52 protein-coding genes and 1 pseudogene (2 of these 53 cut by a window edge) are annotated in these 57671 nt (G+C 59.9%); 35 read left to right on the plus strand and 18 right to left on the minus strand.

The window, feature by feature from the left end; genetic code table 11:
• The 7 genes from tusD to B3N48_RS12910 form a co-directional block, all read left to right on the plus strand.
• On the plus strand, nucleotides 1-133 hold the final stretch of the coding sequence (gene tusD, locus B3N48_RS12880; RefSeq protein ID WP_296184127.1) for a sulfurtransferase complex subunit TusD. 260 nt of this gene lie to the left of the window's left edge; the window shows 133 of its 393 coding nt (coding positions 261-393); its start codon lies beyond the left edge, outside the window; the stop codon is at nucleotides 131-133.
• A 1-nt stretch (nucleotide 134) separates the two neighbouring features.
• A complete protein-coding gene (tusC, locus tag B3N48_RS12885; protein WP_296184128.1) occupies nucleotides 135-497 on the plus strand; it encodes a sulfurtransferase complex subunit TusC in 363 nt (120 codons plus the stop codon).
• Nucleotides 497-796 carry a sulfurtransferase complex subunit TusB gene (gene tusB, locus B3N48_RS12890; RefSeq protein ID WP_296184129.1) on the plus strand — a complete coding sequence of 100 codons (300 nt, stop codon included), beginning with the start codon at nucleotides 497-499 and terminating at the stop codon, nucleotides 794-796. The genes tusC and tusB overlap by 1 nt, the downstream gene beginning before the upstream one ends.
• Nucleotides 793-1128: a TusE/DsrC/DsvC family sulfur relay protein gene (locus tag B3N48_RS12895; RefSeq protein WP_296184481.1), complete on the plus strand. Its 336-nt coding sequence runs from the start codon at nucleotides 793-795 to the stop codon at nucleotides 1126-1128. The genes tusB and B3N48_RS12895 overlap by 4 nt, the downstream gene beginning before the upstream one ends.
• Entirely contained in the window at nucleotides 1125-2126 is a 1002-nt protein-coding gene (locus B3N48_RS12900) for a glycosyl transferase family protein (protein ID WP_296184130.1), read from the plus strand. Before B3N48_RS12895 ends, B3N48_RS12900 begins: the two co-directional genes overlap by 4 nt.
• 96 nt (nucleotides 2127-2222) lie before the next feature.
• Entirely contained in the window at nucleotides 2223-3224 is a 1002-nt protein-coding gene (locus B3N48_RS12905) for a glutathione S-transferase family protein (RefSeq protein WP_296184132.1), read from the plus strand.
• A 315-nt stretch (nucleotides 3225-3539) separates the two neighbouring features.
• The gene (locus B3N48_RS12910; RefSeq protein ID WP_296184133.1) at nucleotides 3540-4550 is read left to right on the plus strand and encodes a fatty acid desaturase; all 1011 of its coding nucleotides are present in this window, start codon (nucleotides 3540-3542) and stop codon (nucleotides 4548-4550) included.
• 37 nt (nucleotides 4551-4587) lie between these two features.
• Here the strand turns inward: B3N48_RS12910 and cysG are convergent, their stop codons facing one another.
• The 6 genes from cysG to ftsK all read right to left on the minus strand — a co-directional run bounded on the left by cysG (nucleotide 4588) and on the right by ftsK (nucleotide 12133).
• On the minus strand, nucleotides 4588-5982 hold the full coding sequence (gene cysG, locus B3N48_RS12915; protein WP_296184134.1) for a siroheme synthase CysG: 1395 nt from the start codon (nucleotides 5980-5982) through the stop codon (nucleotides 4588-4590).
• Nucleotides 5983-7263, minus strand: a complete 1281-nt coding sequence (serS, locus tag B3N48_RS12920) for a serine--tRNA ligase (protein WP_296184135.1) — start codon at nucleotides 7261-7263, stop codon at nucleotides 5983-5985.
• Nucleotides 7264-7307: 44 nt separating this feature from the next.
• Complete coding sequence (gene crcB, locus B3N48_RS12925) at nucleotides 7308-7682, minus strand: fluoride efflux transporter CrcB (protein ID WP_296184136.1); 375 nt, start codon at nucleotides 7680-7682, stop codon at nucleotides 7308-7310.
• Nucleotides 7682-9004 (minus strand): replication-associated recombination protein A, encoded by a 1323-nt coding sequence (locus tag B3N48_RS12930; protein WP_296184137.1) that lies wholly within the window; start codon nucleotides 9002-9004, stop codon nucleotides 7682-7684. The genes crcB and B3N48_RS12930 overlap by 1 nt, the downstream gene beginning before the upstream one ends.
• Nucleotides 9005-9022: 18 nt before the next feature.
• Nucleotides 9023-9646: an outer membrane lipoprotein chaperone LolA gene (lolA, locus tag B3N48_RS12935; protein WP_166594823.1), complete on the minus strand. Its 624-nt coding sequence runs from the start codon at nucleotides 9644-9646 to the stop codon at nucleotides 9023-9025.
• A 78-nt stretch (nucleotides 9647-9724) separates the two neighbouring features.
• A complete protein-coding gene (gene ftsK, locus B3N48_RS12940) occupies nucleotides 9725-12133 on the minus strand; it encodes a DNA translocase FtsK (protein WP_296184141.1) in 2409 nt (802 codons plus the stop codon).
• 437 nt (nucleotides 12134-12570) lie between these two features.
• Between ftsK and aat the strand changes: the two genes are divergently transcribed.
• The 3 genes from aat (at nucleotide 12571) to infA (ending at nucleotide 14335) form a co-directional block, all read left to right on the plus strand.
• The gene (gene aat, locus B3N48_RS12945) at nucleotides 12571-13260 is read left to right on the plus strand and encodes a leucyl/phenylalanyl-tRNA--protein transferase (protein WP_296184143.1); all 690 of its coding nucleotides are present in this window, start codon (nucleotides 12571-12573) and stop codon (nucleotides 13258-13260) included.
• A gap of 47 nt (nucleotides 13261-13307) precedes the next feature.
• Nucleotides 13308-14015: an arginyltransferase gene (locus B3N48_RS12950; protein WP_296184144.1), complete on the plus strand. Its 708-nt coding sequence runs from the start codon at nucleotides 13308-13310 to the stop codon at nucleotides 14013-14015.
• A 101-nt stretch (nucleotides 14016-14116) separates the two neighbouring features.
• Complete coding sequence (infA, locus tag B3N48_RS12955) at nucleotides 14117-14335, plus strand: translation initiation factor IF-1 (protein ID WP_002553999.1); 219 nt, start codon at nucleotides 14117-14119, stop codon at nucleotides 14333-14335.
• Nucleotides 14336-14567: 232 nt separating this feature from the next.
• Here infA and clpA read toward each other — a convergent pair whose 3' ends face one another.
• Together clpA and clpS are read right to left on the minus strand one after the other, a co-directional pair.
• Nucleotides 14568-16838 carry an ATP-dependent Clp protease ATP-binding subunit ClpA gene (gene clpA / locus B3N48_RS12960; protein WP_296184146.1) on the minus strand — a complete coding sequence of 757 codons (2271 nt, stop codon included), beginning with the start codon at nucleotides 16836-16838 and terminating at the stop codon, nucleotides 14568-14570.
• A 29-nt stretch (nucleotides 16839-16867) separates the two neighbouring features.
• Complete coding sequence (gene clpS / locus B3N48_RS12965; RefSeq protein ID WP_296184148.1) at nucleotides 16868-17230, minus strand: ATP-dependent Clp protease adapter ClpS; 363 nt, start codon at nucleotides 17228-17230, stop codon at nucleotides 16868-16870.
• Between the two features lie 222 nt (nucleotides 17231-17452).
• Here clpS and cspD point away from each other — a divergent pair, with 222 nt between their 5' ends.
• The 23 genes from cspD (at nucleotide 17453) to nuoN (ending at nucleotide 44560) form a co-directional block, all read left to right on the plus strand.
• A complete protein-coding gene (cspD, locus tag B3N48_RS12970) occupies nucleotides 17453-17722 on the plus strand; it encodes a cold shock domain-containing protein CspD (RefSeq protein WP_296184149.1) in 270 nt (89 codons plus the stop codon).
• 631 nt (nucleotides 17723-18353) lie between these two features.
• A complete protein-coding gene (locus B3N48_RS12975) occupies nucleotides 18354-20579 on the plus strand; it encodes an NADP-dependent isocitrate dehydrogenase (RefSeq protein ID WP_296184150.1) in 2226 nt (741 codons plus the stop codon).
• A gap of 203 nt (nucleotides 20580-20782) precedes the next feature.
• Complete coding sequence (locus B3N48_RS12980) at nucleotides 20783-21223, plus strand: NUDIX hydrolase (RefSeq protein ID WP_296184152.1); 441 nt, start codon at nucleotides 20783-20785, stop codon at nucleotides 21221-21223.
• 70 nt (nucleotides 21224-21293) lie between these two features.
• Entirely contained in the window at nucleotides 21294-22424 is a 1131-nt protein-coding gene (mnmA, locus tag B3N48_RS12985; protein ID WP_296184153.1) for a tRNA 2-thiouridine(34) synthase MnmA, read from the plus strand.
• Nucleotides 22424-23044 carry a high frequency lysogenization protein HflD gene (gene hflD / locus B3N48_RS12990; RefSeq protein WP_296184154.1) on the plus strand — a complete coding sequence of 207 codons (621 nt, stop codon included), beginning with the start codon at nucleotides 22424-22426 and terminating at the stop codon, nucleotides 23042-23044. Before mnmA ends, hflD begins: the two co-directional genes overlap by 1 nt.
• Before the next feature lie 132 nt (nucleotides 23045-23176).
• Nucleotides 23177-24547 carry an adenylosuccinate lyase gene (purB, locus tag B3N48_RS12995; protein WP_296184156.1) on the plus strand — a complete coding sequence of 457 codons (1371 nt, stop codon included), beginning with the start codon at nucleotides 23177-23179 and terminating at the stop codon, nucleotides 24545-24547.
• A gap of 84 nt (nucleotides 24548-24631) precedes the next feature.
• Complete coding sequence (locus B3N48_RS13000; RefSeq protein WP_296184159.1) at nucleotides 24632-25798, plus strand: cupin domain-containing protein; 1167 nt, start codon at nucleotides 24632-24634, stop codon at nucleotides 25796-25798.
• Nucleotides 25791-26216 (plus strand): GNAT family N-acetyltransferase, encoded by a 426-nt coding sequence (locus tag B3N48_RS13005; RefSeq protein ID WP_296184160.1) that lies wholly within the window; start codon nucleotides 25791-25793, stop codon nucleotides 26214-26216. The genes B3N48_RS13000 and B3N48_RS13005 overlap by 8 nt, the downstream gene beginning before the upstream one ends.
• A 170-nt stretch (nucleotides 26217-26386) precedes the next feature.
• Entirely contained in the window at nucleotides 26387-27175 is a 789-nt protein-coding gene (locus B3N48_RS13010; protein ID WP_296184162.1) for a secretin N-terminal domain-containing protein, read from the plus strand.
• Nucleotides 27176-27824: 649 nt separating this feature from the next.
• A complete protein-coding gene (gene aceA / locus B3N48_RS13015) occupies nucleotides 27825-29150 on the plus strand; it encodes an isocitrate lyase (RefSeq protein WP_296184164.1) in 1326 nt (441 codons plus the stop codon).
• 481 nt (nucleotides 29151-29631) lie between these two features.
• Complete coding sequence (locus B3N48_RS13020) at nucleotides 29632-30045, plus strand: NADH-quinone oxidoreductase subunit A (RefSeq protein ID WP_108239282.1); 414 nt, start codon at nucleotides 29632-29634, stop codon at nucleotides 30043-30045.
• A 10-nt stretch (nucleotides 30046-30055) separates the two neighbouring features.
• Nucleotides 30056-30730: a NuoB/complex I 20 kDa subunit family protein gene (locus tag B3N48_RS13025; protein WP_074755324.1), complete on the plus strand. Its 675-nt coding sequence runs from the start codon at nucleotides 30056-30058 to the stop codon at nucleotides 30728-30730.
• 72 nt (nucleotides 30731-30802) lie between these two features.
• On the plus strand, nucleotides 30803-32584 hold the full coding sequence (gene nuoC / locus B3N48_RS13030) for an NADH-quinone oxidoreductase subunit C/D (RefSeq protein WP_296184169.1): 1782 nt from the start codon (nucleotides 30803-30805) through the stop codon (nucleotides 32582-32584).
• A 2-nt stretch (nucleotides 32585-32586) separates the two neighbouring features.
• Nucleotides 32587-33084, plus strand: a complete 498-nt coding sequence (nuoE, locus tag B3N48_RS13035) for an NADH-quinone oxidoreductase subunit NuoE (RefSeq protein ID WP_093466804.1) — start codon at nucleotides 32587-32589, stop codon at nucleotides 33082-33084.
• Nucleotides 33081-34439 carry an NADH-quinone oxidoreductase subunit NuoF gene (nuoF, locus tag B3N48_RS13040; RefSeq protein WP_296184171.1) on the plus strand — a complete coding sequence of 453 codons (1359 nt, stop codon included), beginning with the start codon at nucleotides 33081-33083 and terminating at the stop codon, nucleotides 34437-34439. The genes nuoE and nuoF overlap by 4 nt, the downstream gene beginning before the upstream one ends.
• Before the next feature lie 137 nt (nucleotides 34440-34576).
• Entirely contained in the window at nucleotides 34577-37294 is a 2718-nt protein-coding gene (gene nuoG, locus B3N48_RS13045) for an NADH-quinone oxidoreductase subunit NuoG (protein WP_296184173.1), read from the plus strand.
• Nucleotides 37291-38280: an NADH-quinone oxidoreductase subunit NuoH gene (gene nuoH, locus B3N48_RS13050; RefSeq protein WP_166594803.1), complete on the plus strand. Its 990-nt coding sequence runs from the start codon at nucleotides 37291-37293 to the stop codon at nucleotides 38278-38280. Before nuoG ends, nuoH begins: the two co-directional genes overlap by 4 nt.
• A gap of 11 nt (nucleotides 38281-38291) precedes the next feature.
• Nucleotides 38292-38840, plus strand: a complete 549-nt coding sequence (nuoI, locus tag B3N48_RS13055) for an NADH-quinone oxidoreductase subunit NuoI (protein ID WP_062380730.1) — start codon at nucleotides 38292-38294, stop codon at nucleotides 38838-38840.
• Between the two features lie 9 nt (nucleotides 38841-38849).
• Nucleotides 38850-39350, plus strand: coding sequence for an NADH-quinone oxidoreductase subunit J (gene nuoJ, locus B3N48_RS13060; RefSeq protein ID WP_062380728.1), 501 nt, complete (start codon nucleotides 38850-38852; stop codon nucleotides 39348-39350).
• A gap of 4 nt (nucleotides 39351-39354) precedes the next feature.
• The gene (gene nuoK, locus B3N48_RS13065) at nucleotides 39355-39666 is read left to right on the plus strand and encodes an NADH-quinone oxidoreductase subunit NuoK (RefSeq protein ID WP_120123429.1); all 312 of its coding nucleotides are present in this window, start codon (nucleotides 39355-39357) and stop codon (nucleotides 39664-39666) included.
• On the plus strand, nucleotides 39663-41510 hold the full coding sequence (gene nuoL, locus B3N48_RS13070; RefSeq protein ID WP_296184175.1) for an NADH-quinone oxidoreductase subunit L: 1848 nt from the start codon (nucleotides 39663-39665) through the stop codon (nucleotides 41508-41510). Before nuoK ends, nuoL begins: the two co-directional genes overlap by 4 nt.
• A 52-nt stretch (nucleotides 41511-41562) precedes the next feature.
• Nucleotides 41563-43095, plus strand: coding sequence for an NADH-quinone oxidoreductase subunit M (gene nuoM / locus B3N48_RS13075; protein ID WP_296184176.1), 1533 nt, complete (start codon nucleotides 41563-41565; stop codon nucleotides 43093-43095).
• Nucleotides 43096-43102: 7 nt separating this feature from the next.
• Nucleotides 43103-44560: an NADH-quinone oxidoreductase subunit NuoN gene (gene nuoN / locus B3N48_RS13080; RefSeq protein ID WP_296184177.1), complete on the plus strand. Its 1458-nt coding sequence runs from the start codon at nucleotides 43103-43105 to the stop codon at nucleotides 44558-44560.
• A gap of 922 nt (nucleotides 44561-45482) precedes the next feature.
• On the opposite strand, the gene B3N48_RS13085 is transcribed toward nuoN, so the two are convergent.
• The 7 genes and pseudogenes from B3N48_RS13085 to B3N48_RS13110 form a co-directional block, all read right to left on the minus strand.
• Nucleotides 45483-46547 carry an AI-2E family transporter gene (locus B3N48_RS13085; protein WP_296184178.1) on the minus strand — a complete coding sequence of 355 codons (1065 nt, stop codon included), beginning with the start codon at nucleotides 46545-46547 and terminating at the stop codon, nucleotides 45483-45485.
• A 144-nt stretch (nucleotides 46548-46691) separates the two neighbouring features.
• Complete coding sequence (locus B3N48_RS26905; protein ID WP_414704234.1) at nucleotides 46692-47513, minus strand: methyl-accepting chemotaxis protein; 822 nt, start codon at nucleotides 47511-47513, stop codon at nucleotides 46692-46694.
• 36 nt (nucleotides 47514-47549) lie between these two features.
• Nucleotides 47550-48371, minus strand: a pseudogene (locus tag B3N48_RS26910) (cache domain-containing protein); the annotation flags it as partial.
• Nucleotides 48372-48472: 101 nt separating this feature from the next.
• Entirely contained in the window at nucleotides 48473-49810 is a 1338-nt protein-coding gene (locus B3N48_RS13095; RefSeq protein WP_296184180.1) for a sensor histidine kinase, read from the minus strand.
• Nucleotides 49807-50475, minus strand: a complete 669-nt coding sequence (locus B3N48_RS13100; protein ID WP_296184181.1) for a response regulator transcription factor — start codon at nucleotides 50473-50475, stop codon at nucleotides 49807-49809. Before B3N48_RS13100 ends, B3N48_RS13095 begins: the two co-directional genes overlap by 4 nt.
• Nucleotides 50475-50741, minus strand: coding sequence for a PepSY domain-containing protein (locus B3N48_RS13105; protein ID WP_296184483.1), 267 nt, complete (start codon nucleotides 50739-50741; stop codon nucleotides 50475-50477). The genes B3N48_RS13100 and B3N48_RS13105 overlap by 1 nt, the downstream gene beginning before the upstream one ends.
• Nucleotides 50742-50803: 62 nt before the next feature.
• Complete coding sequence (locus tag B3N48_RS13110) at nucleotides 50804-51112, minus strand: PepSY domain-containing protein (protein WP_296184182.1); 309 nt, start codon at nucleotides 51110-51112, stop codon at nucleotides 50804-50806.
• 165 nt (nucleotides 51113-51277) lie between these two features.
• Here B3N48_RS13110 and B3N48_RS13115 point away from each other — a divergent pair, with 165 nt between their 5' ends.
• Together B3N48_RS13115 and queD are read left to right on the plus strand one after the other, a co-directional pair.
• Entirely contained in the window at nucleotides 51278-52360 is a 1083-nt protein-coding gene (locus tag B3N48_RS13115) for a patatin-like phospholipase family protein (protein WP_296184183.1), read from the plus strand.
• 120 nt (nucleotides 52361-52480) lie between these two features.
• Nucleotides 52481-52837, plus strand: coding sequence for a 6-carboxytetrahydropterin synthase QueD (gene queD / locus B3N48_RS13120; protein ID WP_074755358.1), 357 nt, complete (start codon nucleotides 52481-52483; stop codon nucleotides 52835-52837).
• 74 nt (nucleotides 52838-52911) lie between these two features.
• On the opposite strand, the gene B3N48_RS13125 is transcribed toward queD, so the two are convergent.
• The 3 genes from B3N48_RS13125 to B3N48_RS13135 all read right to left on the minus strand — a co-directional run.
• Nucleotides 52912-53865, minus strand: coding sequence for an omptin family outer membrane protease (locus B3N48_RS13125; protein ID WP_296184184.1), 954 nt, complete (start codon nucleotides 53863-53865; stop codon nucleotides 52912-52914).
• A gap of 703 nt (nucleotides 53866-54568) precedes the next feature.
• On the minus strand, nucleotides 54569-57232 hold the full coding sequence (gene pepN / locus B3N48_RS13130) for an aminopeptidase N (RefSeq protein ID WP_296184185.1): 2664 nt from the start codon (nucleotides 57230-57232) through the stop codon (nucleotides 54569-54571).
• Between the two features lie 10 nt (nucleotides 57233-57242).
• Nucleotides 57243-57671, minus strand: partial view of a DUF2797 domain-containing protein gene (locus tag B3N48_RS13135; RefSeq protein WP_296184186.1) — the 3' portion only. The gene runs 402 nt beyond the window's last position; 429 of the gene's 831 nt are visible here — the last part of the coding sequence; the start codon falls outside the window, past its right edge; it ends in the stop codon at nucleotides 57243-57245.

Here is a 57671-nt window from a genome sequence, read left to right on the forward strand (position 1 = left end):
GAATGAAGAAGAAGCCGAGCGTTATTCACGTCCCGGCGCCAACCTCTCGGCGCCCTGGACGCTGTCCGGTCTCGGGCAACTGCACGATGCCGTGCAGGCCGCCGACCGTTTGATCTGCTTCGGAGGGCGTTGAGATGCCGAAGTCGTTGCTGATCATCAGTCGCCAATCGCCATGGTCCGGCCCCAACGCCCGAGAAGCGTTGGACATCGCGCTTGCCGGTGGGGCGTTCGATCTGCCCTTGGGCATGCTGTTTCTGGACGACGGCGTGCTGCAACTGCGCCCTGCCCAGAGCCCCGATCAGCTGCAACAGAAAGACCTGACAGCCAACCTTCAGGCCCTGGAAATGTTCGGCGTGGAAGACCTGTACGCCTGCGCCACCAGTCTGGCAGAACGTGGCATGTCGCCGAGCGAGCTGGGTATCGAGGCGTTGCAGGTGTTGCGCGACCACGAACTGGCTGCGCTCATTGACCGTTACGACCAAGTGATCACGATCTGATGTCAACTTTGCACGTGTTATCTCATTCGCCGTTCACCGACTCACGCCTGAGCAGTTGCCTGCGCCTGCTCGGTCACGAAGACGCCCTCCTGCTGTGCGGCGACGCCACCTATGCGCTGATGGCCTCTACTGCACCGCGTCAGTTGTTGGACGACAAAGCGGACAGCCTGCGCGTGTTTGTCCTCGACGAAGACGCCCGGGCGCGAAACCTGGCGCCGCCCGACTGGATCACGCCCGTTGACTACCCTGGTTTCGTCGAGCTGTCGCTGCAGTACGACAAGGTCAACACGTGGCTATGAAACAGCTCATCGTCGATGGACGCACCCTTGCGTTGGACAAGGACGGCTACCTCGCCAACTTGCACGACTGGTCTCGCAATGTGGCAGAAGCGCTGGCGCTGGAAGAAGACATCGCCCTGACGCCCGACCACTGGAAAATCCTCGAATTGCTGCGCGCGTTCTATGCCGAATACCAGCTGTCGCCCGCCACTCGCCCGCTGGTGAAATACACTGCCCAAAAGCTTGGGGCGGAAAAGGGCAACAGCTTGCACCTGAATCGCCTGTTCAACGGCACTCCCGCCAAACTTGCCGCCAAGCTGGCGGGCCTGCCCAAGCCGACCAATTGTCTATGAACGATTTCGCTCCACTCGCGACTCAAACACCTGCCGAGCACCCGTTTGCGCCGTTCGTGCGCATCCTCGGAAAAGGCAAACGCGGCGCGCGCAACATGACTCGCGAAGAGGCTCGCGAGGCCATGGGCATGATCCTCGACGAACAGGTCGAGGATACCCAGTTGGGCGCTTTCCTGATGCTGCTGCGTCACAAGGAAGAAAGTCCCGAGGAGCTGGCGGGCTTCACCGAAGCCGTGCGGGAACGTCTGACCGCCCCGCCCATTGCCGTCGATATCGACTGGCCCACTTACGCAGGCAAGAAACGGCATCTGCCCTGGTACTTGCTGGCGGCCAAATGCCTCGCCCAGAACGGCGTGCGTGTGTTGATGCACGGCGGCGGCGCGCACACAGCCGGGCGCCTATATAGCGAGCAATTGTTGGATGTGTTGGGGATTGCGCAGTGCCGCGACTGGCCGTCCGTGGAGCAGGCAATGGAACGGCACAACATTGCGTTCATCCCCTTGGGCAACTGGGCGCCTCAGCTGCAACGCATGATCGACCTGCGCAATACGCTAGGCCTGCGCTCGCCGATCCATTCGCTGGCTCGCATACTCAATCCGTTGGGCGCGCGCTGCGGCCTTCAGAGCATTTTCCATCCCGGTTATCAGTCGGTGCACCGTGACGCCAGCAGCTTGCTGGGCGATCACGCCATCGTCATCAAGGGCGATGGTGGCGAGGTAGAAATCAACCCGGACACGATCAGCCACTTGTATGGCACAACCGACGGGCAGCCTTGGGATGAAGAATGGCCTGCATTGTCGGAGCGTCGTCATGTCAAACCGGCCACGCTGAACCCGCAGCAATTGATCGACATCTGGAAAGGCGATCTTCACGACAGCTACCCGCAACTGGCGCTGATCTCAACCATCGCCCTTGCCCTGCGCGGGCTCGGCGTACCTCGTCTAGAGGCCTTCAGCCAAGCCGAGCAGTATTGGGAACAGCGCGACAAATCGATTTAACCGATCATTACTCCCGATTCTTTGCGCTATTCGTTCGAACGATTGTCTTTAGACTCGTCTCCAACGTACCTACGTACATACAGATGGGAGTCAGACATGGGCCTGCTCGTTGAAGGACGCTGGCAAGACCAGTGGTATGAAAGCAAGGATGGCGCTTTTCAGCGCGAACAGGCACAGCGTCGCAACTGGGTCACCACTGATGGCAGCCCGGGGCCATCCGGCGAAGGGGGGTTCAAAGCGGAGCCAGGTCGTTATCATCTTTACGTGTCGCTGGCTTGCCCCTGGGCCCATCGAACGCTGATCGTGCGCAAGCTCAAAGGCCTCGAGAGTCTCATCGACGTCTCCGTGGTCAGCTGGCTAATGCGCGAAAACGGCTGGACATTCGACCAAGAAAAAGGCTCCACCGGCGATCCCCTCGACGATCACACGTTCTTCTATCAACGCTACCTGACCGACGATCCGACCTACACCGGGCGCGTCACCGTGCCGGTGCTGTGGGATAAGCAGCAACAGCGCATCGTCAGCAATGAATCATCGGAAATCATCCGTATGTTCAACTCGGCGTTCGATGACCTGACCGGTAATCGTCTGAGCTTGTACCCCGAGTCGCTGCGCGCCGAGATCGATCGGCTGAACGATGCCATTTATCCCGCCATTAACAATGGTGTGTATCGCGCTGGCTTCGCGACCACTCAGCACGCCTACGAGCAAGCCTTCGACGACGTATTCGCTGAACTGGACGCGCTGGAAAAGCTGCTGAACCAGAAACGTTACCTGGCAGGAGAGTACCTGACGGAAGCCGACGTTCGACTGTTCACGACCCTGATACGGTTCGACGCGGTCTACCATGGGCATTTCAAATGCAACCTGCGTCGCATCGCTGATTACCCCAACTTGAGCCACTGGCTGCGCGAGCTGTACCAATGGCCTGGCGTTGCGGACACTGTCAACTTCACGCACATCAAGCATCACTACTACGCCAGCCACGCCACCATCAATCCGACCGGCATCGTGCCGAAAGGCCCAGCACAGGATTTCACAGGCGCCCATGATCGCGAGCGATTGGTAGGAAAAGGCATCGCTGTAAGAGCCTCCTGAAGCTGATTTATTATTTCGTTTTCGCATAAGCATGGGAAAACTTAGTATTTTTAGGAATCAGGCAGCGTGATAATTTGGGCTCATTCCAAACTGCCGCGCCGCCTGAAACTTCTGACAACGCTGCGAAACGTTAGGTATCGGTTATCCGCTCCAGCCGTGTCCGAACAGCCTCATCACTTCTCGGGACTGCATGGATAAAACAGCCCGCGAGTGATGCGTCCATCGGGGCTCATGAACGGTCGATTGCCCTTCCCGCTCTCCGTATCGCAACGCTCGGTCCTCGTTGAATCAGGCGCGCTCTATCAAGGGCCCAGAATGTCGAACTATCTGGATGATCAACATCGCGCTGAAATTTCCAACGCTCTGGACACCTTTACAAGCCGGACCGAATGGCCCACTTGGCTGCTGATTATCGGCTTTTACAGCACCTGGAGCTGGTTGATCTTTTTTGCTCAAGGTTGGGGAAAACTCGCCTCGATAGGGCTGTTGTTGCCGTTGGTCATCTTATGGATGTCCCTGCAGCACGAGTGTATTCACGGCCATCCAACCCGCTGGCCTGCGCTCAATAAAGCGCTGGTGTATCTACCGTTTGCCATCTGGTATCCGTATGACCTGTACCGGGAAAGTCATCTCGCCCACCATGTCGATGAAACGCTCACACTGCCGGGCATAGACCCTGAAAGCCGGTACGTTTCGGCGGTCGAATGGGCACAGTCCTCAGGCTTCAAACGACGCGTGCTGTGGTTGAACAAAACCTTCGTCGGGCGGGTGATCATTGGCGTGCCACTCGCCTTGAGTGCGTTAATTTTTTCAGAGGTGCCGAAAGCCTTCGTCTCTGGAAGTGGCAGACGGATGTGGATGGCGCATGTCGTCGGGGTGTCATTCATTCTCTGGACCGTCCAGCACTACAGCGCACTGACGGCTTGGGAATATGTCGCCTACGTCTCGATCCCGGCGCTGGCGATCGGCATGATTCGTTCGTTTTACGAACATCGCCCTGCCGACCGGCCGGAACATCGGTCCGCGATCAATGAATCCAGAGGCATTCTGAGCTGGCTCTTTCTGAACCTGAATTTTCATCTGGTTCATCATGATCTGCCGAAACTGCCTTGGTATTACTTGCCGGCGGTGTACCAGGCCCGGCGCCAAGCCTGGGTTGATCGCAGCAATGGCTTTGTCATCAGCGACTACGGTCAGTTGGTCGTCAGCCACATCGCTGTGCCTGTCGACCATCCCGCACACCCATTCTCTTCCATCGCGGCACGCCAACATCCTGAAGCTGAATCAGGTTTAGCGGCCATGGGCGACTTGACCCGAAGCGCGTGAGGACAAAAGCAGCCCGATAGGCGCTCAGGCCCTGCGCTTAGACGCCGCTTTGTGCGCCTTCGAACCACGCCAGTTTGTCCCGCAGTGTCACCACTTCGCCAACGATCACCAGGGTTGGTGCATGGACTTCATGCTCCGCAACCAGTTGCGGCAGGTTGGCCAGCGTACCGGTGAAAACACGCTGATTGGTCGTGGTGCCTTGCTGGATCAGCGCCGCCGGGGTGTCGGCCGAGCGACCATGCTTGATCAGTTCGCTGCAAATGATCGGCAAGCCAATCAAACCCATATAAAACACCAGCGTCTGCGCGGGCGAGACCAGGTCTTTCCACGGCAGGTCCGTTGTGTTGTTCTTCAGATGCCCGGTTACGAAACGCACGGACTGCGCGTAATCGCGGTGGGTCAGCGGAATTCCTGCATAGGCCGCGCAACCGCTGGCCGCCGTGATACCCGGCACCACCTGGAACGGAATGCCGTGGGCCGCCAGCTCTTCGATTTCCTCGCCACCACGGCCAAAGATGAACGGATCGCCTCCTTTGAGCCGCACGACGCGCTTGCCCTGCTTGGCCAAGGCCACCAATTGCCGATTGATCTGGTCCTGAGGCAGCGCATGATCGGCGCGCTGTTTGCCGACGTAGATGCGGTCTGCATCGCGACGGCACAGGTCCAGAATCGCCGGGGCGACCAACCGGTCGTAGAGCACTACGTCGGCTTGCTGCATCAGGCGCAAGGCCTTGAAGGTTAGCAAGTCGGGATCGCCCGGCCCCGCACCGACCAGATACACCTCACCGGCCGCACTCGGCGCCTCGCCGTCGATTTTCGCCTGCAACAGACGTTCGGCTTCCGCGCCTTGTCCAGCCAGCTGCCGATCGGCAATCGGCCCCTGGAACACTTCTTCCCAGAACGCCCGGCGTTGCTGGACGTTGGGAAACAGATTCTTCACCTGGTGGCGAAAGCGCGCTGCCAATCCTGCCAAATGGCCGTAGGTCGGGGGAATCCAGCTTTCCAGCTTGGCCCGGATCAACCGCGCCAGCACCGGCGCATCGCCGCCGCTGGACACGGCGATCACCAAGGGCGAGCGGTCGACGATGGCCGGGAAAATCACGCTGCACAGTGCAGGTGCATCCACCACGTTGACCGGCACACCGCGCTGACGGGCATCGGCAGACACCTGGGCATTGAGCGGCTCATCGTCAGTGGCGGCGATGATCAGCACGCAACCGTTCGCATCCGCTGCGTCATAGCCACGCAAAATCTGCTCGCCGCCGCTGCTGTCGATCAGCTCGCGCAGCTCTGTTCCGATCTCGGGTGCAACCACCCGCAGGACCGCACCGGCATCGGCCAGCAGGCGAGACTTGCGCAAGGCAATCTCGCCGCCGCCCACCACCAGCACGCAGGCACCCCGAAGGTTGTGGAACAGCGGCAGGAATTCCATTTAGCCGATGACCTCGATGCCACCCATCCAGGGCTTGAGGACTTCCGGCACGCGGATCGAACCGTCCGCCTGCTGATAGTTCTCGAGCACCGCCACCAGCGTACGCCCCACCGCCAGGCCGGAGCCGTTCAGGGTGTGCACCAATTCCGGCTTGCCGGTTTCCGGGTTGCGCCAGCGCGCCTGCATGCGCCGGGCCTGGAAGTCGCCGCAATTGGAACACGACGAGATTTCGCGGTATTTGTCCTGGCTCGGCACCCAGACTTCGAGGTCGTAGGTTTTCACCGCGCTGAACCCCATATCACCCGTGCAAAGGGCCAGCACGCGGTACGGCAGCTTCAACAGTTGCAAGACGCGTTCAGCGTTGGCAGTCAGGCCTTCCAGCGCTTCCATCGATTTGTCAGGCTCGACGATCTGCACCATCTCGACCTTGTCGAACTGGTGCTGACGGATCATGCCACGGGTGTCGCGGCCCGACGCTCCGGCTTCGGAACGGAAACACGGGGTGTGCGCGACGAATTTCAACGGCAGTTGCTTGGCATCAAGGATTTCGCCGGCGACGATGTTCGTCAGCGACACTTCAGCAGTCGGAATCAGGTACAGATCGGCTTCGCCTTCGCGGGCGATCTTGAACAGGTCTTCCTCGAACTTCGGCAGTTGACCGGTGCCTTGCAAGGCCGGGGCCTGAACGAGATAAGGCGTGTAGGCCTCTTCATAGCCGTGTTCGTTGATGTGCAGGGTGATCATGAACTGCGCCAGCGCGCGATGCAGCCGCGCGATCGGCCCACGCAGTACAGCGAAACGGGCACCGGACAGCTTGGCGGCGGTTTCGAAATCCAGCCAACCGAATTTCTCCCCCAGCGCCACGTGGTCTTTGACCTCGAAATCGAACGTGGTCGGCTCGCCCCACCTGCGCACTTCGACGTTGCCTTCTTCGTCCTCACCCACCGGCACGGATTCGTGGGGAATGTTCGGCATGTTCAGCAGGATGGCGTCGAGTTCGGACTGAATGCCGTCCAGCTCTTTCTTGCCAGAAGTCAGTTCTTCGGCCATGCGGTCGATATCCGCCATCAACGGTGCGATGTCTTCGCCGCGCTGCTTGGCCTGGCCAATGGATTTGGAACGGGCATTACGCTCGGCCTGAAGCTGCTCAGTGCGGGTCTGCACTGTCTTGCGCTGATTTTCCAGCGCTTCGATGCGGGCCACGTCCAGTGTGAAGCCTCGGGAAGCCAGGCGATCCGCTACGTCCTGAAGTTGGGTACGTAACAGTTTGGAGTCGAGCATATCGTTGCCTCGTGATTGAATCGGGTTTGGTGAATTCGGGTCTATTACATTCGGGTCAGTGACAGGCCTGCCCATGTCGCCAGCAGCCCGCCCAGCACACTGACCACGGCGTAGCCGATGGCCAGTGGCGCCTGCCCGCTTTCGAGCAAACGCAGCGTATCCAGGGAAAAGGACGAAAACGTCGTCAGCCCGCCGACAAAACCTACGAGCAAGCCAGCGCGGACTTCAATCGGCACTTCCGGGCGCAGCAGAAACCAGCCATACAGCAGCCCGATGATCAGGCAGCCGACCAGATTGACCGCCAGCGTCGCCGCGTAAAAATGCCGGGGCCAATTGGCTGACACCCAAGTGCCTGCCGCGAAACGCAATAATGTACCAGCGATGCCCGCAATCGACACCGCAAGAATCGTCTGAATCACTACTTTCTCCGCTGACGAGGACTGGCGCGGTCGAGTGCGGCCAGATGTTTGAGCTTTTCGCCGATTTTAAGCTCCAGTCCGCGAGGGACCGGCTGGTAATACTGACGCGGTTCCAGTTCGTCCGGGAAATAATCTTCACCCGCGGCGTAAGCATCCGGCTCGTCGTGGGCGTAGCGGTATTCTTCGCCGTAACCGAGCTGCTTCATCAATTTGGTCGGCGCGTTGCGCAGGTGCAACGGCACTTCCAGCGAGCCGTGTTCGGTCGCCTCGCGCATGGCCATCTTGAAGCCCATGTACACGGCATTGCTTTTAGGCGCGCAGGCCAGGTAAACGATGGCCTGCGCCACTGCCAGTTCGCCTTCGGGGCTGCCGAGCCGCTCTTGCACATCCCACGCGGACATGCACAGCGGCAGAGCACGGGGATCGGCGTTGCCGATGTCTTCACTGGCCATCCGTACCACGCGACGCGCCAGGTACAGCGGGTCGCAGCCGCCGTCGATCATCCGCGCAAACCAATACAGCGCCGCGTCGGGATTGGAGCCGCGAATCGATTTGTGCAGCGCGGAAATCTGGTCGTAGAACGCCTCACCGCCCTTGTCGAAACGCCGACGGCTGTCGCCCAGCAAACTTTGCAGCAGCTCGGAATCGATCTCACTGCCATCCTCGGCTAGGTCCGAGGCGTTCTCCAGCAGGTTGAGCATGCGGCGACCGTCGCCGTCAGCGGCGGCCAGCAGGGTTTTGAACGCCTCGTCGCCCAAGGTCAGATGGCGGTCACCCAGCCCCCGCTTTTCAGTGAGTGCACGATCCACCAACTGACGCAGGGCCGCTTCGTCCAGGCTTTTCAGCACATAGACGCGCGCCCGGGACAGCAAAGCGTTGTTCAGTTCAAACGATGGGTTTTCAGTGGTGGCGCCGATGAAGATCAGCGTGCCGTCTTCGACGTAAGGCAGAAATGCATCCTGCTGCGACTTGTTGAAGCGGTGCACTTCGTCTACGAACAGAATGGTGCGGCGGCCGTACTGACCGGCCTGTTGCTTGGCGATCTCCACCGCCTGACGGATTTCCTTGACCCCCGCCAGCACCGCCGAAACCGTTTCGAAGTGGGCGTCGGACACCTTCGCCAGCAGCCGCGCCAGCGTGGTCTTGCCCACGCCGGGCGGCCCCCAGAAAATCATCGAGTGCAGCGCTCCCTGCTCCAGCGCTTCACGCAAGGGCTTGCCGTGGGCGAGCAAGTGCTGTTGGCCGACATACTCGTCCAGATGGGTCGCCCGCAAACGGGCGGCCAGAGGCTGGGCGATCGGCTCACTGCTGAACAGGTCCATGCTGGACTTTCGAACCTCTTATTCCTGAATGACGTCAGCGCCTTTCGGGATCTGGAACTGGAACTTGCTCGCCGCGACAGGCTCATTCGCCTTGACGCCAGTGAACAGGATGTTGGTGCGCTGGCCGACGCTGTCGATCAGTTGCATGTCGTTGATCATGCCGTTACGGAACGACAGGCGCAGGTTGTCGAACAGGGTGTCCTTGGATTTCGGCTTGAGCACGAAATCGATCACCCCGCCCGCTTCCTTGGCCGAGATGTCGAAGCTTTCGCTGATCTTCGACACGTCGCCGGACAGCAACAGCGCCGGCGTCTGGGTCAGGCGCTGATCGAGGGTCTTGATGGTGACCTGCTCCAGATCCGGGTCCCAGAGCGAGACTTTCTTGCCGTCAGAGACCATCAGTTGTTCCTGCGGCGCGTCGGTGTGCCAATAGAACAGGCCCGGACGCTGCAGGACCATGTCGCCTGCGGTTTCCTGCAGCTGCGTACCACCGCCGTCCAGGGTCAGCTGGGAAAAGCGACCGCTCAGGGTTTTCGAGCTTTCCAGCAGTTGGGTCAGGCGTGCCACGTCCTTGCTGTCGGCGTGGGCCGGGAGAGCGGAAAAAGCCAGTGCAGATACCAACAACATGCGGATAAGACGCATGGGAGTCCTCTTTGATTTCAAATAAAGCCGGACGGCGCCTGTCGGGCGCCGTCCAGTCATTCGTGATGCTTTGAAGTGTCAGTCACGCGCCGGGCTGGGCGCAATCACTTCCCGCGAGCCGTTGGTGTTCATGGCGGTCACGACACCGGCCATTTCCATGGCTTCGATCATGCGCGCTGCGCGGTTGTAGCCAATCTTGAGCTTGCGTTGCACCGCCGAAATGGACGCTCGACGGCTTTCCAGCACGAAGTTGACCGCCTCATCGTAGAGCGCATCGGTTTCAGCGTCGTCGCCGTCGCCCCCGCCGCCGCCACCGCCTTCGAAGCCACTGCCGGCTTCTTCGACGCCGTTGAGAATGTCGTCGTTGTATTGCGGGGTACCGCGCAGTTTCCAGGCTTCGACGACGCGGTGAACCTCGTCATCGGAGACGAAGGCGCCGTGCACCCGGATCGGCAAGCTGGTGCCCGGCGGCATGTACAGCATGTCACCGTGGCCGAGCAGTTGTTCGGCGCCACCCTGATCGATGATGGTCCGGGAGTCGATCTTGCTCGACACCTGAAACGCCATGCGCGTCGGAATGTTCGCCTTGATCAGGCCCGTGATCACGTCAACCGAAGGACGCTGAGTCGCGAGAATCAGGTGAATACCGGCTGCCCGGGCCTTCTGCGCGATTCGCGCGATCAGCTCTTCAACCTTCTTGCCGACGATCATCATCATGTCGGCAAATTCGTCGACCACCACGACGATGGTCGGCAGCTTGGTCAGCAGCGGCGCTTCATCGTGGATGCTTTCACGGTGGTACAGCGGATCTGAAATGGGTGTACCCGCCTCTTCCGCTTCCTTGATCTTGTGGTTGAAGCCCGACAGGTTACGCACGCCCATCTTGGCCATCAGCTTGTAGCGACGCTCCATCTCGGCCACCGACCAGCGCAGGGCGTTGGCAGCGTCTTTCATGTCGGTCACCACCGGGCACAGCAAGTGCGGGATGCCTTCATAGATCGACAACTCGAGCATTTTCGGGTCAATCATGATCAGCTTGGCGTCTTCAGGGCCAGACTTGAACAGGATCGACAGGATCATCGCGTTCACACCCACCGACTTCCCGGAGCCCGTCGTACCGGCGACCAACAAGTGCGGCATCTTGGCGAGGTCAGTGATGATCGGCTTGCCACCGATGTCATGGCCCAACGCCAGGGTGACCGGTGATTTGAAGTTGTCGTACTCGGGCGTCGACAGCACTTCCGAGAAGCGCACGATTTGGCGATCTTCGTTGGGAATCTCGATACCGACGGTGGTCTTGCCAGGAATCACCTCGACCACCCGTACGCTGGTCACGGCCAGTGACCGCGCGAGGTCCTTCGCCAGGTTGGCAATGCGGCTGACTTTGACGCCGGCAGCGGGCTGGATTTCATAACGGGTGATGACCGGGCCCGGATGAATCGAGTCCACGCTCACTTCAACGCCGAATTCCTTGAGCTTGATTTCCAGCAAGTGCCCCACGGCCGCGAGCGACTCTGGCGAATAATTGAGCTGTTTCTTTTCGGCAGGATCAAGGATCGAGATCGGTGGCAAGGTGCCTTCGACTGCACTGTCAACGAACAGAGGTGCCTGTTTCTCTTTCAACACGCGCTTGCTCGGCTCTGGCGGTTTGACCGGCGCCGGGGCGATGACCGCAGGAACGTGCTTCTCCCGGGCAGTCATATGCTCGCTCAAGGCTTGCTCGCGCTCTATCAGGCGTTCCTTGGCCTTGGCCTGCTCACGACGATCGGGCACCACAGGCGCGACCACTTCATCGACGCGCATGTCGACTTCGCGCAGTTGGGCAACCATCTGTTTGCGTTCGCTGCGCTCGGACCACCAACGATTCATCGCGCCCTGGAACAGCTCGAACAGGTCCAGGGTGATCTTGCCGGTGGTGTCCATCACCTTGAACCACGATAGATCGGTGAACACTGTCAAGCCGAAGAGAAACAGAGCAATGAACAGCAAGGTGCTGCCCTGCACGTTGAGCGCACGCTTGGCCAGATCGCCCAGCACCTCGCCCAACACGCCGCCGGCAGAGCCCGGCAGACCAGAGGCAGAGTGAAAATGAATATGCGCCAGCGCTGCCCCGGCCAGTATCAGAAACACCAGGCCAATCATGCGCCAGGAAAACAGCCAGCCGCTCCATTGCCACGGTTCGTGCCGCTGGCGGAACACCTGGTACGCCTTGACGCCAAGCAGGATCGGAAAGATGTAGGCAAAATAGCCCAACACCATGAACAGAATGTCAGCGGAGAACGCCCCAGCGCGGCCTGCGGCGTTTTGCACCTGCACGGAGCTGCTGGTGTGGCTCCAGCCCGGATCGGCCTGGTCGTAGGTCAACAGGGCCATCATCAAGTACAGGCACAGGAAGCCGAACGCGATCAGCGCACCTTCCTTGAGTCGGTAGTGCAAATGCTGCCGCCAAAGCGGAACGGGGCTGGGTGCAACGGTGGATTTCTTCAAAACGCTTCAATTCCTGCGCGTTGGCGCGAACATCGGGTGGTTGACTCTATACGACTGCATTGACGAAATAGTGCAGACCGATCCTGACAGGGTGGCGTTGAATACACGCTCGACAGGTGACAGAAAATGAGGTTAAACAGCATCGGGCATTGTACGGATTTGCGCGCTGCGTGCCACGTTAGTCTGGCGCGGACCTCGCCGATCTTCAAGCATCGATACCAACGGACAATTTGAGCATGCATTTTCTTTGCTGACAAAGGGTTATGACGTGTTTTTCCCGCGCTTCGCAGCTGTCGAATGGCCATGATGCAAACCTGCGTCTCAGATCCGCGCGCTGCGCCGCAACGCAGTGGCGGTTAACGGCCTGTGACCGCATTCCTGGCGCGTAGTTGCAGTTGCCCCTGCGCTCCCCTCCCCTCTCGCCGAATCGGAACGTTATGCTGACCTGGTTACAACGCGACACCCTTGATTTTCCTCCGCTGGAAAAAGCCATGCGCGAGCCGAACGGCTTGCTGGCAGGCGGTGGCGATCTGTCCGCCGATCGGCTGATCCAGGCTTACCGCCATGGCTGCTTTCCGTGGTATCAGCAGGGCCAGCCGATTCTCTGGTGGTCACCCGATCCGCGCACCGTCCTGTTTCCGGATGAGCTGCATGTTTCCCGTAGCCTGGCGAAGCTTTTGCGACAAGGGCGGTTCGAAGTGACGTTCGATCAGGATTTCGCCGCCGTCATTCGCGCCTGTGCAGGGCCTCGGGCTTATACCGACGAAACCTGGATCACCGGCCCCATGCAAGCGGCCTACGTCGAACTGCATGCCCGCGGCTTCGCGCACAGCGTCGAAGTATGGGAAAACGGTAGGCTGGTCGGCGGCCTGTATGGCTTGGCCATGGGTCAGCTGTTTTTCGGCGAATCGATGTTCAGCCATACCGACAACGCGTCCAAGGTCGGCTTTGCCACGCTGGTGCAGCATCTCAAGGCGTGGGGGTTTGTCCTGATCGACTGCCAGATGCCGACACAGCACTTGCAAAGCTTCGGCGCCCGTCCCATTTCGCGGCGAACTTTTGCGGACTACCTGAATAAACACCTCGATCTGACGCATTCCGCCGACTGGTTACCTAGGCGAGGTTGAGTCGGCTGGCATACACTCTTAACTAAAGTTTTTCTCGAGGGTTGATCATGACCGAGCTGGCGCGGCTTAAGTTTTATGCCACTCAACCCCACTCCTGTAGCTACCTGCCCGAAGAGCAAGCGACGACGCTGTTCCTCGATCCCAGCCAGCCGATGGACGTGCAGGTCTATGCCGACCTTTCCGACATGGGGTTTCGCCGCAGTGGCGACCATCTGTATCGCCCGCACTGCCAGAACTGCAGCGCCTGTGTGCCTGCGCGCATCCCGGTAGGCCTTTTCGCGCCCGACCGTCAGCAAAAACGCATTCTCAAGCGCAACGCGGACATCGAAGTCCTCAGCACCAAGCCGCATTTCAGCGAAGAATATTTCGACCTGTACCAGCGCTATATCGAGCAGCGTCATGCCGATGGCGACATGTACCCGCCCAGCCGCGATCAGTTTTCGACCTTTCTGGTCCGCGACTTGCCGTTCTCCCGTTTTTACGAATTCCGTCTTGAGGGGCGATTGAAGGCCGTCGCGGTCACTGATTTGCTGCCGAATGGTCTGTCTGCGGTCTACACGTTCTACGAGCCTTCCGAAGAACGCCGCAGCCTGGGACGTTATGCCATCCTTTGGCAAATTGCCGAAGCTGCGCGCCTGCAACTGCATGCGGTGTACCTTGGGTACTGGATAAAGAACTGCAAAAAGATGAATTACAAGACGCAATACCGGCCCATCGAGCTGTTGACCAACCAAAGATGGGTCACTCTTTACTGAATCCCTTGGCTTGCCCCTCACTTTTCGGGCACAATGCAGCCCGCTTTTGCCTGGCTGCCGTTTGCACCGGGCCATTCATTGGATACCGAGGGCTTTACTGCATGTCGAAAGAAGACAGCTTCGAAATGGAAGGCACTGTCGTCGACACCCTGCCCAACACCATGTTCCGTGTGGAGTTGGAAAATGGGCACGTCGTAACCGCGCACATCTCCGGCAAGATGCGCAAGAACTACATTCGTATTCTGACCGGCGATAAGGTCCGCGTTGAACTGACGCCGTATGACCTGAGCAAAGGGCGCATCACCTACCGCGCCCGCTAGCAGGTTCAAACAAAAACGCCCGGCTTATGACCGGGCGTTTTTGTTTGCCCGTCATTTATCGATAACACCTTTTCTCTACCTGTAGGAATGAGCCTGCTTACCAACGGGGTGCAGCTGAGAAGGATCAAACGTCCGACGCATTCTTCGTGAGCAAGCACACTCGCAGGATGCGATATCTACAGAAATCAGAAAGGCGCCACTGGGCGCCTTTCTGTTGTGTTGCCGCGAAACGTCAGGCCATCTCGGCCGTGGTTTCGTAGTCGAAGGTGATCTCGCCATCCTTATAGTCGATGTGAACCACACCGCCATGCTCGGACAACTCGCCAAAGAGGATTTCCTCGGCCAGTGGACGCTTGATCTTGTCCTGGATCAGGCGTGCCATCGGGCGAGCGCCCATTGCCGCATCATACCCACCTTCAGCCAAGTAACTCCTGGCCGCATCGGTAACCTCGAGCAGGACCCGCTTGTCTTCCAGCTGTGCCTGAAGTTCGGTGAGGAACTTGTCCACCACGCTTTTGATGACCTCATGGCTGAGGCGACCAAATTGGATGATGGTGTCCAGACGGTTGCGGAATTCTGGCGTAAAGCTCTTTTTGATGACCTCCATCGCATCAGAGGAGTGATCCTGATGGGTGAAACCAATCGAAGCGCGCGCCGCGGTTTCAGCACCGGCGTTGGTCGTCATGATCACGATCACATTGCGGAAATCCGCCTTGCGGCCGTTGTTGTCGGTCAGCGTGCCATGGTCCATCACCTGCAGCAGCAGGTTGAAGACTTCCGGGTGCGCTTTCTCGATTTCATCGAGCAGCAACACGCAATGAGGCTGCTTGGTAATGGCCTCGGTCAACAGACCGCCCTGATCGAACCCAACGTAGCCCGGCGGAGCACCGATCAGGCGCGACACGGTATGACGCTCCATGTATTCGGACATATCGAAACGCACCAGCTCGATTCCCAACGCCTTGGCCAACTGCCGCGCGGCCTCGGTCTTACCCACACCGGTAGGCCCCGCGAACAGGAACGAACCGACAGGCTTGTCTGGCGACTTGAGCCCGGCACGCGACAGCTTGATCGCCGTTGACAGCGAATCGATGGCCGCATCCTGGCCAAACACGGTCAACTTCAGATCGCGCTCCAGGTTACGCAGCAATTCCTTATCGGAACTGTTGACGTGTTTTGGAGGAATCCGCGCGATTTTCGCGACGATGTCTTCCACTTGCGGCACGTCGATGCGCTTGACCCGCGACTCGACCGGCTGCAGACGCTGATAGGCACCTGCCTCGTCAATGACGTCGATGGCCTTGTCGGGCATATGGCGATCATTGATGTAGCGCGACGCCAGTTCGGCAGCGGCACGCAGCGCTTCATCACTGTATTCGATGTTGTGGTGCTGCTCGAAACGGCCTTTCAGGCCACGCAGAATGCCGATGGTGTCTTCGACCGACGGCTCGGACACGTCAACTTTCTGGAAGCGACGGGCCAGCGCACGGTCTTTCTCGAAGATGCCGCGGAATTCCTGGAACGTGGTCGAACCGATGCAACGGATATCACCGGAAGACAGCAATGGCTTGAGCAGGTTGGAAGCGTCCATCACGCCGCCCGACGCAGCCCCGGCACCAATGATGGTGTGGATTTCGTCGATGAACAGAATGGCGTGCGGGCGTTTTTTCAATTCACCGAGCAACGCTTTGAAGCGCTTTTCGAAATCGCCACGGTATTTAGTACCGGCCAGCAATGCACCAAGGTCCAAGGAGTAGACGACGCTGTTGGACAGCAGGTCGGGCACTTGATTGTCGACAATGCGCTTGGCCAGACCTTCGGCGATGGCGGTTTTGCCGACACCGGCCTCACCGACCAGCAGCGGGTTGTTCTTACGACGGCGCGCGAGAATCTGAGCGACACGCTCGACTTCCAGCTCACGGCCAACGAGGGGATCGATGCGGCCCTGACGAGCCAACTCATTCAGGTTGCTGGCATAGGCATCCAGAGGATTGCCCGAAGAAGAAGACTCACCGCCCTCATCATCCTGCATATCTTGCTCACCTTCAGAGTGATCGCCCTGCCCAGGCACCTTGGAGATGCCGTGAGCGATGTAGTTGACGACATCGATACGGGCAACGCTCTGCTGTTTCAGCAGAAACACCGCCTGACTTTCCTGCTCGCTGAAGATCGCCACCAGCACATTGGCGCCAGTGACTTCACGCTTGCCGGAACTCTGCACATGGAAAACCGCACGTTGAAGCACACGCTGGAAGCCTAAAGTCGGTTGCGTCTCGCGATCCTCGTCATGGACAGGGATCAACGGCGTCGTGGAGTCGATGAACTCCTGAAGGTCGTGTTTGAGTTTGTCGAGGTTTGCGCCGCAGGCACGCAGAACAGTGGCGGCAGCCTCATTGTCCAATAGGGCCAGCAAGAGGTGCTCGACGGTCATGAATTCATGACGTTTGGAGCGGGCCTCTTTGAAAGCCAAATTGAGGGTGACTTCGAGCTCACGGTTTAACATAGCTTCACCTCTTACCCAAGTGTCCGGCGTTAACCGTCCTTCTCGATCTCACAGAGTAGCGGATGCTGGCTTTCCCTGGCGTATTGGTTGACCTGCATTGCCTTGGTCTCGGCGATGTCGCGGGTAAACAATCCACACACTGCCCGTCCCTCTGTATGGACGGCCAGCATGACCTTGGTCGCCAGCTCACGATTCAAATTGAAGAACACCTCCAGCACTTCGACAACGAAATCCATGGGTGTGTAGTCATCGTTGAACAAAACCACCTTGTACATCGGTGGCACCTGCAATGTCGGCTTGGCTTCCTGCACCGCGATGCCCGCCGCGTCGTCCTCATGGGACTGCGGGTCATCCTGATTGAATGTTAGTCGAATCTTGCTCATTGCATGCATGGTAAAGGACGTTCGTAGGGGACGAAATTAAATAGAGTGGTCATGATCATGCACATTATCGATTGGACCGTCACATGACCTTGACTATCGGCTAATCGGTGGTACAAACAATAGAACCCACATTGGGTAAAAAGGGTCCGCGCAGTCAACCAAAATTTTTTAGGTCCGGCGGATGAGAGGTGATGATACTCCCATCGGAGTCCTTTGCAGAGGGATGTGGTTATGACAAGCGGTAAAGTCAAGTGGTTTAACAACGCCAAGGGGTTTGGATTCATTATTGAAGACGGCAAGTCCGAGGACCTGTTCGCTCATTACTCCGCGATCAAGATGGAAGGGTATAAAACGCTCAAGGCCGGCCAGCCGGTCTTTTTCGAGATCATCCAGGGTCCGAAAGGCTTGCACGCTGTTGAAATCAAAGCGATGGATCAATCCAAACCAGCAACGACGCCCGCACCCAGTACGCAGCACGAACATAGCAAAGTTCACGCCTGAGCCGGACCGTTCAAGCGCGAGACTCTAAAACCGGTCAGCCTGTCATTGGGCTGACCGGTTTTTTTATGCGCGGTCACCGAGGTTCTCTATCTATAGAAGCCACACAGACCTGCAGAGACGGCAAAACTGGCCTCAGCCCGGGACTACTCCTGTACCGGCGTGCAGGATCGAGAACCCCTTCCCCCGTATCCAATGCTCCTTTAGTCGAAAACCGGCTTGCGATTCACGAAGCCTTCACTACGCTTCAACGACTGCGACAGTCTGCCGCAGACCCCGTGAGACGCGGGCTTCAAGGTTTTGCGGAATTTCTGCGGTGGCAACCGGGAGGCTGAACCGATCAACGCGAGCGTCGAGCGTTGACACTACTATCGTATTAATGGCCGGGACCGGTGGTATACTCGCCGCCGGTGACCACAGGGTCATTGGGGGCCGAGCCACCTGAAACGCGACTTTCAGCCCTCGAAGGCCGGACGCTCAACCCGCATTCGGTCGCTTGACGCTCGATTGATGAACCCCAAATCACGCGACGAAATTCTCGACTTTCGGCTCATCGTTTCCTTGGGCGAAAGTGCCTACCCTGCGCATCTCGAAATTTTGTGTACGCTCAGCAAAGAAGAGAGTTATCCCGAAAATGTCCAACCGCTCGAAGATCATCTATACCTTCACCGACGAAGCTCCTGCCCTCGCCACCTACTCACTGCTGCCGATCATCGAAGCGTTCACCGCTTCCGCTGACATCGCCGTCGAGACTCGCGACATCTCCCTTGCAGCCCGTATCCTTGCCAGCTTTCCTGAGCAGCTGGGCGACAAGAAGGTTTCCGACGATCTGGCAGAGCTGGGTGAACTGGCGACTACGCCGGAAGCCAATATCATCAAGCTGCCGAACATCAGCGCCTCGGTTCCACAACTGAAGGCCGCGATCAAGGAGCTGCAAGCCAAGGGCTACAACGTCCCCAACTACCCGGACGAAGTCGTCACCGAAGCCGACAAAGTCGCTCAGGCCGGCTACGACAAGGTCAAAGGCAGCGCCGTGAACCCGGTACTGCGTGAAGGTAACTCCGATCGCCGCGCCCCGCTTTCGGTCAAGAACTACGCGCGCAAGCACCCACACAAAATGGGCGCCTGGGCAGCAGACTCCAAGTCTCACGTTGCCCACATGGACAGCGGCGACTTCTACGGCAGCGAAAAATCCGCGCTGATCGAAAATGCAGGCTCCGTGAAGATCGAGCTGATCGGCAAAGATGGCAAGACCACCGTTCTGAAAGAAAAGACCCCGGTGTTGGCGGCTGAGATCATCGACTGCGCCGTCATGAGCAAAAAAGCCTTGCGCGCGTTCGTGGCCAAGGAAATCGAAGACGCCAAAAAACTCGGCGTTCTGTTCTCCGTGCACTTGAAAGCCACCATGATGAAGGTCTCCGACCCGATCATGTTCGGCGAGTTCGTGGCCGAGTACTACCAGGAAGCGCTGAACAAGCACGCCGAAGTCCTGAAGGAAATCGGTTTCAACCTGCACAACGGCATCGGCGACCTGTACGCCCGTATCAAGGACCTGCCGGCCGATCAGCAAGCGCAGATCGAAGCAGACGTCAAAGCCGTTTACGCGACCCGCCCTGCCCTGGCCATGGTCAACTCCGACAAAGGCATCACCAATCTGCACGTACCGAGCGACGTCATCGTCGACGCCTCGATGCCAGCGATGATTCGTGATTCCGGCAAGATGTGGAACAACGACGGCGTCCTGCAGGACACCAAGGCCGTGATCCCGGATCGCTGCTACGCCACCATCTACCAGGCTGTCATCGAAGACTGCAAGCAACACGGCGCATTCGATCCGACCACCATGGGCAGCGTGCCGAACGTTGGCCTCATGGCGCAAAAAGCCGAAGAGTACGGCTCCCACAACAAGACCTTCCAGATCGAAGCTGACGGCGTGGTTCGCGTCACCGACGACAAAGGTCAGGTGTTGATGGAGCAGAACGTTGAAGCGGGCGACATCTTCCGCATGTGCCAGACCAAAGACGCGCCAATCCAGGATTGGGTCAAACTGGCCGTCAACCGTTCGCGCCTGAGCAACACCCCGGCCATCTTCTGGCTGGACCCACAGCGCGCCCACGACGCCGTGATGATCAAGAAGGTCGAGCAGTACCTGAAGGATCACGACACCACGGGCCTGGACATCAGCATCAAATCGCCTGTCGACGCGATGAAGGTTTCCCTGGAGCGCATCCGCGCGGGCAAGGACACCATCTCGGTCACCGGTAACGTGCTGCGTGACTACCTCACCGACCTGTTCCCGATCATGGAACTGGGCACGAGCGCCAAGATGCTGTCGATCGTTCCGTTGATGAACGGCGGTGGTCTGTTCGAAACCGGCGCTGGCGGTTCGGCACCCAAGCACGTTCAACAGCTGAACGAAGAGAACTTCCTGCGTTGGGACTCGCTGGGCGAATTCCTGGCACTGGCCGCTTCTCTCGAGCACCTGGGCAACGCCTACAACAACCCGAAGGCGCTGGTACTTGCTACTGCCCTGGACAAGGCCACCGGCCAGTTCCTGGACAACAACAAGTCGCCTTCGCGCAAAGTGGGCGGTATTGATAACCGCGGCAGCCACTTCTACCTGGCGACCTACTGGGCTCAGGCCCTGGCCGCTCAGACCGAAGATAAAGAGCTGCAAGCCAAGTTCACCCAGCTGGCCAAGACCCTGACCGACAACGAAGCGACCATCGTCGCCGAGCTGAACGGCGTGCAGGGCAAGCCTCTGGACATCGGCGGCTATTACTTCGCCACCCCGGAACTGGCGAGCAAAGCCATGCGCCCAAGCAAGACCCTGAACGACGCCATCAGCGCGCTGAAGTAAGGTTCTGACGCTCGATTACAAACCCCGGCCCAGTGCCGGGGTTTGTGTTTCTGCGCACTTCTGCAATCCGGACCTATGGCCTGTGGGAGCGACTTGCTCGCGAAAGGGTCCTGAGCTTCAACATCACTGCCGACAGGCAAACCGCTTTCGCGAGCAAGCTCGCTCCCACAGTGGTTTACACCTGCCGCACGAGCGGAATATCCATGACCTGGCAACCCCACATCACTGTCGCCACCATCGTCGAAGACAACGGCCGCTTTCTCTTCGTTGAAGAAACCAAGCATGGCAAGCGTGTGCTCAATCAGCCCGCCGGCCATCTGGAACCGGACGAAACCCTGCGCGACGCCGCGATCCGCGAAACGCTGGAAGAAACTGCTTGGGACGTCGAATTGACCGGCGTAGTCGGCATTTATCTGTACACCGCCCCCGGCAACGGCGTGACCTACCAGCGCGTGTGCTTCGCTGCCAAACCGATCCAGCACCATCCAGAGCGCGACCTGGACACCGACATCGATGGCGCGCTGTGGCTGACCCGTGAGGAACTGGCGAGCCAACCCGACCGGTGGCGCAGCTATCTGGTACTCGAGTGCCTGGACGACTACCTGGCAGGCCCCGTGCACAGTCTCGACGTGGTACGCAATTGAATAGCTTTTAGCCTTGGCGCCCACTCCCTGCTAGAATCGCGTCCTTTTCCAAGCTACCCATCGAACTCCTATGTCTGATTCAGCCTTTTCCGATACAGAAAAGAAGCGCGTCATTGTCGGCATGTCCGGCGGCGTGGATTCTTCGGTCTCCGCCCTTCTGCTCATGGAGCAGGGGTATCAGGTGGAAGGCCTGTTCATGAAGAACTGGGAAGAAGACGACGGAACGGAATACTGCACCGCCATGGACGACCTCGCGGACGCCCAGGCCGTGTGCGACCGGATTGGGATCAAGCTGCACACGGTGAACTTTGCCGCCGAGTACTGGGATAACGTCTTTGAGCATTTCCTCGAAGAGTACAAGGCCGGACGCACGCCGAACCCGGACATCCTGTGCAACCGCGAAATCAAGTTCAAAGCCTTCCTCGATTACGCTTTCATGCTCGGTGCCGACCTGATCGCCACCGGTCATTACGTGCGCCGTCGCGACACCAACGGCCGCACCGAACTGCTCAAAGGCCTGGACCCCAACAAGGACCAAAGCTACTTCCTGCACGCCGTCGCGGGCGAACAGATTGCCAAGACGCTGTTCCCGGTCGGCGAGCTTGAGAAGCCGGAAGTCCGCGCCATTGCCGAGAAATACCAGCTGGCAACCGCCAAGAAGAAGGATTCCACCGGGATCTGCTTCATCGGCGAGCGTCGCTTCACCGATTTCCTCAAGCAGTACCTCCCGGCGCAACCGGGCGAGATCAAGACCACCCACGGTGAAGTCATCGGGCGCCACGCCGGCTTGATGTATCACACCATTGGTCAGCGTCAGGGCCTGGGCATCGGCGGCCTGAAAGACGCAGGCGACGCGCCGTGGTACGTGCTTGAAAAGGACCTGGTCAACAACGAATTGATCGTCGGCCAGGGCAATGAGCATCCCTGGCTGTTCTCCCGCGCCCTGCTTGCGTCGGAGATTTATTGGGTCAATCCGATCGACTTCAGCACCCCGCGCCAGTTGACCGCCAAGGTGCGTTACCGCCAGGGCGATCAACGCTGCACGCTGGAACGCACCGCCACCGGCTACCGCGCCACGTTCGACGAACCACAACGTGCCGTCACTCCGGGTCAGTCCGTGGTGTTCTACGACGGTGAAATCTGCCTCGGTGGCGGCGTCATCGAAATCGCCGAACCCTGGCACAGCAAGGACCCGCAGTGATGAGTCCGATTCAAGAGCAACTCACCGCACTGGGCGGCGTCTTTCAGGCTGCCGTGCTGGTGGACCGTATCGCCAAGACCGGCCAGGCCAGCGAGGCCGCCGTGGGCTGCCTGTTGGGCGGATTACTGGTCATGGACCCCAAGGACACCCTGGACGTTTTTGGCGGTGACGACCTGAACCTGCGCGAGGGCTATCGCGCACTGGCCAGCGCGCTGGAACGTGACCCAGGCACCCTGCAACGGGAGCCATTACGCTACGCCCTGGCCATGCTGGGGCTCGAACGCCAGCTGTCCAAGCGTGACGACATGCTGGAAACCATTGGCAAGCGGCTGCCGCAGATCCAGTCACAGGTCGAGCACTTCGGCATCGTTCACGAGAACGTGATCGCCGCCAGCGGCGCGCTCTATCAGGACACCCTCAGCACCTTGCGCCAGCGGATTCAGGTCCATGGCGACATGCGCAACCTGCAGCAACCCAACAATGCCTCGAAAATCCGGGCGCTGTTACTGGCCGGTATTCGCTGCGCGCGACTTTGGCGACAAGTGGGCGGTCACCGCTGGCAACTGGTCATCAGCCGTCGCAAGTTATTGAAAGAACTGTATCCGCTGATGCACGGCTGAATGCCACACCCCCGGAAATAACCCGTTACGCACACACGGCGCGATCCATCTCGGCCAGTCGGCCTCGGCTGACCCGAATTTTCATGTATGATACGCGCCCCATTTCGTTGCCCGACTGTCCGAGAGCACCCCATGCAGCTTTCTTCGCTCACTGCGGTTTCCCCTGTAGACGGCCGCTACGCCGGCAAAACCCAGGCCCTGCGCCCTATTTTCAGCGAATACGGCCTGATCCGTTTCCGCGCCCTCGTCGAGGTTCGCTGGCTTCAGCGCCTGGCGGCACACTCGCAAATCCCTGAAGTCCCGGCATTTTCCGCCGAAGCCAACGCTATCCTCGATGCATTGGCCGATGACTTCGCTCTTGAACACGCCGAGCGCGTTAAAGAGATCGAGCGCACCACCAACCACGACGTGAAGGCCATCGAATACCTGCTCAAGGAGCAGGCGGCCAAACTGCCGGAACTGGCTAAAGTCAGCGAATTCATTCACTTCGCCTGCACCAGCGAGGACATCAACAACCTGTCCCACGCGCTGATGCTGCGCGAAGGCCGCGACACCGTGCTGCTGCCGCTGATGCGTCAGATCGCCGACGCGATCCGCGAGCTGGCGATCCGTTTTGCCGCCGTGCCGATGCTGTCGCGCACCCACGGCCAGCCTGCCTCGCCGACCACCCTCGGCAAAGAGCTGGCGAACGTCGTCTACCGCCTGGAGCGCCAGATCGCTCAAGTCGCCGCCGTTCCGCTGCTGGGGAAAATCAACGGCGCCGTCGGCAACTACAACGCTCACCTGTCGGCCTACCCGGACATCGACTGGGAAGCCAACGCCCGCGCGTTCATCGAAGACGAACTGGGTCTGGGCTTCAACCCCTACACCACGCAGATCGAACCGCATGACTACATCGCCGAGCTGTTCGACGCCATTGCGCGCTACAACACGATCCTGATCGACTTCGACCGCGACATCTGGGGCTATATCTCCCTGGGTTACTTCAAGCAGAAGACCGTCGCCGGCGAAATCGGCTCATCGACCATGCCGCACAAGGTCAACCCGATCGACTTCGAAAACTCAGAAGGCAACCTGGGCATCGCCAACGCGCTGTTCCAGCACCTGGCGAGCAAGCTGCCGATTTCCCGCTGGCAGCGCGACCTGACCGACTCCACCGTGCTGCGCAACCTCGGCGTGGGCTTTGCCCACAGCGTGATCGCCTACGAAGCCAGCCTCAAGGGCATCGGCAAGCTGGAACTGAACGAGCAGAAGATCGCAGCCGATCTGGATGCGTGCTGGGAAGTACTGGCCGAGCCGATTCAGACCGTAATGCGCCGCTACGACATCGAGAACCCTTACGAAAAACTGAAAGAGCTGACCCGCGGCAAGGGCATCAGCCCGGAAGCATTACAGACTTTCATCGATGGCCTGGAGATGCCTGCCGACGCCAAGGCCGAGCTGAAAAAGCTCACCCCGGCGAATTACATCGGCAATGCCGTGGCACAAGCCCAGCGCATCTGACCCGACCGCCTACGCTCTGAACGCCCGGCCGAGCCGGGCGTTTTTATTCCAGTCTGGAAAACACGTTTTTTCAATAGGTTACACATGAATCCTGATATTCCTGTTCAGCTGCTCGGTGGCATCACTGCGCGCGAGTTTCTGCGCGATTACTGGCAGAAAAAACCCCTGCTGATCCGCCAAGCGATCCCGGACTTCGAAAGCCCGATCGACCCGGACGAACTGGCTGGCCTGGCGCTTGAAGAAGAAATCGAATCGCGCCTGATCATTGAGAATGGCGTGCGCCCGTGGGAATTGCGTCGAGGCCCGTTCGCCGAAGACGAGTTCAGCAAGCTGCCAGAAACAGAGTGGACGTTGCTGGTTCAAGCAGTCGACCAGTTCGTGCCAGAAGTCGGCGAACTGCTGGACAACTTCCGCTTTCTGCCCAGCTGGCGCATCGATGACGTGATGATCAGCTATGCAGCGCCGGGTGGCAGCGTCGGTCCGCACTTCGATAACTACGACGTTTTCCTGCTACAAGGCCACGGTAAGCGCCACTGGAAGATCGGCCAGATGTGCGATACCGACAGTCCACTGTTGGAGCATGCCGACTTGCGCATTCTCGCCGACTTCCAGGGCACCGATGAATGGACGCTGGAACCGGGCGACATGCTGTACCTGCCACCGCGTCTGGCTCATTGGGGAGTTGCCGTCGACGATTGCCTGACCTATTCCGTCGGATTCCGCGCCCCGAGCGCGGCCGAAGTGTTGACCCACTTCACCGACTTCCTCAGCCAGTTCATGTCCGACGAAGAACGCTACACCGATGCCGACGCCCAGCCGGTCAGCGATCCGCACCAGATCCAGCGCGACGCCCTGGATCGCTTGAAAGCGCTGCTCGCCGAACACATGAGTGACGAACGCCTGCTGCTGACCTGGTTCGGGCAGTTCATGACCGAGCCGCGTTACCCGGAGCTGGTGGTCGGTCCCGAGCTTGATGACGCCGAGCTGCTCGACAGCCTGGAACAGGGCGCGATCCTGATTCGCAACCCGAGCGCGCGCCTGGCTTGGTCTGAAGTCGATGAAGACCTGCTGTTGTTTGCCAGTGGCCAGAGCCGACTGCTGCCCGGTCGTCTGCGCGAGCTGTTGAAACTGGTCTGCTCAGCCGATGCACTGCATATCGACAATCTGGGTCACTGGCTGGCAGACGACGATGGTCGTCACCTGCTGTGTGAGCTGGTCAAACAAGGAAGTCTGGGGTTTGCTGATGAATAAGATCCACGTACGGGTAGCCGACTGGCAGAAAGACAACGCCGATATACGGCGTATTCGTGACGCTGTGTTCGTCGCCGAGCAATCGGTACCGCCCGAACTGGAATGGGACGCCGAAGATGCTGGCGCCCTGCACTTCCTGGCAATGGAGGGCGAGTATCCAATCGGTACCGCACGCCTGCTGCCAGACGGCGAAATCGGCCGGCTGTCAGTGCTCAAGGACTGGCGCGGTCTCAATGTCGGTGACGCACTGCTCCACTTCGTGATTGCCGAAGCCGAAAAGCGCGACCTCAACGTGCAGAAACTCAGCGCGCAGGTTTACGCGACGGCATTCTATGAGCGTTTTGGCTTCACCGTGGTCAGCGATGAGTTCCTCGAAGCCGGTTTGCCCCACGTTGATATGGTGCGCAGCTCGCACTGATCACATTCTGCTTGCGCGCACTCAGCGCCCCGCCGCCTTCGCGTCAGCTGACTATGCTGAAACGAGGACGCCGGGGCGTTCTGCTGTCTGCGATTCAATTTGCCCGTGTGCAGGCCGACAAACTGGCACACTCAACGCTTTGATTCGCCCCCTTCGCGGAGATCACACCGATGTCGTTACGCACCCAGCTCGCTTCAGTGCTGTTGGCTTGCAGCTTCACGGCCGTTGCCGCCACCGAAGTCATCCCCCTGAATTACCGGACCAGCGACGACCTGATGCCCACCGTCAAATCGTTTTTGGGCGATGAAGGCACTGTGAATGCCTACGGCAATAAGCTGATCGTCAACGCCGAACCCGGCAAGATCAGCGAGCTGCGCGAGGTGCTGTCGCAGCTCGATACCGCGCCCAAGCGCCTGATGATCAGCGTCGACACCAGTGACAACACAGTACAGAACGATCAGGGCTATTCAGTGAACGGCACCGTACGCTCACAAAACGGCCGTGTTAGCGCCGACGGCAAGACCCGCATCATCAATTACGGCACGGCGAGTCGTGATGGCGGCGTGCAGCAGGTGCAGGCCAACGAAGGCACGCCCGCGCTGATCCAGGTGGGCCAGAGCGTCCCGATCACCAATGTACAGACCGACTCTTACGGCTACGCGCAAACCAACACGCAATATCGCAATGTCACCCGCGGGTTTTACGTGACCGCTTCGATCACGGGTGACATCGTTCACCTGAGCATCAGTACCAACAACGATCGCATGAGCCAGCAGCAGGCCGACGCCATCAAAGTCCAGAGCACCGATACGCAAGTCAGCGGGCGATTGGGCGAGTGGATCACCTTGGCTGGAGTCAGCGACCAATCCCGCGCAGACGAACAGGGCGTCACCCGCCGCTACTCGACCCAAGGCCGCGACGACATGACGCTGCGCGTCAAAGTCGACAGCCTGGATTGATCCTGACGAAACCATTCACCCTGCCGGAAATGAGCTTGTTCGGAAGAGTGCCCATCACACACTTGGATGTGTCTGACGCACCACAATCGCAAGCAAGCTCGCTCCTACAGATCTTCTGCTCGCTGACGTTGACGCTTTCAGGCTCTTCACCAGTGGCAAGCCGCGCTGCTACAGCTGCTTCAAACAGCCACCCTACACATTATGTAGTGCGCTGCTTCGCACTACATAATTCCTCCTGCCCGTGACCGCCCAGTCCCAGAAGGGCTGGCAGGTATCAGCACCCTTAAGCCCAAACCTGACCCATGAGTCGCATTAGACGAATCGTGTAGTGAGATAAAAATATCACTACAAAACGTTTGACGACGAAAAAAAGCCGAGGCATGATGGCCTCGTTCCCGTAAAAAGGAGGTTTTGCAGAAAGCCTCAAGATCGCGCTCGAACCCAACCAGATCGAGCCGTTTCGCGTCTTTTAAGCCCAAAAGGCCGTTTCATCGCTTCACTACCGTGAATGCGAACAGATACCCCGATTGCAACGCATGCTTTCCGATTTCGTGAGCACCCAAAAGTGCGCCCTGAAGAAACCTCAGGCGCTTACCAAACAACACGCTTTACCTCTAGACCCACAAGACCAAGCGACGAGGTTTACCCCATGGCACTGACACGCGAACAACACATTGCAGCCATCGAAAAAGACTGGGCCGAGAACCCACGCTGGAAAGGCGTGACCCGCACCTATTCTGCTGCTGACGTCGTCCGCCTGCGTGGTTCGATCCAGCCAGAACATACGTTTGCCAAACTGGGCGCTGAAAAACTCTGGAACCTGGTGACCCAAGGCGCGAAACCGTCCTTCCGTCCCGATAAAGACTTCGTCAACTGCATGGGTGCCCTGACCGGCGGCCAGGCCGTGCAGCAAGTGAAAGCAGGCATTCAAGCGATCTACCTGTCCGGCTGGCAAGTGGCGGCGGACAACAACTCGGCCGAGTCGATGTACCCCGACCAGTCGCTGTACCCGGTCGATTCGGTTCCCACCGTGGTCAAGCGCATCAACAATGCGTTCCGCCGCGCCGACCAGATCCAGTGGAAAGCCGGCAAGAACCCGGGCGACGAGGGCTACATCGACTATTTCGCACCCATCGTGGCTGACGCCGAAGCAGGCTTCGGCGGCGTTCTGAACGCTTACGAACTGATGAAAAGCATGATCGAAGCAGGCGCTGCCGGCGTTCACTTCGAAGACCAACTGGCGTCGGTGAAAAAATGCGGCCACATGGGCGGCAAGGTCTTGGTACCCACCCAGGAAGCCGTGCAGAAGCTGGTGGCTGCGCGCCTGGCGGCTGACGTCGCGGGTGTGCCGACCATCATTCTGGCGCGTACCGACGCCAACGCTGCAGACCTGCTGACCTCGGACTGCGACCCCTATGACAGACCCTTCGTAACGGGCACCCGCACGCCTGAAGGCTTTTACAAAGTGCGCGCCGGCCTGGACCAGGCCATTGCTCGTGGCCTGGCGTACGCGCCGTATGCCGATCTCATCTGGTGCGAGACCGCCAAGCCGGATCTGGACGAGGCGCGTCGCTTCGCTGAAGCGATCAAGAAGGAATACCCGGACCAGCTGCTGTCCTACAACTGCTCGCCATCGTTCAACTGGAAGAAGAACCTGGATGACGCCACGATCGCCAAATTCCAGCGCGAGCTGTCCGCAATGGGTTACAAGCACCAGTTCATCACCCTGGCGGGCATCCACAACATGTGGCACAGCATGTTCAACCTGGCCCACGACTACGCCCGTAACGACATGACCGCCTACGTGAAGCTGCAAGAGCAGGAATTCGCTGACGCCGCCAAGGGCTACACCTTCGTGGCGCACCAGCAAGAAGTGGGCACCGGTTACTTCGACGACATGACCACCGTGATTCAAGGTGGCCAGTCTTCAGTCACCGCACTGACCGGCTCCACCGAGGAAGAGCAATTCCACTGAGTGACGCCGCTTAACGCAAAGGCCGCCCACGCGCGGCCTTTGTTATGTCAGGGCGATTAATGTCCTACTCCGAGACTCGGTTATTTCCGATAGATAAGACGAATCGACTTGGATTGATTAATACAGATATCGCTAAAACCGCTTAATCTGATCGAAACTCCATCGCCAACTTGTCACTGTCCGGTGACACTCAGCCAATACAGTTTCAAATGATATTAATTATCATTTGATACGACGCTTTTTCATCCCCGATCACTTAAAACATAATTAATCAAATGAGCTGTAATGCCCGGCGTCAGCGGCCCGAAGCGGATGTTCCGTGACGTGGCTCATTAATCCTGTGAATAAATTTGATGTAGAAAATTTACTTGCCCCTGTTTTGCACATAAAATCTCGGGATTGATCGCTCTGCGACATATCGTCACTGCCTCTATCTCTTTTCAAGCTCAGAGACCTCTGCTCTCTGTTAAGGATTGCCAGCATGTCCGAATCGACAGGTTTGATTGCCCACAACTGGGGCTTCGCCATCTTCCTTTTGGGCGTCATCGGCCTCTGCGCTTTCATGCTGGGTCTTTCCAGTCTGCTCGGTTCCAAGGCCTGGGGCCGCAGCAAGAACGAACCATTCGAATCCGGCATGCTGCCTACAGGTGGCGCCCGCCTGCGGCTCTCCGCAAAATTCTATCTGGTCGCGATGCTCTTCGTGATTTTCGACATCGAAGCCCTCTTTCTGTACGCCTGGTCTGTGTCCGTCCGCGAAAGCGGCTGGACCGGCTTCGCCGAAGCTCTCGTTTTCATAGCAATTCTGTTGGCAGGTCTTGTCTACCTATGGCGGGTAGGGGCGCTCGATTGGGCTCCCGTTGGTCGTCGTAACCGGCAGGCGAAGCTAAAACAATGAGGCTTTGGCAATGCAATACAATCTCACCAGGATCGACCCCGATGCTCCTAACGAGCAGTATCCGATTGGCGAACGGGAAACCGTCTCCGATCCGTTAGAAGATCAAGTCCACAAAAACATCTTCATGGGCAAGCTCGAGGACGTACTGAGCGGTGCTGTCAACTGGGGTCGTAAAAACTCCCTTTGGCCGTACAACTTCGGTCTGTCCTGCTGCTACGTGGAGATGACCACCGCCTTCACGGCGCCTCACGATATCGCGCGGTTCGGCGCTGAAGTGATCCGGGCGTCACCGCGCCAGGCCGACTTCATGGTCATCGCCGGCACCTGCTTCATCAAGATGGCTCCGATCATCCAGCGTCTCTACGAGCAAATGCTCGAACCCAAATGGGTCATTTCCATGGGCTCGTGCGCCAACTCCGGTGGCATGTATGACATCTATTCCGTTGTGCAGGGCGTGGACAAGTTCCTGCCTGTGGATGTCTACGTGCCCGGCTGCCCGCCCCGCCCAGAGGCATTTCTGCAAGGCCTGATGCTGTTGCAGGAATCCATTGGTCAGGAGCGTCGTCCGCTGTCCTGGGTCGTCGGCGATCAAGGCGTTTATCGCGCCGAGATGCCGTCGCAAAAGGAACAGCGCCGCGAACAGCGTATCGCGGTGACCAACCTGCGCAGCCCCGACGAAGTCTGATCCAGCTTTCTTTACAAAAAGAAGCCTGAACCTGGGTTCATTCTGTACGTTGACCGATAGCGATCGAGACCTATGACTGCAGACACCGCTCTGTACATCCCGCCTTACAAGGCTGACGACCAAGACGTCGTCGTTGAATTGCATAACCGTTTTGGCGCCGATGCGTTCACCGCCCAATCCACCGTCACTGGCATGCCCGTGCTGTGGGTCGCGCGCGCCAAGCTGTTCGAAATCCTCACGTTCCTGCGCAACGTGCCCAAGCCGTACTCGATGCTGTACGACCTGCACGGCGTCGACGAGCGCCTGCGGACCAAGCGACGTGGCCTGCCGGACGCCGACTTCACGGTGTTCTACCACCTGCTGTCGGTAGAGCGTAACAGTGACGTCATGATCAAAGTGGCCTTGGCCGAGGGCGACCTCAGCGTGCCGACCGTCACCAGCATTTGGCCGAACGCCAACTGGTACGAGCGCGAAGTGTGGGACATGTTCGGGATCGACTTCCCGGGCCACCCGCATCTGAGCCGCATCATGATGCCGCCGACCTGGGAAGGTCACCCGCTGCGCAAGGACTACCCTGCCCGCGCCACCGAATTCGACCCGTACAGCCTGACGCTGGCCAAACAGCAACTGGAAGAAGAAGCTGCGCGCTTCCGTCCGGAAGACTGGGGCATGAAGCGTTCCGGCACCAACGAGGACTACATGTTCCTCAACCTGGGGCCGAACCACCCTTCCGCTCACGGTGCGTTCCGTATCGTGCTGCAACTGGACGGTGAAGAGATCGTCGACTGCGTACCGGACATCGGCTACCACCACCGTGGCGCCGAGAAGATGGCCGAGCGTCAGTCCTGGCACAGCTTCATTCCGTACACCGACCGTATCGACTACCTCGGCGGCGTAATGAACAACCTGCCGTACGTGCTCTCGGTCGAGAAGCTGGCGGGCATCAAGGTGCCCGAGAAGGTCGACGTCATCCGCATCATGATGGCCGAGTTCTTCCGCATCACCAGCCACCTGCTGTTTCTGGGTACGTATATTCAGGACGTCGGTGCGATGACCCCGGTGTTCTTCACCTTCACCGACCGCCAGAAAGCCTACACCGTGATCGAAGCCATCACCGGTTTCCGTCTGCATCCGGCCTGGTACCGCATTGGTGGTGTCGCCCACGACCTGCCGCGTGGCTGGGAAAAGCTGGTCAAGGATTTCGTCGAATGGCTGCCGAAACGCCTGGACGAATACACCAAGGCCGCGTTGCAGAACAGCATCTTGAAGGGGCGGACCATCGGCGTCGCGGCCTACAACACCAAGGAGGCCCTGTCGTGGGGCGTCACTGGTGCCGGGTTGCGTTCCACCGGTTGCGACTTCGATCTGCGCAAGGCGCGCCCGTACTCGGGTTACGAAAACTTCGAATTCGAAGTGCCGCTGGGCCACAACGGCGATGCCTATGACCGCTGCATGGTCCGCGTCGAAGAAATGCGCCAGAGCATCAAGATCATCGACCAGTGCCTGCGCAACATGCCGGAAGGCCCGTACAAGGCGGATCACCCGCTGACCACGCCGCCGCCGAAAGAGCGCACGCTGCAGCACATCGAAACCTTGATCACGCACTTCCTGCAAGTGTCGTGGGGCCCGGTCATGCCGGCCAACGAATCCTTCCAGATGATTGAAGCGACCAAGGGCATCAACAGTTATTACCTGACGAGCGACGGCGGCACCATGAGCTACCGTACCCGGATTCGCACCCCAAGCTACCCGCACCTGCAGCAGATCCCTTCGGTGATCAAAGGCAGCATGGTCGCGGACTTGATCGCGTACCTGGGTAGTATCGACTTCGTTATGGCCGACGTGGACCGCTAAGCATGAACAGCACGCTTATCCAGACAGACCGTTTCGCCTTGAGCGAATCCGAGCGCTCGGCCATCGAGCACGAAATGCATCACTACGAGGACCCGCGCGCGGCGTCCATCGAAGCCCTGAAGATTGTCCAGAAAGAACGCGGCTGGGTGCCGGACGGCGCCATCTACGCCATCGGCGAAGTGCTGGGTATCCCGGCCAGCGACGTTGAAGGCGTGGCGACGTTCTACAGCCAGATCTTCCGTCAGCCCGTGGGCCGTCACATCATCCGCGTCTGCAACAGCATGGTCTGCTTCATCGCCGGTCACGAAGACATCGTCGGTGAAATCCAGAGCAAACTGGGCATCGGCCTGGGCCAGACCACTGCCGATGGCCGCTTCACGCTGCTGCCGGCCTGCTGCCTGGGCAACTGCGACAAGGCGCCGGCGGTCATGATCGACGACGACACTTTCGGCAATCTGCAGCCCGCTGGCGTCGCCCAGCTGCTGGAGGGTTACGTATGACCATCACTTCCTTCGGCCCGGCCAACCTGATCCAGCGCACGCCGGAAACCCACCCGCTGACCTGGCGTCTGCGCGACGACGGCGAGCCCGTGTGGTTCGACGACTACGTGGCCAAAGACGGCTACGCTGCGGCGCGCAAGGCTTTCGCCCAGCAATCGCCTGACGAGATCGTGCAAGCGGTCAAGGATTCGGGGCTCAAGGGCCGCGGCGGCGCAGGCTTCCCCACCGGTGTGAAGTGGGGGCTGATGCCCAAAGACGAATCCCTGAACATCCGCTACCTGCTGTGCAACGCGGACGAGATGGAACCGAACACCTGGAAAGACCGCATGCTGATGGAGCAACTGCCCCATCTGCTGATTGAAGGGATGTTGATCAGTGCCCGCGCATTGAAAGCCTACCGCGGCTACATCTTCCTGCGTGGCGAGTACGTCACGGCTGCCAAGCACCTGAACCGTGCCGTCGCCGAAGCCAAGGCTGCCGGCCTGCTGGGCAAGAACATCCTCGGCACCGGCTTCGACTTCGAGCTGTTCGTCCACACCGGCGCCGGGCGCTACATCTGCGGCGAAGAGACTGCGCTGATCAACTCGCTGGAAGGACGTCGCGCCAACCCGCGTTCCAAGCCGCCCTTCCCTGCCGCCGTTGGCGTATGGGGCAAACCGACCTGCGTGAACAACGTCGAAACCCTGTGCAACGTCCCGGCGATCGTGGACAACGGCAACGACTGGTACAAATCCCTGGCCCGTGAAGGCAGCGAAGACCACGGCACCAAGCTGATGGGCTTCTCTGGCAAGGTGAAGAACCCCGGCATCTGGGAACTGCCATTCGGCCTGCCCGCTCGCGAGTTGTTCGAAGACTACGCGGGCGGCATGCGCGATGGCTTCAAGCTCAAATGCTGGCAGCCCGGCGGTGCCGGTACCGGTTTTCTGTTGCCTGAACACCTCGACTGCCAGTTCTACGCCGGTGGCGTGGCCAAGGTCGGCACCCGGATGGGGACCGGTCTGGCGATGGCAGTGGATGACAAGGTCAACATGGTCTCGCTGCTGCGCAACATGGAAGAGTTCTTCGCCCAGGAGTCGTGCGGTTTTTGCACCCCCTGCCGCGATGGCTTGCCATGGAGCGTGAAGATGCTGCGTGCCCTCGAGAAAGGCCAGGGTCAACCGGGCGATATCGAGACGCTGCTGGGGTTGGTCAACTTCCTCGGTCCAGGCAAAACCTTCTGCGCCCACGCACCGGGCGCGGTGGAACCTCTGGGCAGCGCGATCAAATACTTCAGATCTGAATTCGAGGCCGGCATCGCACCTGCGCGTGCGGGCGACCTCCGTCAGGTCAAGAGTCCGACGATAGCGGGCGCATAAAAAGACTGATCGGTCGATAGGCCCATCAGGCTATCGACCTTGCCACGGTTGCGCCTCACTGGCTGTTTGAACCGTGGCAGCACCGAGATTCCATTAGCCACGCCCGCTGACACCGGGCCAACGAAGAACTTTGAACCATGGCTACTATCCACGTAGACGGCAAAGCGCTCGAAGTCGATGGCGCAGACAACCTGTTACAGGCCTGTCTGTCGCTGGGGCTCGACATCCCTTATTTCTGCTGGCATCCAGCCCTTGGCAGCGTTGGCGCCTGTCGCCAGTGCGCGGTCAAGCAGTACACCGATGAGAACGACACCCGCGGTCGAATCGTCATGTCCTGCATGACCCCCGCCACGGACAACACTTGGATTTCCATCGATGACAAAGAGTCCAAGGCGTTCCGCGCCAGCGTCGTCGAATGGCTGATGACCAACCACCCCCACGACTGCCCGGTCTGCGAGGAAGGTGGTCACTGCCATTTGCAGGACATGACTGTGATGACCGGCCACAACGAGCGCCGTTATCGCTTCACCAAACGCACCCACCAGAACCAGGAACTGGGGCCGTTCATCGCACACGAGATGAACCGTTGCATCGCCTGCTATCGCTGCGTGCGCTTCTATAAAGACTACGCCGGTGGCACCGACCTCGGCGTATTCGGCGCCCATGACAACGTGTACTTCGGCCGCGTCGAAAGCGGCACGCTGGAAAGCGAATTCTCCGGCAACCTCACCGAGGTCTGCCCGACCGGTGTGTTCACCGACAAGACCCACTCCGAGCGCTACAACCGTAAATGGGACATGCAGTTCTCGCCGAGCATCTGCCACGGCTGCTCCAGCGGTTGCAACATCAGCCCCGGCGAGCGTTACGGTGAAATCCGCCGCATCGAGAACCGCTACAACGGTTCGGTGAACCAGTACTTCCTCTGCGACCGTGGCCGTTTCGGCTATGGCTACGTCAACCGCACCGATCGCCCACGCCAGCCGCTGCTCGCTCAGGGCAACGTCAAGCTGAGCCTCGATGAAGCGCTGGACAAGGCCGCCGACCTGCTGCGCGGTCGTAACATCATAGGCATCGGTTCGCCACGTGCCAGCTTGGAAAGCAACTTCGCGCTGCGCGAGCTGGTAGGTGCCGAGCACTTCTATTCGGGCATCGAAGCCGGTGAGCTGGAGCGGTTGCGTCTGGTCGCTCAAGTGCTGAAAGACAGCCCGCTGCCGATTCCGACCCTGCGCGAAGTCGAAGAACACGACGCCGTGTTCATCCTGGGTGAAGACGTCACCCAGACCGCTGCGCGTATGGCCCTCGGCCTGCGTCAATCGGTCAAGAACAAAGCCGAAGACATGGCCGCTGCGATGAAAGTCCAGCCATGGCTCGACGCTGCCGTGAAGAACATTGGTCAGCACGAACTGAACCCACTGTTCATCGCCAGCCTCGCTGACACCCGTCTGGACGACATCGCCGAAGAGTGCGTGCATGCCGCTCCCGACGATCTCGCCCGCATCGGTTTCGCCGTGGCGCACGCCATCGATCCAAGCGCGCCTGCAGTGCCCGGTCTGGACAACGAAGCGCTGGAACTGGCCGGTCGCATTGCCGACGCGCTGCTGGTGGCCGAGCGCCCGCTGATCGTGTCCGGTGCCTCGCTGGGCTCCAACGCGCTGATCGAAGCGGCTGCGAACATCGCCAAGGCGCTGAAACTGCGCGACAAGAACGGCTCCCTGAGCCTGATCGTGCCGGAAGCCAACAGTATGGGCCTGACCCTGTTCGGCGGCGATTCGGTCGATGCGGCGTTGGATCAGGTCATCTCGGGCAAGGCCGACGCCATCGTTGTGCTGGAAAACGATCTGTTCACCCGAGTGGACGCTGCCAAGGTCGATGCCGCCCTGAACGCCGCGAAAGTGGTGATCGTCGCTGACCATCAAAAGACCGCCACCACCGACCGCGCCGACCTGATCCTGCCAGCCGCCAGCTTCGCCGAAGGCGACGGCACGCTGGTCAGCCAGGAAGGCCGCGCCCAGCGCTTCTTCCAGGTCTACGATCCGACTTACCTCGACGCCAGCATTCAAATCCACGAAGGCTGGCGCTGGCTGCATGCCCTGCGCGCCACCCTCCTGAACAAGCCGGTGGACTGGACGCAGCTGGACCACGTCACCGAAGCCGTGGCCGCGAGCAATGTGCAACTGGCCGGTATCGTCGGTGCCGCGCCTTCCGCCGCATTCCGTATCAAAGGCCTGAAGCTGGCCCGCGAGCCGCTGCGCTACAGCGGTCGTACCGCCATGCGCGCCAACATCAGCGTGCACGAACCGCGGACCCCGCAGGACAAGGACACCGCGTTCTCGTTCTCGATGGAAGGCTACTCGGGCTCTGCCGAACCGCGCTCTCAGGTGCCGTTCGCCTGGTCGCCGGGCTGGAACTCCCCGCAAGCGTGGAACAAGTTCCAGGACGAAGTCGGTGGTCACCTGCGTGCGGGCGATCCGGGTGTGCGCCTGATCGAAAGCAGCGGCGACAAGCTGAGCTGGTTCGCAGCCGTGCCTCGCGCCTTCTCCCCTGCCCAGGGCACCTGGCAGGTAGTGCCGTTCTTCCACCTGTTCGGCAGCGAGGAAAACTCCTCGAAAGCCGCACCGGTTCAAGAGCGTATCCCTGAAGCCTACGTCGCACTGGCCAAGTCCGAAGCGGACCGCCTGGGCGTCAACGACGGTGCCTTGCTCAGCCTCAACGTTGCGGGTCAGACGCTGCGTCTGCCACTGCGCATCAACGAAGAGCTGGGCGCGGGTCTGGTGGCACTGCCATCGGGTCTGGCCGGCATTCCTCCGGCGCTGGCCGGGAAAACCGTTGAGGGTCTGCAGGAGGCAGCGCAATGACGTGGTTTACCCCTGAAGTGATCGACTCGATCATCGCGGTCCTCAAGGCCATCGTGGTGCTGCTCGCCGTGGTGGTCTGCGGCGCGCTGCTCAGCTTCGTCGAACGCCGTCTGCTGGGCTGGTGGCAGGACCGTTACGGTCCGAACCGCGTCGGCCCGTTCGGTATGTTCCAGATCGCTGCCGACATGCTGAAGATGTTCTTCAAGGAAGACTGGAACCCACCCTTCGTCGACAAGATGATCTTCACTCTGGCGCCGGTCGTGGCCATGAGTGCGCTGCTGATCTCGTTCTCGATCATCCCGGTCACCCAGACCTGGGTGGTCGCCGACCTGAACATCGGCCTGCTGTTCTTCTTTGCCATGGCCGGTCTGTCGGTCTACGCGGTGCTGTTTGCCGGTTGGTCGTCGAACAACAAGTACGCCCTGCTGGGCAGCTTGCGTGCCTCGGCGCAAACCGTGTCATACGAAGTGTTCCTGGGCCTGTCCCTGATGGGCATCATCGTGCAGGTCGGTTCGTTCAACATGGGCGACATCGTTCAGTATCAGGCCGATCACCTGTGGTTCATCATTCCGCAGTTTTTCGGCTTCTGTACCTTCTTCATCGCTGGCGTGGCCGTGACTCACCGTCACCCGTTCGACCAGCCGGAAGCGGAACAGGAACTGGCCGACGGTTACCACATTGAATACGCCGGCATGAAATGGGGCATGTTCTTCGTCGGTGAGTACATCGGCATCATCCTGATTTCGGCGTTGCTGGTGACCCTGTTCTTCGGTGGCTGGCACGGCCCGTTCAACATCCTGCCGCAACTGTCGTTCATGTGGTTCGTCCTGAAAACCGCGTTCTTCATCATGCTGTTCATCCTGCTGCGCGCTTCCATTCCGCGTCCGCGTTATGACCAGGTGATGGACTTCAGCTGGAAGTTCTGCCTGCCACTGACCCTGATCAATTTGCTAGTGACCGCTGCGGTCGTCTTGGCGGCTCAGTGAGGATTTGACCCATGTTCAAATATATCGGCGACATCGTTAAGGGTACGGGTACCCAGCTACGCAGCCTGATCATGGTCTTTGGCCATGGCTTCCGTAAGCGCGACACCCTGCAATATCCGGAAGAAGCGGTTTACCTGCCGCCGCGTTATCGGGGCCGCATCGTCCTGACCCGCGACCCCGACGGCGAAGAGCGCTGCGTGGCCTGCAACCTGTGCGCCGTGGCCTGCCCGGTCGGCTGCATCTCGCTGCAGAAAGCCGAGACCGAAGACGGTCGCTGGTACCCGGACTTCTTCCGTATCAACTTCTCGCGTTGCATCTTCTGCGGTCTCTGTGAAGAAGCCTGCCCGACCACCGCGATCCAGCTCACGCCGGATTTCGAAATGGCCGAGTTCAAGCGTCAGGATCTGGTGTACGAGAAGGAAGATCTGCTGATCTCCGGTCCCGGCAAGAACCCTGACTACAACTTCTACCGCGTTGCGGGGATGGCGATTGCTGGCAAGCCGAAAGGTGCTGCACAGAACGAAGCCGAGCCTATCAACGTCAAGAGCTTGCTGCCTTAAGGAAGAAAGATGGAATTCGCTTTCTATTTCGCATCCGGCATCGCTGTTGTAGCCACCCTTCGGGTGATTACCAATACGAACCCGGTGCACGCCCTGCTCTACCTGATCATCTCGCTGATCGCCGTGGCCATGACCTTCTTCAGCCTCGGCGCACCCTTCGCTGGCGCCCTGGAAGTGATCGCTTACGCGGGCGCCATCATGGTGCTGTTCGTGTTCGTGGTGATGATGCTGAACCTGGGCCCGGCTTCTGTTCAGCAGGAACGCGCCTGGCTCAAACCCGGTATCTGGCTCGGCCCGATCCTGCTGGGCGGCCTGCTGCTGGCCGAACTGCTGTACGTGCTGTTTGCCAACTCCACCGGTGCCGGCATCGGTCACACCACGGTGGACGCCAAGGCCGTCGGTATCAGTCTGTTCGGTCCGTACCTGCTGGTGGTCGAACTCGCGTCGATGCTGCTGCTCGCTGCAGCCGTGACGGCGTTCCATGTCGGCCGCAACGAGGCGAAGGAGTAACCCCATGCATGCACAAATTCCTCTGGAACACGGTCTGGCAGTCGCCGGCATCCTGTTCTGCCTCGGTCTGGCGGGCCTGTTGGTACGCCGCAACATTCTGTTCGTGTTGATGAGCTTGGAAGTGATGATGAACTCTGCCGCACTGGCCTTCGTCGTGGCGGGCAGCCGCTGGGCGCAGCCTGACGGTCAGATCATGTTCATTCTGGTGATCAGCCTTGCCGCCGCCGAGGCCAGCATTGGCCTGGCGATCCTGCTGCAGCTGTATCGCCGCTTCCACACTCTCGATATCGACGCTGCCAGCGAGATGCGCGGATGAACCTACTCTTTCTGACTTTCGTATTCCCTCTGATCGGCTTTCTGCTGCTGTCGTTCTCGCGCGGCAAATGGTCGGAAAACCTGTCAGCCCTGATCGGCGTCGGCTCCATCGGCCTCTCGGCCATTGTCGCCGCCTACGTGATCTGGCAATTCAACGTCACGCCGCCGGAAGGCGGTCATCTGACCCTGGTGCTGTGGCGCTGGATGTCGGTGGACGGCTTCGACCCGAACTTCGCCCTGTATGTCGATGGCCTGTCCATCACCATGCTCGGTGTCGTGGTCGGCGTCGGCTTCCTGATCCACCTGTTCGCATCCTGGTACATGCGCGGTGAAGACGGTTACTCGCGTTTCTTCTCCTACACCAACCTGTTCATTGCCAGCATGTTGTTCCTGATCCTGGGCGACAACCTGCTGTTCATCTACTTCGGTTGGGAAGGCGTGGGCCTGTGCTCGTACCTGTTGATCGGTTTCTATTACAGCAACCGCAACAACGGCAACGCGGCACTGAAAGCGTTCATCGTGACCCGCATCGGCGACGTGTTCATGGCCATCGGCCTGTTCATCCTGTTCCAGCAACTGGGCACCCTGAACATTCAGGAACTGCTGGTCCGTGCGCCTCAGCACTTCAAGGTCGGCGATTTCTGGATCGTGCTGGCGACCCTGATGCTGCTGGGCGGTGCGGTCGGGAAATCCGCGCAACTGCCGCTGCAAACCTGGCTGGCAGACGCGATGGCCGGTCCTACCCCGGTGTCGGCACTGATCCACGCCGCGACCATGGTGACCGCAGGTGTCTACCTGATCGCCCGTACCCACGGCCTGTTCGCCCTGGCGCCGGACATTCTGCACTTGGTTGGTATCGTCGGCGGAGTGACCCTGGTGCTGGCCGGCTTCGCAGCTCTGGTGCAGACCGACATCAAACGTATCCTGGCCTACTCGACCATGAGCCAGATCGGCTACATGTTCCTGGCGCTGGGTGTGGGCGCCTGGGAAGGCGCGATCTTCCACCTGATGACCCACGCGTTCTTCAAGGCCCTGTTGTTCCTTGCCTCCGGTGCGGTGATCGTTGCCTGCCACCACGAGCAGAACATCTTCAAGATGGGCGGCCTGTGGAAGAAACTGCCACTGGCCTACACCAGCTTCATCGTCGGCGGCGCGGCCCTGGCGGCACTGCCGATCCTGACCGCAGGCTTCTACTCCAAGGACGAAATCCTCTGGGAAGCCTTCGCCAGCGGCCATCAGTATCTGCTTTACGCAGGTCTGGTCGGTGCCTTCATGACCTCGCTGTACACCTTCCGCCTGATCTTCATCGCCTTCCACGGCGAAGCGAAGACCGACGCCCACGCCGGCCACGGGATTTCCCATTGGTTGCCATTGGGCGTGCTGATCGTGCTGTCGACCTTCATCGGTGCCTGGATTCATCCGCCACTGGCGGGCGTACTGCCAGAAAGCGCGGGGCACGCCGGTGGCGAAGCCAAGCACAGCCTGGAAATCGCCTCGGGCGCCATTGCCCTGGCCGGCATCCTGCTCGCCGCGCTGCTGTTCCTCGGCAAGCGTCGCGTGGTGACCGCCATCGCCAACAGCGGGCCGGGTCGCTTCCTGTCCGCCTGGTGGTTTGCGGCCTGGGGCTTCGACTGGGTGTACGACCTGCTGTTCGTCAAGCCTTATCTGGCGATCAGCCGTCTGTTGCGTGGCGATCCGCTCGACCACACGATCGGCCTGATCCCGCGTCTCGCCAAAGCCGGTAACACGCTGATGAGCCGCAGTGAAACCGGTCAGCTCCGCTGGTACGCCGCCTCGATCGCCGCAGGTGCCGTACTGGTACTCGGCGCGATCGTGCTGGCCTGATGAGTCGATCTGACATGAACCTTGCGACTTTGCGAAAGGAATTGAGCCCGTCATGATTCTGCCTTGGCTAATCCTGATCCCCTTCATCGGCGGCCTGCTGTGCTGGCAAGGTGAGCGCTTCGGCCCTACCCTGCCGCGCTGGATTGCGCTGCTGACAATGTCCCTCCTCACGGCCTTGGGCCTGTGGTTGTGGACCACCGGTACCTACAGCTACGCACCGGCGCCTGGCGCGGACCCGACCTGGGCCGTTGAATTCAAGGCTCAGTGGATCCAGCGCTTCGGCATCAGCGTGCACCTCGCGCTGGACGGCCTGTCGCTGCTTATGGTCCTCCTGACCGGCCTGCTGGGTATCCTCTCGGTACTCTGCTCCTGGAAAGAGATTCAACGGAACGTCGGCTTCTTCCACCTGAACCTGATGTGGATCCTGGGCGGCGTCGTCGGCGTGTTCCTCGCCATCGACCTGTTCATGTTCTTCTTCTTCTGGGAAATGATGCTGGTGCCGATGTACTTCCTCATCGCGCTCTGGGGTCACAGCTCGGCGGACGGCAAGAAGACCCGTATCTACGCCGCGACCAAGTTCTTCATCTTCACCCAGGCCAGCGGCCTGATCATGCTGGTGGCGATCCTGGGCCTGGTATTGGTGCACTTCAATCAGACCGGCGTGATCAGTTTCGCTTACGCCGATCTGCTGAAGACCAAACTGTCTCACGGCACCGAGTACATCCTGATGCTGGGCTTCTTCATCGCCTTCGCGGTGAAGCTGCCGATCGTGCCGCTGCACTCCTGGCTGCCTGACGCTCACGCCCAAGCCCCGACCGCAGGTTCTGTGGACCTGGCCGGCATTCTGCTGAAGACCGCTGCGTATGGTCTGCTGCGGTTTGCCCTGCCGCTGTTCCCGAACGCCTCGGCAGAGTTTGCGCCGATTGCGATGATCCTCGGCCTGATCGGTATCTTCTACGGCGCCTTCCTGGCCTTCGCCCAGACCGACATCAAGCGCCTGATCGCATTCTCCAGCGTTTCGCACATGGGCTTCGTGCTGATCGGGATCTACTCCGGCAGCCTGCAAGCGCTGCAAGGCGTGGTGATCCAGATGCTGGCGCACGGTCTGTCGGCTGCCGCGCTCTTTATCCTCAGCGGTCAGCTGTACGAGCGCACCCATACCCGGGACATGCGTGAAATGGGCGGCCTGTGGAACAAGATTGCGTATCTGCCGGCCATCAGCCTGTTCTTCGCTGCTGCGTCGCTGGGCCTCCCAGGCACCGGTAACTTCGTGGGTGAGTTCCTGATCCTGATCGGCAGCTTTGTCCATGCACCGTGGATCACGGCCATCGCCACGTCCGGTCTGGTGTTCGGTTCTGTCTACTCGCTGATCATGATCCACCGGGTGTACTTCGGCCCGGCCAAGACCGAGGACATCCTCAAGGGCATGGACGGTCGGGAATTGATCATGGTGCTCGGCTTGGCCGTGTTGCTGGTCCTGCTGGGTATCGCCCCGCAGCACATTCTCGACACTTCCACGGCGACCATGCATGGCGTGCAGCAATGGCTCGGCACCGCCTTCACTCAACTCGCTTCGGCCCGGTAAGAGCGCTATGGACCTGACGATTCAACACTTTATTGCGCTGGCGCCGTTGCTGATCACCAGCATCACCGTTGTAGTGGTGATGCTCGGGATCGCATGGCGTCGCAATCACTCGCAATCGTTCCTGCTGACCGTGGCGGGACTCAACCTGGCATTGCTGTCGATCTACCCGGCCCTCAAGGTCGCGCCGCTGGTGGTCACTCCCCTGCTGCAGATCGACAGCTTCGCCCTGCTGTACATCGGCATCATCCTGGTCTCGACCCTGGCCTGCGTCACGCTTGCTCATGCCTACCTGGGTGAAGGCAAGAGCGGTTACCCGGGCAACCGCGAAGAACTGTACCTGCTGATCCTGATGGCGGCAGCCGGAGCGATGGTCCTGGTGGCCGCGCAACACCTGGCCAGCCTGTTCATCGGTCTGGAGCTGCTGTCGGTGCCGGTCTACGGGCTGGTGGCGTACGCCTTCTTCAACAAGCGGTCGCTGGAAGCCGGTATCAAGTACATGGTGCTGTCGGCCGCCGGTTCCGCCTTCCTGCTGTTTGGCATGGCGCTGCTGTACGCCGACGCCGGCAGCCTGGGCTTCACGGAAATCGGCAAGGCTCTGGCGGCCACTGGTTTGCCAAGCCAACTGGCGAGCCTGGGTCTGGGCATGATGCTGATCGGCTTGGGCTTCAAGCTGTCGCTGGTGCCATTCCACCTGTGGACCCCGGACGTGTACGAGGGTGCACCCGGCCCGGTGGCGGCGTTCCTGGCCACAGCCAGTAAAGTGGCGGTATTTGGTGTGCTGGTTCGCCTGTTCCAGATCTCCCCTGCCGCTGCGGGCGGCGTGATGAGCGACGTGATGTCGGTCATCGCCGTGGCGTCGATCATCGTCGGCAACCTGCTGGCCCTGACCCAGAACAACCTCAAGCGTCTGCTGGGTTACTCGTCCATTGCGCACTTCGGCTACATGATGATCGCGATGGTCGCCAGCAAGGGCATGGCGGTCGAAGCCATCAGTGTGTATCTGGTGACCTACGTACTGACCAGCCTGGGCGCGTTCGGCGTGATCACTCTGATGTCGTCGCCCTACAGCGGTCGCGATGCCGACGCACTGTTCGAATACCGTGGTCTGTTCTGGCGCCGTCCATACCTGACCGCGGTGCTGACCGTGATGATGCTGTCGCTGGCCGGTATTCCGCTGACCACCGGCTTCATCGGCAAGTTCTACATCATCGCCACCGGCGTCGAGGCTCACCTGTGGTGGCTGACCGGTTCGCTGGTGATTGGTAGCGCCATCGGTGTGTTCTATTACCTGCGGGTGATGGTGACGCTGTACTTGCAAGACTCGAAGATCCAGCGCCACGACGCTCCGTTCAACTGGGCGCAGCGTGCGGGGGGTGTGATGCTGTTGGGGATTACGCTGTTGGCGTTCTTCCTCGGCGTGTATCCGCAGCCGCTGTTGACCTTGGTGCAGCACGCCGGGTTGTGATGGTTCGGTGAGATGTGAAAAAGCCCTGCTGATTAGCGGGGCTTTTTTATGGTTGGCTGGCGCTGGTCTCTAGGTGAAGATCCGTTATCGGTGGTGGCGCTTATATTGGTTCCACCCTTACGGCGGGTCACTTTTTCCAAGAGCCGAAAAAGTATCCAAAAAGACCCTGCTCCTGGTTTGGCCCTCCTTCGTCGGGTTCCCTCACTCCGGCGACACTCCGTGGGCCCGCGCCGAACGGACATCCATGTCCTTGCGGCGCTCTCGCGGCATCCATGCCGCTCGACCCACTCCGCGCCGCCTGCGTTCGGCCTGCACCCAAGTCGCGTTCGGCGGCGTCCGTTCGGTCGTGGGACAAGAGCAACAGCCGGAGCGGAACTGCGTCTTTTTGCACTCACACGTTTGCTGGATACACGCGATCACATGTAGGAGCCGCCGGAGGCACGACGGCAGCGAAGCGGTGTATCAGACAAATTATTTATCACCGACACACCGCTTTCGCTACCGTCATGCCTCCGGCGTCTCCTACAGGGGTAGCGTCAGGATTCGAATCCAGCGTTCACATCTGCATTTGCTTTTGATCTTGATCTTGATCTTGATCTTGCTTTCCTACGCGAAGGTCCAGACACCGCCGAACGCGACTTGGGTGCAGGCCGAACGCAGGCGACGCGGAGTGGGTCGAGCGGCATGGATGCCGCGAGAGCCGCGCTGGGCCAGGGATGGCCCTTCGCGGCGGGCCCACGGAGTGTCGCCGGAGAGAGGGAACCCTGACGAAGTCAGGGCCAAACCAGGAGCAAATGGTTTTGGTTACTTTTCCCGAAAGAAAAGTGACCCGCTGTAAGAGCGGAACCGATATCAGCATCACCCCGATACCGGATATACACACACCCTCAAGAACGAACCACTGCGGCAACGCGCACACCACCTACCCCGGCAACCTCACGGTCTGCTTCGCCCCTGTAAACAACCCCCACGTCGACATGAACAACGCCGCAATCATCGGCCCGATCACAAACCCGTTCAGCCCGAACACCGCCATCCCGCCCAGCGTCGAAATCAGAATCAGGTAATCCGGCATTCGCGTGTCCTTGCCTACCAGAATCGGCCGCAGCACGTTGTCCACCAGACCGATCACGAACACCCCGAACAACCCCAACACCACGCCTTGCCAGATCATTCCACTGAGCAGGAAGTAGGCCGCCACCGGCGCCCAGACAATTCCGGCCCCTACCGCTGGCAGCAGCGACAGAAAGGCCATCGCCACCGCCCAGAGCAATGCGCTCGGAATATCCAACACCCAGAAAATCAAACCACCCAATGCCCCTTGGGTGATCGCCACCACCACGTTGCCCTTGACCGTCGCGCGTACTACGCGGGTGAACTTCAATTGCAGACGGCGTTTTTGCGGTTCAGCCAACGGCACCGCGATGCGAATCCGCCGAGTGAGGTCCTGCCCATCGCGCAGAAAGAAAAACAGCAGGTACAGCATGATGAAGAAGCTCACCACAAAATCGAACGTGCCTTGCCCGAAGCTGAATGCCTGAGTCGCCAAGTACTGACTGCCCTGCATTGCGGTCTTTGAAATCTTGTCCTGCAGGCCTTTGAAATCGCCCATGCCCAGCCGGTCGAGCCAATGCTGCATCGACGTCGGCAGCAGCGCCTTGAATTCCGCGAGGTATTTGGGAATGTCGAGCTGGCCGCTTTCGACATTTTTGTAGAGCGCGGCACCCTCCTGGACCATCAGCATGCTGATGATGATCACCGGCAAAATCGCGATCAGCAGGCAGATCATCAGCGTGCACAGCGAGGTCAGGTTGCGTTGCCAGCCAAAGCGCGCCAGCAGGCGGCGTTGCAGCGGTGCGAAGATGATGCCCAGCACCACCGCCCAGAACACCGCGCCATAAAAAGGCAGCAGGATCCAGATGAACGCCAGGGTCACCAAGACCAGCAACAGCATCAGGGTTTTGTTTTGCAGCGAGGTTTCGTTCATGTGCCTTCCACGTCAATAAGCCCTACTGAACGCCGGGCCTAATGATTAGTCCGTCAATCCTCACAGGAGTGCCGACGGAAGCTAGGGATAGCGGAAGTGATCAGCGAAGGGGCCGCGGGCCAGTACAGCCCGCGACTCAGAGGGTCAGATGCGGAATTGCCCCACCAGTTGTCCGAGGCGCTGATTGAGGTCGGTCAGGCTGCGCGAGGTCGTGGCACTGTGACGGGTTTCGTCGGCGACGCTTTCCACCGCCACGGCAATCTGGTGCACGCTGCGGTTGATCTCTTCGGCCACGGCGGTCTGTTCTTCGGCAGCGCTGGCAATCTGCGCGTTCATCGAATTGATGGTGCCGATCAACTGGCCGATGGTGTCCAGCGATGCCCCGGCTTCGTTGGCCCGCGCCGAGGTGCCGTCGCCTGCCTCACTGGAACGGCGCATGGCCGCAACGGCGCCTTGTGTCCCTTGTTGCAGGCGATCGATCATGCCTTGAATCTCTTGCGTGCTTTGTTGGGTGCGGCTGGCCAGTGCGCGGACCTCATCGGCCACCACCGCGAACCCTCGGCCGGCCTCCCCGGCCCGCGCCGCTTCGATGGCCGCGTTAAGCGCCAGCAGATTGGTCTGCTCGGCAATGGAGCGAATCACGCCCAGCACGCCGACGATGGAGGTCACGTCGTTCTGCAGGCTGTCCAGCGAGGCACCGCTGTGGCGAATGTCATTCACCAGGGCGTGAATCTGTTCAATGCTGCCATCGACCACGCGCTTGGCGGTCTGGCCTTCCTGGTCTGTCTGCTGCGCGGCCACAGACGCGCCTTGTGCGCTCTTCGCGACTTCCTGCGCGGCCGCCGACATTTGATTGATCGCGGTCGCCACCTGATCGGTCTCATGACGCTGACGCTCCATCGCCTGTTCGGAGCGCTGTGCCTGGTGAGTAACTTCGCCGACAAGGCCGGTCAGTTGCGCCGTCATCTCGGCGATCTGCCGTACCAGGCCATGAATCTTGTCGACGAAGCGGTTGAACGAGCCCGCCAGTTCACCGAGTTCGTCCTGTGAGGTCACGGCCAGGCGACGGGTAAGGTCACCCTCGCCTGCTGCGATGTCGTCCAGGTTGGCCTTCATCAGACGCAGCGGCCGCAGGATGCCGCCAGCCATCCAGACGCCGATCACGGCAATGATCAACAGCACCAACACAGCGATGCCAATGATGCTCATCAGCATGCCTTCCATGCGTTCGGTCACGGCCTCGCGGACTTCGGCGACCTTGGCGTCGATGTTGTCCAGATTGACCGACGAACCCACCGCCATGTCCCACTTGGCGAGGTATTCGGTGTAGCCGAGCTTGGGCACCAGCTCGCTGGAACCGGGCAGTGCCGAGGAGTATTCGAGGAAATGGGTGCCTGCTTTGGCGACCTCCACCAGGCCGCTGTTGACATAGACGCCGTTGGGGTCGCGCACGTCCTTGAAGGCCTTGCCAATGCCGTCAGGGCTGTCGCCTTTGAACAGGCGCACGATCTGCGAGTCGTAACCGAAGAAATAACCGTCCTTGGCGTACTTGACCTGCGAGAGCATTTTGATGACTTGGGCGCGGGCTTCCATGTCACCCGGCGCGGAGGCGTCATAGAGCGGTTTGATCGTCCCCAGCGCCACTGCAACATTGCTCTGCAGCGTCGCCTTGGCCTCTGCCAGCAAGCGCTGCCGGGTTTCCTCGACCTCTCGGTTCGCCTGCTCGCGCAACATGAACACGGTGCTGACGCTGATGATCAGCGCGAACAGCAACACAGGCAGGACGGCCAGGGAGAGAACTTTGGCTTTCAGATTTAGCCGCATGGGTATCGTGACCTTTTATTATTGTGCGTTTCGCCATCAGGCTCCTTTTGGGTTAACGGCGCGGTGCGTCGAAAGTTGAGGTCACGACGGCCACCAATCGCTCAATGGACGTCCGGTTGAGCCGCGTGTCGCTCGGGCAGAGCGATGCGCACTTGCAAGCCGCCCAATGGACTGTCGAGCAACTGCAGTTCGCCCCCCCACGCTTCGACGATGTCCTTGACGATACCCAATCCCAACCCGTGCCCGTTTACATGCTCATCGAGGCGATTGCCACGGCCCAGCATCTCGACCCGTTGCGCCGCCGGAATGCCTGGGCCGTCGTCGTCAATCAGCACGACGTATTGCCCCTGCGCGTGGCTGATCGTCAAGCGCACCACGGCGTCGGCCCATTTGCAGGCGTTGTCCAGCAGATTGCCGAGCAGTTCCAGAATGTCTTCGCGGTCCCACGGCAGCACAAGTCCCGGCGCAACGAGGCTATCCAGCGCCAGATGTTGGCCGTGGATCATTCGCAGGGTGGAAAAAAGCCCCGGCAGTTCAGCATCGCAGTCGAATCGCACACCGGGCAGGGCATCGCCTGACAGACGTGCGCGATTCAACTCACGCTCCAGGCGCTGCTGAATCTGCTGCAGTTGCTCGCGCAGGGTCGCGCGCACGTCCGGGAAGGCCTCGAGCTTCTCCCCCTCCGTGAGGCTCATCAGCACCGCCAGCGGGGTCTTCAGGGCATGGCCAAGGTTGCCCAGCGCATTGCGTGACCGTTTGAGGCTGTCTTCGGTATGGGCCAAGAGGTGATTGATTTGCGCGACCAGCGGCTCCAGCTCCAGCGGCACCGCTTGATCCAGTTGCGAGCGCTGACCCTGTTGCAACTGAAAAATCTGCGTCCGGGCGGTGTCCAGCGGACGCAAAGCCCGGCGCACCGTGACCCGTTGCAGGAGGAGGATCAACACCAGCGCCGCCAGTCCCAGGCCCAGGCCAATGCGCTGCACTCGCGCGAAGCTGGCCTGCACCGGGGTGTAGTCCTGGGCGACGGTGATGGAAATTTTCTGACCGAACTTGCGGTATTCCGAGTGCAGCAACAACAGCGACTGGTTGCTTTTCTCCAGTTCGAAATTGGCGTGCAGGCCTGGCTGGTCGGGCTGCGGCAGCTCAAGGTCCCAGAGAGATCGCGAGCGCCAGTGCCCGCCGTTGAAATCGATACGGAAATAATGACCGGAGTAAGGCCGCTGATAGCCAGGAGACAGCCGCTGTTCATCCAGTTGCAGGCCGTCGGGCCCTCGCACGATGGCGACCAGCAGCAATTCCGCATCATTGCGCAGCCCGGATTCCAGATAGCGTTGCAGGCCGACTTCAAACAGCCAAAGACTGACCTGCGCCAACACCAGCCCGACGATGAGCAAGACGCCAATCAGGCCAAGGCTCAAACGCCGTTGTATCGACCTCACCCGCCCGTACCGCCGAATCGATAGCCTTGGCCGCGCCGGGTTTCAACCACCGCTCGCCCCAGCTTGCGTCGCAGGTGATTGACGTGCACCTCGATAACGTTGGAATCGCGCTCGTTTTCGCCGTCGTATAAATGTTCCGCCAAGTGGCTTTTGGACAGGATCTGTTCCGGGTGCAGCATGAAATAACGCAGTAACCGAAACTCGGCGGCGGTGAGCTGAATGTCTTCGCCGTCGCGACTCACGGACTGACGCCCCTCATCCAGATGCAGCCCCGCTGCTTCAAGTTTCGGCTGATTGGCCAGCCCACGGGCGCGGCGCAGCAGCGCCTGAATGCGCAGTTGCAGTTCTTCAGGATGAAACGGTTTGGTCAGGTAGTCATCGGCGCCGGCCTTGAGGCCTTCGATCCGCTCGGCCCAGGAGCCCCGCGCCGTCAGGATCAGCACCGGCGTGGCCAAGCCCTCTGCGCGCCACTTCTGCAAGACGTCGAGCCCGGAAAGGCCCGGCAATCCCAGATCCAGCACGATCAGGTCATAGGGCTCACTGGCCCCTTGGTGAACGGCGTCACGCCCGTCGGCCAGCCAATCCACCGCGTACCCCTGTCGGTTCAGCGCGCCGACCAGTTCGTCCGCCAGGGGCACGTTGTCTTCAACCAATAACAGGCGCATCAATCATCTTCCTTGTCTTCCAGCAAACGGCTGTCGCGGGCATCGAACTTCAACTCGCGAACCACGTGATCCGATGTCAGCAGCTCGATTTCGTAGACCAACACGTCGTGTTTCTCTTCCAGCTCCGCTTCGAGAAGCTTCGAGCCGGGGTAGCGTCCCAAGGCCTGTTCGATGAACTGCTCCAGCGGCAGAATGACACCCTGTTGCCGAAGGGCGAGGGCTTCATCCTGATCCAGATCCCGCGCATTACATACCGTGCAGGCCATGACGGCACAGGTTGCAACCACGCAGTGGACGAACCGCTTAAAGGGACGCTTACCGGGGATCATCAGCTGTCCTGATGGTCTTTGAGTACCTGGCCGTTCGTGGCATCAAGCTCGACATCCCACTCAACGCCTTTCGCGTCGCGCAGCTCGACCTGATAAACGTATTTGCCATATTCCTGTTCCAGTTCAGTCTCGGTGACGGTCGCACCCGGGTGCTTGGCCAGCGCGGCGGCATTGAGTTTTTCGAAAGATTGAATAGTACCTGCATCGCGCAGCCGCAACGCTTCGTCCGGACCCAAATCTTTGGCCTGAACATAACCGGCGGTGGCAGCGAGGGCAGAAGCGGCAAAAAAGGCAGTAAACAGTTTCATGGTGAATCTCCGTTGTGATCGTCCAGTTGACGGAAACAACGATAACGAAGCCAACTTAATTGAAGCTGAAATCTGCGGCCACCTGCCATCATGTTTGGCACAACGCCCACTTTCAGCGCGCACGTCAGTGGATATACTTCGCCTCTGTTTATCCCTGGAGTGCCCATGAGCGCCATTCAGATCAAGACGCGTGCGCTGACCATCAAGGCCGGACAACGGGCGCTCGCCCGTATTCGTGACCACGGATTGGCCCCTGCAGACGTGGGCATCATTCCGGGCGCGGCAGGCGGGCCAAAGGCGCTGGGCATTCAAGGACTGGACCTGGCCCTGTTCGGCGAATGGCTGCCACGCGTCGAGCGGGAGCGCTCGCTGATCGGCGCCTCTATCGGTTCCTGGCGGTTCGCCAGTGCCTGTTTGCCAGACCCGGTGGAGGGCCTTGAACGACTTGGCCAACTCTACAACGAACAAAGCTTCGCCAAGGGCGTGACCATGGCCGAGGTCACGCGCAGCTGCGTGAAGATGCTCGACGATCTGTTGCAAGGGCGCGATGCCAGTGTGCTGAACAACGCGCATTACCGGCTCAACGTCATGATCGTGAAAAGCCATGGCCTGCTGGCGTTGGACCATCGCGGTGGATTGGGCCTGGGCCTGGGTTCGGTGATCGCCAATAACCTAGTGGGGCGTGCACGGTTGTCGCGGCATTTCGAGCGGCTGATTCTGCACGATGCCCGCCTCGCCCCGCCGCTGTCGGCGCTGAAGGATTTCCCCTCCCGCTGCGTGCCGCTCGATGTGTCGAATCTGCGTCAGGCGTTGCTGGCCTCGGGGTCGATTCCAATGGTGATGCAAGGCGTGACGGACATTCCAGGTGTCGGCCCAGGCACGTTCCGCGACGGTGGTTTGCTGGACTATCATCTCGACCTGCCCTACAGCGGCAGTGACATCGTGCTGTACCCGCATTTCACCGACAAAATCATTCCTGGCTGGTTCGACAAGACCTTGCCTTGGCGACGCGGCGATCTGGGGCGCTTGCAGGACGTCGTTCTTTTGGCCCCGTCTCGTGACTATCTGGCAAGCCTGCCATTTGGGAAACTGCCGGACCGCAGCGATTTCAAGCGCTTCCTCGGCAAAGACGCGGAACGCCAGCGCTATTGGCGAACAGCGATGGAACAAAGCCAACGCCTCGGCGATGAGTTCATCGATCTGGTGGACAGTGGACGCCTGGCCGGGCGGTTGGAAACGTTGGTCTGAACCGGCGGTTTTCAACCAGCCGGTCAGGTTTCGCCGATGCCTCGACAAACCATTGCTGATAAACTCGCCACCTGCATTTTTTCGCTCAGGCGATCGCCACCTTTCAAGGCTCTCAATACCGTGGAAATCTTCAAGGAATTTACGTTCGAATCGGCCCACCGCCTCCCCCACGTCCCGGAGGGCCACAAGTGCGGGCGTCTGCACGGCCACTCGTTTCGGGTCGCGATTTACCTGCAGGGCGAGCCCGATCCACACACCGGCTGGATCCGCGACTTCTCCGAGATCAAGACGATCTTCAAGCCGCTGTACGAGCGTCTGGATCACAACTACCTGAACGACATTCCCGGTCTGGAAAACCCGACCAGCGAAGTGCTGGTGAAGTGGATCTGGAATGAACTGAAGCCGCTGCTGCCGGAATTGTCGGCCATTCGCATTCATGAAACCTGCACCAGTGGGTGTGTGTATCGCGGCGATTGATCGCCCGCAGCATCAGGCCGTGATGCGTGCAGACGGTGTCCGGATCGTCGCCGTGGGCATGCATCACTGCTAAATCAGAACCGGTAGTTCAGCGCCAGCGTGGACAGCACGGTGCGGCTGGCCTGTGAGCCTGCCTTGCCGCCCACCCGATAACGTTCACCTTCATCCCGATCGTCGATCAGCGTGCTGCCCTTGCTTTCGGCATAGGTCTGATAGTCGATGCCTGCCTTGATCGAAAGTTGCGGGCTGGCGCGGTATGACAGCCCCAGCGCAACGCTTTGCATCCTGCCGCGATTACCGTTGTTACCGGTGAAGGTCGTCAGGCGCAAATGGTGCTGGTCGTAGTCCCGAGCCTTCACCCACTGGCTGTATTTGAAACGGCCTTCCAGTGTCCAATTCTCGTGGCTATAGAGCCCGACCAGACCCACGTACGGGGTGTCGAACCGCTGCTCGTAGCTGATGACTTTCAATTCAGCGGGCAGGTTGCCGGATAAATCGCGGAAGTCGTCGTCCGATGAATACGTGAATTGCCCGCCTTTGGCTTCCCAGCCTAACTCGCTGCGCTGATAACCGAGCATCGCGCCTAGCGCGAAATCATTCCGGTTGAGTGCCCAGACGGTCGCCGCCAACTCGGCCTGCCAGGCTTTTTCGACTTTAGTGTCAGGGTGGTCGGAATAGTGGGTCCAAGGCTCATCCTCGCCATCGAGCCAGTCGTAATCCTTCATATGGCTACGGCCCTTGCCCATTTGCGTCCAGCCTCGGGCGTCCAGCGACAGCCACTCGGCGGGGTGAAAGGTCACCCCCAGATGCAAGGTGGGAATCTGCTTGAGATCCCAATTAAGCTGACTGAGCTTTTCACCTTCGTCATAGACTTTTTCCTTGGACTGACCGTTGAGCAGGCCCAGGCCCATGCTTACTTCAACATCGCCTACGCTGAACCGCTGCTCCTGGTTTACGTGGGCATGTGCCAACGCCTCCTGTCCCATTACCACCACGCCAAACAACGCCCACGCCTTTCGTACCGTCATCGATCCATCCATGCCTTTTTATTGGAAGAATGCCCGCTGTCCGCAGCACCTCCAGCGAGCGGCGAAAGGATGAACGTGATAGCAGGACGTTTCTGCCAGCTGATGCGTATCAACGCGTGTGAAAGATAAACGCGGGGGCGAGGAAATTACCTACAAGAATCGCTGCTTGAGAAAGATCATTGCGCACTGCCGCACGTGTGGGAGCCGGCTTGCTGCGGGCCGCGATCGGACCAGAGTGTGTAAAAACGTCGCGAGCGAAGATGAGGCAAGGCAAAAACAGGCGAAAAACGGCCGGGGTCGCGACTGACTCTAGGTGTTCTAAATGAGCATATTCCGCCTGTTTTTAACGCAGCATCATCGAGCACAGTAGTTTTTACACAGTCTGGGACGAACGCGGTGAATCAGCGACGATGATGTCGACTGACACGCCGCCTTCGCCAGCAAGCCGGCTCCCACAAGGGTCATGCCTGGGTCATAACATCTGCACCGACGTCATATCGTGGGAGCCGGCTCGCTGGCGAATGCGGTTTGCCAACGAGCATAGAACCTCCCTCAGTAAATAGAGGGATGGCGGAACTGTGTGGCCGGCGCACGTCCGCCACTAGGGTCACTCAACCAACGGCACCCAGATCGCGATCCGGGGCCACATAAAAAAGGGCCGCCCGCGTTCACGGGCAGCCCTTGTCAGCAAAGCTACCGGCGGTTACGCCAGGCTTTTGCTCACCACTTCATACACATCCGGCGACAGCTGCCCGGAGGCGCGGATGCGCTCCAGTTCACCTTTCATCAGCGCTTGACGCTGGTCGTCGTACTTGCGCCAGCGAGTCAGCGGCGCCAGTTGGCGCGACGCGATCTGTGGGTTGAAGCCGTTCAGCTCGATGACCAGATCCGCCAGGAAGCGATAGCCTGAGCCGTCTGCCGCGTGGAAGTTGATCAGGTTCTGCCCCGCAAATGCACCGATCAACGCACGCACCTTGTTCGGGTTCTTCAGGGTGAAGGCCGGGTGCTGCATCAACGCTTTCACCCGCTCCAGACCGCCCGGCAAGGTGCTGCCCGCCTGCACGCTGAACCACTGATCCATGACCAGCGCGTTGTCCTTGAAGTTCTCGGCGAACACCGCCAGCGCCTTGGCCTTCTCGTCTTCGAAGGGCGAGTTGACCAGCACAGCCAGCGCGGTCAGGCGCTCGGTCATGTTGTCAGCGCTGTCGAATTGCTCGATGGCTGCCGCCAACACTTCCGGCTTGCCAGTGAGCATCAGGTACGACAATGCGATGTTCTGCAAGGCGCGACGGGCAAAGTGCTCGGATTCAGCCACGTAAGGCGTGTTTCGCGACACCTCGCGGTTGGCCTGATAACGCTTCCACAGCGCATCGTTCAGCTGCGTGGCCAACTGCAGGCGCGCGAACTCACGGGCCGCGTGAATCGCCTCGACATCGGCCACCTCGCTGATTTCGGTGAGGTACGCCTCACCCGGCAACGACAGCATTTCTGCGACCATCGCCTGATCCAGAGACTCGTCGGCCAGCACGGTGCCCAGCGCGGTGATCAAACGCTGATCCAGCACCAGCGACTCGCCCTTCTGATGCTGAGCGATCAATTCCTGCAACACTTGAACCGATAGTTGCTGACCCGCGTCCCAGCGGTTGAAGCCATCGCTGTCGTGCTGCATCAGGAACATCAGCTGGTCGCGGTTGTACGGGAAGCTGAGTTTCACCGGCGCCGAGAACCCGCGCAGCAGCGACGGCAATGGCTGCTCGGCGATGTCGACGAAGGTGAAGGTCTGTTCGGCTTCGGTCACGGCAATCGCCCGCGAAGTGCCCGACGCTGAGGACTCATCCTGCAAACGCAGCGGAATTTCCTGACCTTGTTTGTCGAGCAGGCCCAGCGACACCGGAATCACGAATGGCTGCTTCGTTTCGCCTGGCTGACCTGGCGTGGTCGGTGCGCTTTGGCGGAAGGTCAGGCTGTAGGTATTGGCTGCGGCGTCATACGACTCGCTCACTGCCAGACGTGGCGTGCCTGCCTGCGAGTACCAGCGCTTGAACTGGGTCAGGTCGATGCCGTTGGCATCTTCCATGGCCTTGACGAAGTCATCGCAGGTCACAGCCTGGCCGTCGTGGCGCTCGAAGTACAGGTCGCTGCCCTTGCGGAAGCCGTCGGCGCCCAACAGGGTGTGGATCATGCCGACCACTTCCGAGCCCTTTTCGTACACGGTCAGGGTGTAGAAGTTGGAAATCTCGATGAAGCTGTCCGGGCGCACCGCATGGGCCATGGGGCCGGCGTCTTCGGCGAACTGGTGGGTGCGCAGATAGGCGACGTCCTGGATGCGCTTGACCGTGGCCGAGTTCATGTCGGCGGAGAAGCCGGAATCGCGGAACACGGTGAAACCTTCCTTGAGCGACAGCTGGAACCAGTCGCGGCAGGTCACACGGTTGCCCGACCAGTTGTGGAAGTATTCGTGGGCGACGATGGCTTCGACCCGCTGGTGGGCGGCGTCGGTCGCGGTTTCAGCGCGGGCCAGCACGGCGCTGGAGTTGAAGATGTTGAGGCCCTTGTTTTCCATGGCGCCCATGTTGAAATCGTTGACTGCAACGATCATGAAGATATCCAGATCGTATTCGCGGCCGTAGACCTCTTCGTCCCAGCGCATGGATTTCTTCAGGCTGTCCATGGCGTGCTGGCACTTGTCGATGTTTTCCTGCTCGACGTAGATGCGCAGCGTGACCTTGCGGTCGGTCATGGTGGTGAAGGTGTCTTCGATGCACCACAGGTCACCGGCCACCAGCGCGAACAGGTAGGCCGGCTTCTTGAACGGGTCTTCCCAAGTGATCCAGTGACGCCCGTCTTCGGAAGGGCCTGCCTCGATCGGGTTGCCGTTGGACAGCAGGATCGGAAAGTCCTGTTTGTCGGCGATCACGGTCGTGGTGAAGCTGCTCATCACGTCCGGGCGGTCGAGGTAATAGGTGATCTTGCGGAAACCTTCGGCTTCGCATTGGGTGCAGAACATGCCGCTGGACTTGTACAGGCCTTCCAGCGCGGTGTTGGTTTCCGGGTGGATCTTCACGCTGGTGTCCAGGGTGAAGGTCTCGGATTTGGGGTGGACAGTCAGGTTGTCCGGGGTCAGCTCGTAGTCACCCGCTGTCAGGTCCACGTCGGCGAGCTTGACCGAGAGCAGCTCCAGCAACTGACCATCCAGAACCAACGGCGGCAAGCCTGCGCCCCTTTCTGGATTGCGGCGCATGACCAGTTGTGCATGCACCAGCGTGTGGTCGTCGAACAATTCGAAGGTCAGGTGCGTCTCGTCGATGAGGTACTCAGGCGCCTGATAATCCTTCAGGTAGATCATTTTTGGCTGTTCGGTGCGCATGATGCTGTCCTTAGTGATGCACGGCGAGTTGATACGCCGTGTACTTGCGAATGTTGATCACGCCAGTGTCGAAGATCAGGTATTGACCCTTGATGCCCAACAATGTGCCTTCGGCGATGGGGTCTTTGTCCAGATTGAAGCTGACGATCTTGGTTGGATACGCCTCGACCGGGTAGTGGATCTGGATCGGTTCGACATCATTGAGCAACTGAATGGCCTGCAGACCGAAACGCGCTTGCAAAGACGCCAGACCCTCGGCGCAGCTGTCGAACAATTGCTGACGAATGGCCGCGAGGTCAACCGCAGGCGCATCGCCCTTGAGCAATGCGCGCCAATTGGTGCGGTCGGCCACCTGGCTGCGAAACAGGTCTTCGACGAAACCGGACTGCTGACGCGTGGTCACGCGTACGATTGGCAGCGCCTGACTGGCGCCCTGATC

It is taken from the genome of Pseudomonas sp. UBA1879, from assembly GCF_002338065.1.
In the GTDB taxonomy this organism is placed as follows: domain Bacteria; phylum Pseudomonadota; class Gammaproteobacteria; order Pseudomonadales; family Pseudomonadaceae; genus Aquipseudomonas.

What these genes read in the sequence shown, in the direction of transcription:
- tusB (WP_296184129.1), top strand. Translation starts at nt 497, where the DNA reads ATGTCAACTTTGCACGTGTTATCTCATTCGCCGTTCACCGACTCACGC.
- B3N48_RS13105 (WP_296184483.1), bottom strand. Translation starts at nt 50,741, where the DNA reads ATGGCCTGCACGGTATGTAATGCGCGGGATCTGGATCAGGATGAAGCC.
- hflD (WP_296184154.1), top strand. Translation starts at nt 22,424, where the DNA reads ATGAGTCCGATTCAAGAGCAACTCACCGCACTGGGCGGCGTCTTTCAG.
- B3N48_RS13005 (WP_296184160.1), top strand. Translation starts at nt 25,791, where the DNA reads ATGAATAAGATCCACGTACGGGTAGCCGACTGGCAGAAAGACAACGCC.
- B3N48_RS13100 (WP_296184181.1), bottom strand. Translation starts at nt 50,475, where the DNA reads ATGCGCCTGTTATTGGTTGAAGACAACGTGCCCCTGGCGGACGAACTG.
- nuoF (WP_296184171.1), top strand. Translation starts at nt 33,081, where the DNA reads ATGACCATCACTTCCTTCGGCCCGGCCAACCTGATCCAGCGCACGCCG.
- purB (WP_296184156.1), top strand. Translation starts at nt 23,177, where the DNA reads ATGCAGCTTTCTTCGCTCACTGCGGTTTCCCCTGTAGACGGCCGCTAC.
- B3N48_RS12910 (WP_296184133.1), top strand. Translation starts at nt 3,540, where the DNA reads ATGTCGAACTATCTGGATGATCAACATCGCGCTGAAATTTCCAACGCT.
- tusC (WP_296184128.1), top strand. Translation starts at nt 135, where the DNA reads ATGCCGAAGTCGTTGCTGATCATCAGTCGCCAATCGCCATGGTCCGGC.
- mnmA (WP_296184153.1), top strand. Translation starts at nt 21,294, where the DNA reads ATGTCTGATTCAGCCTTTTCCGATACAGAAAAGAAGCGCGTCATTGTC.
- clpA (WP_296184146.1), bottom strand. Translation starts at nt 16,838, where the DNA reads ATGTTAAACCGTGAGCTCGAAGTCACCCTCAATTTGGCTTTCAAAGAG.
- nuoI (WP_062380730.1), top strand. Translation starts at nt 38,292, where the DNA reads ATGTTCAAATATATCGGCGACATCGTTAAGGGTACGGGTACCCAGCTA.
- B3N48_RS12980 (WP_296184152.1), top strand. Translation starts at nt 20,783, where the DNA reads ATGACCTGGCAACCCCACATCACTGTCGCCACCATCGTCGAAGACAAC.
- B3N48_RS13125 (WP_296184184.1), bottom strand. Translation starts at nt 53,865, where the DNA reads ATGACGGTACGAAAGGCGTGGGCGTTGTTTGGCGTGGTGGTAATGGGA.
- B3N48_RS12900 (WP_296184130.1), top strand. Translation starts at nt 1,125, where the DNA reads ATGAACGATTTCGCTCCACTCGCGACTCAAACACCTGCCGAGCACCCG.
- aceA (WP_296184164.1), top strand. Translation starts at nt 27,825, where the DNA reads ATGGCACTGACACGCGAACAACACATTGCAGCCATCGAAAAAGACTGG.
- cspD (WP_296184149.1), top strand. Translation starts at nt 17,453, where the DNA reads ATGACAAGCGGTAAAGTCAAGTGGTTTAACAACGCCAAGGGGTTTGGA.
- nuoK (WP_120123429.1), top strand. Translation starts at nt 39,355, where the DNA reads ATGCATGCACAAATTCCTCTGGAACACGGTCTGGCAGTCGCCGGCATC.
- B3N48_RS26905 (WP_414704234.1), bottom strand. Translation starts at nt 47,513, where the DNA reads ATGACGGCGCAACTGACCGGCCTTGTCGGCGAAGTTACTCACCAGGCA.
- B3N48_RS13010 (WP_296184162.1), top strand. Translation starts at nt 26,387, where the DNA reads ATGTCGTTACGCACCCAGCTCGCTTCAGTGCTGTTGGCTTGCAGCTTC.
- clpS (WP_296184148.1), bottom strand. Translation starts at nt 17,230, where the DNA reads ATGCATGCAATGAGCAAGATTCGACTAACATTCAATCAGGATGACCCG.
- B3N48_RS13115 (WP_296184183.1), top strand. Translation starts at nt 51,278, where the DNA reads ATGAGCGCCATTCAGATCAAGACGCGTGCGCTGACCATCAAGGCCGGA.
- B3N48_RS12905 (WP_296184132.1), top strand. Translation starts at nt 2,223, where the DNA reads ATGGGCCTGCTCGTTGAAGGACGCTGGCAAGACCAGTGGTATGAAAGC.
- nuoH (WP_166594803.1), top strand. Translation starts at nt 37,291, where the DNA reads ATGACGTGGTTTACCCCTGAAGTGATCGACTCGATCATCGCGGTCCTC.
- nuoL (WP_296184175.1), top strand. Translation starts at nt 39,663, where the DNA reads ATGAACCTACTCTTTCTGACTTTCGTATTCCCTCTGATCGGCTTTCTG.
- aat (WP_296184143.1), top strand. Translation starts at nt 12,571, where the DNA reads ATGCTGACCTGGTTACAACGCGACACCCTTGATTTTCCTCCGCTGGAA.
- B3N48_RS13110 (WP_296184182.1), bottom strand. Translation starts at nt 51,112, where the DNA reads ATGAAACTGTTTACTGCCTTTTTTGCCGCTTCTGCCCTCGCTGCCACC.
- B3N48_RS13085 (WP_296184178.1), bottom strand. Translation starts at nt 46,547, where the DNA reads ATGAACGAAACCTCGCTGCAAAACAAAACCCTGATGCTGTTGCTGGTC.
- cysG (WP_296184134.1), bottom strand. Translation starts at nt 5,982, where the DNA reads ATGGAATTCCTGCCGCTGTTCCACAACCTTCGGGGTGCCTGCGTGCTG.
- nuoJ (WP_062380728.1), top strand. Translation starts at nt 38,850, where the DNA reads ATGGAATTCGCTTTCTATTTCGCATCCGGCATCGCTGTTGTAGCCACC.
- nuoG (WP_296184173.1), top strand. Translation starts at nt 34,577, where the DNA reads ATGGCTACTATCCACGTAGACGGCAAAGCGCTCGAAGTCGATGGCGCA.
- serS (WP_296184135.1), bottom strand. Translation starts at nt 7,263, where the DNA reads ATGCTCGACTCCAAACTGTTACGTACCCAACTTCAGGACGTAGCGGAT.
- B3N48_RS13000 (WP_296184159.1), top strand. Translation starts at nt 24,632, where the DNA reads ATGAATCCTGATATTCCTGTTCAGCTGCTCGGTGGCATCACTGCGCGC.
- B3N48_RS12950 (WP_296184144.1), top strand. Translation starts at nt 13,308, where the DNA reads ATGACCGAGCTGGCGCGGCTTAAGTTTTATGCCACTCAACCCCACTCC.
- lolA (WP_166594823.1), bottom strand. Translation starts at nt 9,646, where the DNA reads ATGCGTCTTATCCGCATGTTGTTGGTATCTGCACTGGCTTTTTCCGCT.
- infA (WP_002553999.1), top strand. Translation starts at nt 14,117, where the DNA reads ATGTCGAAAGAAGACAGCTTCGAAATGGAAGGCACTGTCGTCGACACC.
- pepN (WP_296184185.1), bottom strand. Translation starts at nt 57,232, where the DNA reads ATGCGCACCGAACAGCCAAAAATGATCTACCTGAAGGATTATCAGGCG.
- nuoE (WP_093466804.1), top strand. Translation starts at nt 32,587, where the DNA reads ATGAACAGCACGCTTATCCAGACAGACCGTTTCGCCTTGAGCGAATCC.
- B3N48_RS13020 (WP_108239282.1), top strand. Translation starts at nt 29,632, where the DNA reads ATGTCCGAATCGACAGGTTTGATTGCCCACAACTGGGGCTTCGCCATC.
- B3N48_RS12930 (WP_296184137.1), bottom strand. Translation starts at nt 9,004, where the DNA reads ATGGACCTGTTCAGCAGTGAGCCGATCGCCCAGCCTCTGGCCGCCCGT.
- nuoC (WP_296184169.1), top strand. Translation starts at nt 30,803, where the DNA reads ATGACTGCAGACACCGCTCTGTACATCCCGCCTTACAAGGCTGACGAC.
- B3N48_RS12895 (WP_296184481.1), top strand. Translation starts at nt 793, where the DNA reads ATGAAACAGCTCATCGTCGATGGACGCACCCTTGCGTTGGACAAGGAC.
- B3N48_RS12975 (WP_296184150.1), top strand. Translation starts at nt 18,354, where the DNA reads ATGTCCAACCGCTCGAAGATCATCTATACCTTCACCGACGAAGCTCCT.
- nuoM (WP_296184176.1), top strand. Translation starts at nt 41,563, where the DNA reads ATGATTCTGCCTTGGCTAATCCTGATCCCCTTCATCGGCGGCCTGCTG.
- nuoN (WP_296184177.1), top strand. Translation starts at nt 43,103, where the DNA reads ATGGACCTGACGATTCAACACTTTATTGCGCTGGCGCCGTTGCTGATC.
- B3N48_RS13025 (WP_074755324.1), top strand. Translation starts at nt 30,056, where the DNA reads ATGCAATACAATCTCACCAGGATCGACCCCGATGCTCCTAACGAGCAG.